We start from the raw sequence: 57,671 nt of genomic DNA on the forward strand, positions 1-57,671 counted from the left end.
GCGAGGTCCAGGTGCCTTCGGGGACGTAGTACTCGACCTGGCCGTCCCCGGTGAAGACCGGGGCGACCAGCAGGTCGGGGCCGAGCATGTACTGCCGGTCCAGGGTGCGGGAGGCGGGGTCGGACGGGAACTCCGCCAGCATGGGCCGCATCATCGGGACACCCGTACGGTGCGCCTCGACGGCCACGGCGTAGAGATACGGCATCAGCCGGTGCTTGAGCAGCGTGAACTTCCGTGCCACGTCGACGGCTTCCTCGCCGAACTCCCACGGCACCCGGTAGGAGACGTTGCCGTGCAGCCTGCTGTGCGAGGAGAGCAGCCCGAACGCGAGCCAGCGCTTGAAGACCGCCGGGTCGGGGGTGCCCTCGAAGCCGCCGATGTCGTGGCTCCAGAAGCCGAAGCCGGACAGCGACAGGGAGAGACCGCCCCGCAGGGACTCGGCCATCGCGGTGAACGAGGCGAAGCAGTCGCCGCCCCAGTGCACCGGGAACTGCTGCCCGCCCGCCGTGGCGGACCTGGCGAAGACCACCGCCTCCCCCACGCCGCGCTCCCTCTCCAGGAGTTCGAAGACGGTGCGGTTGTAGATCTGCGCGTAGTAGTTGTGCATGCGCTGCGGGTCGGAGCCGTCGTGCCAGACGACGTCCGTGGGGATGCGTTCGCCGAAGTCCGTCTTGAAGCAGTCGACGCCCTGGTCGAGCAGGAGACGCAGCTTGTCCTCGTACCAGGCGCGGGCTTCCGGGTCGGTGAGGTCGACCAGCGCCATCCCCGGCTGCCACAGGTCCCACTGCCAGATGTCGCCGTTGGGCCGCTCGACCAGGTAGCCGCGTTCGGCGCCCTCCGCGAACAGGGCCGACTTCTGGGCGATGTAGGGGTTGATCCACATACTGACGCGCAGTCCGCGCGCCTTGAGCCGGGCCAGCATGCCCTCGGGGTCGGGGAAGACCTCGGGGTCCCAGAGGAGGTCCGACCACTGGTACTCGCGCATCCAGAAACAGTCGAAGTGGAAGACGCTCAGCGGGATTCCGCGCTCGGCCATGCCGTCGACGAAGGAGGTGACCGTCTCCTCGTCGTAGGACGTGCAGAACGAGGTGGTGAGCCAGAGGCCGAACGACCAGGCGGGGGGCAGCGCGGGCCGTCCGGTCAGGGCCGTGTAGCGGGACAGGACGTCCTTGGGGGTCGGGCCGGCGACGACGTAGTACTCCAGGGACTGGTCCTCGACGCTGAACTGCACCTGCCCCACGGCCTCGGAGCCGACCTCGAAGGAAACCTTGCCCGGGTGGTTGACGAAGACGCCGTAACCACGGGACGAGAGGTAGAACGGGATGTTCTTGTAGGCGAGTTCGCTGCTGGTGCCGCCGTCGGCCTGCCAGATGTCGACGGCCTGGCCGTTCTTCACGTACGGCGTGAAACGCTCGCCGAGGCCGTAGATGTTCTCGCCCACGTCCAGGGCCAGTTGGGCGATCATGTGATGCGCGCCGTCCGGTGTGGTCGCGAAGGCGGTCCCCTTGGGGTCCGCTCCGGTGAGGCGCCGACCGTCGGCGTCGATGAAGGTGATCCCCCAGGGCCCCTCACCCTCCATGCGCAACGTCAGTGGCCCGCTGGTGAGTTCGGTGGCCGCGCCGTCCTTGCGGGTGCGGGCCCCGGATGCCGTGGTGGCGTCCGTCCGGAGTGCGAAGTCCGGGCCGCGCCTGGCCCTGCCCGCGTGATGGGTGGCGCGAACCCCGATGACGCCCTCGGCCGGGGAGAAGCATTCGACGGTGATCAGCGGGGTGTTGAGCGTGTCCCCGCGCGTCCTGACCCGCTTGACCGCCGCGTACGCGGTGAACCGGTCCGTGTCGATCCGTAGGTCGCGTATCTCGGTGGCGTACGAGGCCTGGACGCCCTCACGCATCAGCCAGAAGCCGTCGGTGAACTTCATGCGGGCTCCTTGCCGGTGAGGACCTCGACACGGGCGAGACGCACGGTGCCCTCGATACCGATGCGCAGCTCCTGCACCCCGCCGAGGCCGAGCGTGGCCTCGTAGGTCCGGTAGTCGTACGGGCCCCCGGCGGCGGGGACCTGGATCTGGGCGCTGTGCCCGCCCGCGCTGAGGGTGACGGCCCCCTCCCCCGAGAGGAGCAGCCCGATGCGCCCAGCTCCGTCGCCGAAGTCACAGGCCCGGTAGATGAGTTGGCCGGGAATGCCGGGTGAGACGGGTGTGACGGCATCGCCGTCCGTCTTCGTGCGGTCGACGAGCTCCGTACCCTGCTGCCAGTCGTAGTCGGCGGCCTCCAGGCCGCGCGCCACCACCGGGCGCGGGCCCTGCGCTTCGCCGTCGACGACGGCCGTGGCGGTGAGCCGGATGTCGGCGCTCGACGCGCCCGCGAGGATCTCGTACGCGCCGGGCTCGACGGTCCAGCGCCCGTGCGCCACGCTCCAGTGCCCCAACTCCGCTACGGGCAGGACGAATTCCAGGCGCCGCGCCTCGGCCGGCGCGAGGTGCGTCCGGCGGTGGCCGACCAGCTTGCGCAGCGGCAGGTCCGTGGAGCCTTCGAGGCCCGGCGATACGTAGAGCTGGGCCACCTCGTCGGCGGGGGCCGCGCCGTCGTTGGTGAGGGTCAGCGAGACCCGCAGCAGCTCGCCGTCCATCTCCGCCCGCAGCGCGGAGTAGGTGAAGTCGGCGTAGCCGAGGCCGTGTCCGAAGGGGTAGAGCGGGGTTCCGTCGAAGTAGAGGTAGGTCTGGCGGGAGCCGATGATGTCGTAGTCGAACAGGCCCGGCAGATCGTCGTCGCTCGCGTACCAGGTCTGCGGGAGCCGGCCGGCCGGGGAGACGTCCCCGGCGAGGACACGCGCGAGCGCCGTTCCGGCAGCCTGGCCGCCGTGCGCGGTCCACAGCAGGGCAGGCAGTCCTTCCGCCGCCTCGCCGACGGCGTACGGATAGGCGGATGTCAGGACGAGGACCGTACGGGGGTTGGCGGCGTGGGCGGCACGCCACAGCCGGTCCTGCTGGGCGGGGAGAGCGAGGGTCGTACGGTCCTCGGTCTCGCGGCCGTTGATGTGGGGATCGTTGCCCGCGACGACGATCACGGTGTCGGCGGCCCGCGCGGCCCGGGCCACGGCGTCCGTGCCGTGCTCGACGGTCTCCAGCTCGAAGACCGTGGCGGCGTCCCGGGAAATCTTTTCGCCGGCTTCGGCAACCTTCGCGCCTCCGGCGGCGACAGACACGTACCCACCGGTCCCGATGTGCAGAAGGAGGTGTCCCCCGTGGTGTCCGCCGTCGTGCCCGCCGTCGTGCCCGCCGCCGTTCCCGCCCTCGCTTCCCTCCACCGCTTCCAGACGGAACGTCTCCTGGACGACCCAGCCGCCCGGTTCCTCGGCGGATGCCCTGACATACCCGTCGTCGGCGACGGAGAGGTGGAGCCCGTCGTCCGTACGCAGGGTCAGGACGCCGTCGCCCCAGTCGACGAGGGCCAGTTCGGTGGCGTCGTCGCCGCAGGTCAGCGGCGGCAGGTCGGTACGGCCCGCGAGGAGTGCGGGGTCGAGGGCGCCCTCGGCTCCTCGTGTCCCCCCGGCGGGGGTGCCGTCGGCCGCCGGGACCCGGAGCCAGCCGTCGCAGGACTTCAGCCGGATCCGGTCCGCGCCTTCCTCGAAGAGGACGTGCTCGGCGCCGTACCGCTCGCGGATCCCGTCGAGCGGCGAGGAGCGGTGCATGAGCGTACCGCTGTACCAGTCGAGCTTGCAGGCGTCGCCGAGCAGTCCGACGACCGCGACGGTGCGGCCCCGCTGGGGCTCCAGGGGCAGGAGGCCGTCGTTCTTGAGCAGGACGACGGCCTGTTCGGCTGCCTCCAGGGCGAGGGCGCGGTGCTCGTCGGTGTCCAGGGCGTCCATCGCGGCGTACGGATCGAGCTCCGGGTCGAACTCGCCCAGGGCGAAGCGCAGCGCCAGCAGCCGGCCGGCGGCCGTGTCGATGTCGTCCTCGGTGAGGTGGCCGTCGGCCAGTGCGCCGCGGATCCGGCCGGTCATCACCGAGGAGTCCTGGCCGTGGTCGGTGAAGCTGTCGACCCCTGCCTTCAGGGCAGCGGCCGTGGCCTCCTCGTGGGTGTCGAAGTAGTGCTCGGAGTCGACGAGGTTGGAGGGCGCGCCGGCGTCCGAGCAGACGACGAGCGGCTGGTCGGTCCAGCGTCGCAGGTGCTGTTCCAGGAGCGGCGAGACGTGGTTGGGGCGGCCGTTGACCAGGTTGTAGGCGGGCATGACGCCTGCCACGGCTCCCGCTCGTACGGCGTCGCGGAAGGCCCGCAGGTCGTACTCGTGCAGGACGCGCGGGCGGACCGAGGAGGAAGAGGTGTCGCGGTGGGTCTCGTTGTTGTGCGCGAGCCAGTGCTTCAGCACGGGGGCGGTGCGCCAGTAGCGGGGGTCGTCCCCGCGCAGGCCCCGGGTGTAGGCGACGGCGATGGCGGAGGTCAGCGCCGGATCCTCGGAGTAGCCCTCCTCGCCCCTGCCCCAGAGCGGGTGGCGCAGCAGATTGACGGTCGGCGCCCAGACGTTGAGCCCGATGCGGTCGTCGCTCGCGCGCTTGGCCCGTACTTCGTTGCCGACGGCTTCGCCGATCCGGCGGACCAGCTCGTCGTTCCAGGTGGCGCCGAGGCCGACGGCCTGCGGGAAGACGGTGGCGGGTCCCATCCAGGCGACGCCGTGCAGCGCCTCCTGCCCGGTACGGAACGGCCCGAGCCCCAGCCGCTCCACCGCCGGGGCGAACTGGTGCAGCATCGCGATCCGCTCGTCGAGCGTCAGCCGCCCGAGCAGATCGGCGACACGGTCGGCGAAGGGCAGGTGCGGGTCTCGGAAGGGAAGCGGATGGTCCGTCACGTGCGGGGCCCCTTGGAGAGGTGGGAGGTTTTCCGGTCTGCGGGCGTCGATATGTCCTTCGACGCGAGGAGAAGATCCTTCGAAGCGCTTCGATGCTCTGCGGCCAACCCCGTAGGTGTCAAGGGTCCCGGACCGTCGAACGGTCGCAGCGCGCTGACCTTGTACGGGGAAAGGGTGAGGAAACAGGTCGGAGGAATCTGGAAACGGACTCTTGTGCGACCGGTGTCCGTCACTTAACCTCGCTGCAACATCGAAGCGCTTCGACGAGGCAGCCCGTTGACCGCTTCAGCTCAGCCGGTGCAGTGCCACCGGCTCGGCCGGTAACGCCCCCTACCTCAGACACAGGGCCGAGCGGCAGTCGCCGCCGCGGGCCGTCCTGTTGCACCACGAAGGGTTGACCCCATGACGCCGAACTCTCCCTCCGCTCCCAGCCGGAGACGATTCCTCGCCTCCTCCGTGGTTGTCGCGGCAGCCGTGGGCGGCGGGCTGCCGCTCCTCACCGCCTGCGGCGGCGGTTCCGGCGGTTCGAAGAACGAGGGCACGACGACGGGCAAGAAGCTGAAGGACCTCCTTCCCGCCTATGTGCCGTCGAAGGCGGTCACCCCGGACATCCCCAGCAAGAACGGCTCCGCGGTCGGCTTCACCACCGCCGTTCCGGCCGCCGAACTGGCGGTGTCGGTGCCGGAGAAGCTGGGCAAGGGCAGCGAGCTGAGCATCATGGCTCCGCTCTGGGGCACCTCGCCGGGCGAGGGCAATCCGTACTGGACGGCGATGGACGAGGCCGTCGGCGTCAAGGTCAAGTGGCAGAACCAGGACGGCAACGTCTACGGCCAGAAGCTCGGCGCTGTGCTGGCGTCGAGCAGCATCCCGGACGCCGTCGTCGTCCCCGGCTGGGAACTGGGCGGCAAGATCCCGAGCGCCATCGCCAACAAGTTCGCCGACCTCGGCCCGTATCTCTCCGGCGACAAGGTGAAGTCCTACCCGAACCTGGCGGCCATCCCCACCGGTGCCTGGCAGCGCGGTGTCTTCGCGGAGAAGCTCAGGGGCCTGCCCATGCCGGCCGAGGCGACCCCCAACATCACCCCCTTCTACCGCGCCGACATCTTCGAGGAGAAGGGGTACGAGGTCCCGACGACCACGCAGGAGTTCTACGACCTCTGCAAGGAGATCAACGCCCCGAAGAGCAAGGTGTGGGCGTGCAGCGACATGACGTGGTCGGCGTTCGTCTTCTTCGGGGTGCTGCCGGAGAAGCCGTACTACTGGAAGCTCGTCGACGACAAGCTGGTCAACCGCTACGAGACCGACGAGTACCTGGAAGCGCTGGAGTGGTCGCGCTCGCTGTACTCGGCCGGCTTCGTGCACCCGGATGCCAAGGCCGAGACGGGTGACATGCGCACCACCTTCTCGTCCGGAAACGCCCTCATGTACAACGCGGACATCTCCGACTGGTACGCGGCCACGGCGATCCAGCGGCTGGACAAGCCGGACTTCCGGATGGGGGCGATGGACTTCTTCGCCCATGACGGCGGCGACCCCGTCATCTACGAGGCCGCCCCCTCCAACATCTGGTGCTTCGTCAACAAGAACGCCGACAAGAAGACCGTCGAGGACATCCTCGCCCTGGCGAACTACACCGCCGCTCCCTACGGCACCAAGGAGCAGCGGCTGAAGGCGTACGGCCTGGAGGGCACCCACCACACGCTCAAGGACGGTGTCCTCACCAAGACAGAGAAGGGCAACAACCAGGTCTTCGCCACCTACGAGTACATCGCCACCTCCGCCCCCTTCCGGGCCTACCCCGACCACCCGGACGTGGTGAAGGGCGTCATCGAGTGGCAGCAGCGTCAGGGCGCGCACCTGAAGAAGCCGCTCTTCCACGGCATGCAGATCCAGGAGCCGACCCGCTACACCGAGCTCAACGCGCAGTTCGAGGATCTGGAGAAGGACATCGTGCGCGGCCGCAAGAAGGTCGGCGACATGCAGCAGCAGGTCTCCGACTGGAGGACCAAGGGCGGCGACAAGCTGCGCGACTGGTACAAGAAGCTGCTCGACGAGACCGGTGAGTCGGCCTCCTGACATGGCACTGAGCACAGACGGCCGGCGCGCGCGGGAGTCACGGACGCCGCAGGCCACGACGCGGGCGGCGGCCGGTGAACGGCCCGTCGCCACGAAGATGCCGCTGCGGCACCGGCTGCGCCGGGACCGCACGCTGCTGTTGATGACCGTGCCGGCGATGGTGCTGCTGCTGGTCTTCGCGTACATCCCGCTCGCGGGCAACGTCGTCGCGTTCCAGGACTACGACCCGTACATCGCGGACAACGCCTTCCAGGCGATCACCCAGAGCCCATGGGTCGGGTTCGAGTGGTTCCAGCAGATGGTGCACGACCGGTTGTTCTGGTCGGCCCTGCGGAACACACTGGTGATCTTCCTGCTCCAGCTGACGCTGTTCTTCCCGGTGCCGATCCTGCTCGCGCTGTTCATCAACAGCTTCGTGCGGCCCCGGGTCCGTGCGGTGGCGCAGGCGATCCTGTATCTCCCGCACTTCTTCTCCTGGGTCCTGGTCGTCACCGTCTTCCAGCAGATGTTCGGCGGCGCGGGACTCATCGCGCAGACGCTGCGGGAGCACGGTCACGAGGGTTTCGACCTGATGACCGACCCCGGTCTGTTCAAGTTCCTGATCACGTTCGAGATGGTCTGGAAGGACGCCGGCTGGGGTGTGATCGTCTTCCTGGCCGCCCTGGCGGCGGTCAGCCCGGACCTCTACGAGGCGAGCGCCATGGACGGCGCGAACCGCTGGCGCCGGATCTGGCACATCACCCTGCCGGCCCTGCGCCCGGTCGTGGCGCTGCTGCTCGTGCTCCAGGTGGGCAACGCGCTGACCGTCGGCTTCGAGCAGATCCTGCTCCAGCGCACGGCGGTCGGCCCAGGGGCCTCCGAGGTGCTCGACACCTACGTCTGGAACGTCGGTATCACCAACGGCGGATTCAGCTACGCGGCGGCTGTCGGGATCGTCAAGGGAATCTTCGGTCTGCTGCTGGTCCTCGGGGCCAACAAGGTCGCCCATCTCATGGGTGAGCAGGGGGTGTACAAGAAGTGAGCAGCCTGCTCTCCGGCCTGACCGGCTTGGCCGGTGTGAAGCCCGGTACCCGCGGGCGCCTGCGTCCGGCGTGGGAGGAGGAGCCGTCGAGGACGGGGCTCGCCTCCAAGGGCGTGGTCATGGTCCTGATCTGCCTGGCCGTCCTCTTCCCGCTCTGGGTCGTGATCGTCACCAGCCTGTCCTCGGTGAGGACGATCACCGAGGCGGGCGGTCTCGTGGTGATCCCGCGCGGCATCACCTTCGTCGCCTACCAGGAGCTGCTCGGCGGCGGACAGGTCACCCGGGCCACCGTGATCAGCCTCTGTGTGACGGTGGTCGGGACGCTGTTCAGCATGACGGTCTCGGTCCTCTGCGCGTACGGCCTCTCGCGTACCGGCTCCGTGCTGCACCGGCCGCTGCTGGTGTTCATGCTCGCCACGATGTTCTTCGGCGCGGGGCTCATCCCCACCTATCTGGTGGTCCAGGGACTCGGTCTCACCGACTCCTATTTGGCGCTGATCCTGCCGAGCGCGCTGAACGTCTTCAACATCCTGGTGCTGCGTGCCTTCTTCATGAGTACGGCCCAGGAGCTCATCGAGAGTGCCCGGATCGACGGGGCCGGTGACTTCCGCATCCTGTGGCAGATCGTCATGCCGCTGTCGCGTGCCGTCATCGCCGTGATCACCCTGTTCTACGCGGTCGGTTACTGGAGCGCCTGGTTCAACGCCTCCATCTACATCAGCGACCCGGAGATGATGCCGCTGCAGAACGTGATGAACCAGCTGGTCCTCAAGCAGGAGCGGCCCACAGGCCTCGCCCAGGTCATCAACACCGGCCATCTGTCACCGCTCGCCATCCAGATGGCGGTCATGGTGCTGGCGCTGATCCCGGTCGCGTTCCTGTCGCCGTTCGTCCAGAAGCACTTCAAGGAAGGCATGCTCACCGGCGCGGTCAAGGGCTGACTCCCCCCGACGCCTGTGGCATCCCGTACGACATCAGGAACGAGAGGTCCATGCCCTCCCTGCACGACGCCACCCGTGGCCGCGTCCTCTTCGGAGGCGACTACAACCCCGAGCAGTGGCCCGAGGAGGTGTGGGCCGACGACGTCCGGCTGATGAGGGAAGCCGGGGTCAACTCCGTCACCGTCGGGGTGTTCTCCTGGGCGAGAATCGAACCACGCCCGGGAGCACGGGAGTTCGGGTGGCTGGACCGTCTCCTCGACCTGCTGGCCACGCACGGGATCGGGGTGGTGCTCGCCACGCCCACCTCGTCCCCGCCTCCGTGGATGGGAGCGCTCCACCCGGAGACCCTGCCGCGTGCCGAGAACGGCACGGTCGTCTCGTACGGCTCACGCCAGCACTTCTGCCCGAGCTCTCCGGTCTACCGCCGTTACGCCGCCGCGCTCACCGAGGACCTCGCGGCGCGCTACGCGGACCACCCGGCGCTCACCGTGTGGCACATCAACAACGAGTACTGCACACACTGCTGGTGCGACGAAACAGCCGCGCACTTCCGCCGCTGGCTCACCGCCCGCCATCACACCCTCGACGCGCTCAACGAGGCCTGGGGCACCGCCTTCTGGAGTCAGCGCTACGACACCTGGTCCGAGATCCTGCCGCCGCGCGCCGCCCAGTACATGCGCAATCCGGCGCAGATGCTGGACTTCAGGCGGTTCACCTCCGACGCGCTGATGGAGTGCTACGTCGCCGAGCGGGACATCGTCGCCCGGCACACCCCGCACATCCCGGTGACCACCAACTTCATGCCGCTGTGGGCCGGCCAGGACGGCTGGGCGTGGGCGGAGCAGGAGGACGTGGTCTCGGTGGACGTCTACCCGGACTCCACGGACCCGCGGGGCGCGCAGTACAACGCGATGCTCGCCGACATGACGCGCTCGCAGGCGGGCGGGCCATGGATGCTGATGGAGCAGGCGACGGGCGGCGTCAACTGGCGCCCCGTCAACCGCCCGAAGCCGGCCGGGCTGAACCGGCTCTGGTCGCTCCAGTCGGTGGCCAGGGGCGCCGACGCCGTCTGCTACTTCCAGTGGCGGCAGTCGAGGCAGGGCGCCGAGAAGTTCCATTCGGCGATGCTTCCGCACGCCGGCGAACAGGGGCGCACCTTCCGCGAGGTGAAGCGGATCGGCGCCGAACTCGCCCTGATCGGCGGTGAGGTGGCCGGGACACGGGTGACGGCCGATGTCGCGGTGCTGCACGACTGGGATTCCTGGTGGGCGAGCGCACAGGAGGGCCGGCTGTCCTCCCTGGTCGACTACACGGCGCTCGTGCAGTCCTGGCACGGGGCGCTCTGGGAGAACGGCACGGCGGTGGACTTCGCCCGTCCGGGTGCCGACCTGAGCGGCTACCGCCTGGTCGTCGTCCCGCAGCTCTATCTGCTGCGGGACGCGTCGATCGAAGGACTGCTCACCTACGTACGAAACGGTGGCACGCTGGTCTGCGGCTTCTTCACGGGCATCGCGGACGAGGACGACCGGGTCAGGCCCGGCGGCATGGACGCCAGGCTGCGCGAGCTGTTCGGCATCCGTACGGTGCACGAGTGGTGGCCGCTGGACACGGACCAGGTCGTGGAGTGCGAGGGCTTCCGCGGCACGCTGTGGTCGGAGGAGCTGGAGCCGGACGGCAGCGCGGACACGGTGTCCGCCTACCGGGGCGGTGAGCTGGACGGACTGCCTGCGGTGCTCCGCAAGGGCTCGGCCTGGTACGTCTCGACGCTGCCCGAACCCGAGGCGCTGCGCAGACTGCTCGGCACGGTGACGGCCGCTGCCGGCGTACAGCCGGTGCTGGACGGGCTGCCCGACGGGGTGGAGGCGGTGCGCCGGGGCGCGCTGCTGTTCCTGCTCCACCATGGGCGGTCCACGGTGACGGTGGAGCTGCCGGGCCGGTACACGGACCTGCTGACGGGCGCCGAGGCCGACAGACGTCTTGAGCTCGGCCGCTACGGGGTCGCTGTACTGAGAGACCTGCCGGCATGAGCGACGGGACATGGGAGCCGGCCCCCGCCGCCCGCTGGGAGGACGCGTTCCTCAGCGGCAACGGCAGCCATGGGGCGATGGTGTACGGCGACCCGGCGGACGACCGGGTGATCGTCAACCACCACACCCTGGTGCGGCCCAACGGCAGTGAGGAGCTGCGCCCGCCGGAGCTCGCCGACGGGCTCGGCCGTCTCCAGGACGCGCTTCTGGGCGGGGACACCAAGGCGGCCGAGGACTTCGGGGGTGGCAGGCCGCTGGTGTGGGTGCAGCCCTTCCACCCGGCGTTCATGACCAGGGTCCGCCGTGACCGTGGACTGCACGATGCGGTCGCCGGCTACCGCCGCGAGGTCGACTTCACCACGGGTGAGGTCCGTGCGTCGTACGAGGGCTGGCACAGCCGGGTGTTCGTGTCGCGGGCCGACGACGTGATCGTGCAGCACGTCACCGATCCCGGGCTCGGCGCCGAGGTCTGGCTCGACCCTCGGCTGCCGGGGGCTCCGGCACGGCTCGCGGTGGGCCGTTCAGCGGTGCTGACACCGGACGGCGCACGCCTCGCGCTGCGGGTGGGCTATCCGGGCAGCGGCCTGGCGTACACCGGGGTGACGGTGGCGCGGGTGGACGGCGGCACGGTGTCCCTGGCGGGCGAGGGCATCCGCGTCGAGGGGGCGCGCGCACTGACGCTGACGACCCGGGTCCACCGGGGGGCCGGGGTCCCGGCTGTCGGAGCGCTGTGGGCGGATCTGCCGGACGAGGGCTACGCGGCGCTGCTCGACCGGCACCTGCCCCCGCACCGGACGGCGTACGGCAGGGCGTCACTCACCCTGCGCGACACGGCCGGCGAGCGGGAACTGCCCGGCAGCGAACTGCTGCGCCGCCCGAAGAGCCCGGCACTGCTGGAGCGTCTCTTCGCCGCGGGCCGTTACCATCTGCTGTCCTCATCGGGGCTGTTGCCTCCCCGGCTGACCGGTCTGTGGACCGGTGACTGGGACACCGCGTGGTCCGGTGCCTTCACCACGAACGCCAATCTCAATCTGCAGATCGCCTCGGCCGCCCCGGCCGCCCTGCCGGAGGTCACTCAGGCCCATGCCACCCTGGTTCAGGGGCAGTTGGCTGACTGGCGTGACAACGCCCGGGCGCTCTTCGGGGCGCGGGGCGTCGTCGCGCCGTCCCACACGGACGGCGTCTCGGGTCACACCCGGCACTTCCAGCGCGCCTACCCGCTGCATCTGTGGACGGCCGGCGCCGACTGGCTGCTCCAGCCGCTCCTGGAGCACGCCGAGGTGACGTCGGGCGTCCCGGATCCGGCCCTGACCGCCGCCCTGGTCGAAGTGGCCCTGTTCTACGAGGACTTCCTGAGCCGGGAGGATCCGGACGGGAACGTCGCCGTGGTGCCCTCGTACTCCCCGGAGAACCGTCCCGCCAACGCGAGCTGGGTCACGGTCAACGCCACCATGGACATCGCCGCGGCCCGCCACGCCCTGACGACGGCAGCCGAGCACGCCCCGGGGCACCCATCGGCCGGCCTGTGGCGCTCGCTCGCCGGCCGGCTCCCCGCATACCTGGTGAACGAGGACGGGGCGCTCGCCGAGTGGGCCTGGCCAGGTCTGCGGGAGACGTACGACCACCGCCATCTGAGCCATCTCTACCCGGTGTGGCCGCTGGACGGGATCAATCCGTACGACACCCCGGAGCTGGCCGGGGCCGCACACCGCGCGCTGGAGCTGCGCGGCTCGGAGAACGACTCCGCGCACGGGTATCTGCACCATGCGCTGATCGCCGCCCGGCTGCGGGACCCGGCCCGGGTGTCGGGGGCGCTGGACGCGGTGCTGGGCGGCGACTTCTTCCACGACTCGCTGATGAGCTCCCACTATCCGGCCAGGAACGTCTACAACGCGGACGCGGCCCACACCCTGCCCGCTGCCGTGATCGAGTCGTTCGTCCAGTCGACGCCCGGCCGTCTTGTCCTGCTTCCTGCCGTCCCCGCCGCGTACCCGACCGGTGAACTCCTGGGCATACGCACGCGGTTCAGAGCTGGGCTGGACCTGCGGTGGTCGAAGGACGGCGCGAGCGCCGTGCTCCGTCCCACGCGTGACGCACGGGTCGATCTGCGGATGCCCGACGAGCTCACCCTCACCGAAACCTCCGCCGGAAACCCCACGGCTCCGCTGGAGCTGACGGCCGGCGTGGACCGCGTCCTCACCCTGGGGCCGCGGTAGCAGTCCTCCATCCCCACATGGAAGGAACACCCCATGGCACCATCCACCACCCTGACCAGACTGTTCCTGGCGCCGACCGCGGCGGTGGCCGCCCTGATCGGCTTCGCGGCGGCTCCCGCCCAGGCCGCGGTCTGGACCTCGTCGGAGCAGTGGGGCAACTACACCACCGACGACGGCTACATCCTCTACAACAACATATGGGGCTCCGGAGCGGGCACCCAGACCATCTGGGCCGACTCGTCCAGCAGTTGGGGCGTGACGGCCGACCACCCGGACACCGGTGGCATCAAGTCGTACCCGAACGCGAAGAAGATCGTCGACAAGCCGCTCTCCTCGCTGTCGTCGCTGACCAGCGACTACAACGTGACGGTCCCGTCGGCGGGCGCGTACAACACGTCCTACGACATCTGGGACACGGACTACGACTACGAGGTCATGCTCTGGGTCAACTACAACGGGGCGGTCGGCCCGCTCGGCACCTCCCAGGGGACCGTCAACCTCGGCGGCCACACCTGGGACGTCTACAAGGGCGACAACGGCGCCAACGAGGTCTTCTCGTTCCTGCGGACCTCGGACTCGTCGTCCGGCACCGTGGACATCCTGCCGATCCTGAAGTGGATCAACACGGAGGGCTGGTGGGGCGACGAGACCATCGGTGACGTCCAGTTCGGCTACGAGATCACCTCGTCGTCCGGCGGACTGGACTTCGTGACCAACGGGTTCGACGTCACGTCGAGCTGACGTGGACGGGCCGGGGGCGCGGGGCGCCCCCGGCCCGGTGTCAAGGCGCGGCCGAGCCCCCGGCCAGCCAGTGCGCGGTCCGCGTCCAGGTCCCGGGTGAGGACTTCTCCAGCAGCGCCGCGAACCGTTCGGGGCGGGCCAGCAGCCTGCGCTCACGCGGGTGCAGCTGCGCATGGGCGAGCAGCCACCCGGCCAGTGCGTGCGGGTCGAGCGGTCCTGGACCACGCAGCTGCTCGGTGTACGCCGCACGTGCCGCTGCCGGGTCCCCCGCGACCAGCAGTTCGTCGGCCGAGGGTGAGCCGCCGGGCCGGAACTTCCCGCGCTGGTAGAGGCGGGTGCGGTCGTCCTGCCAGTAGCCTCGGCCCGGCTCCGGCGCGACCAGGGGTGCGGCACCCGGTGCCGGGGCGGCTCCCGAGCGCAGCGCCTCGACGAGCGCGCTCCGGTCGTCGTCGTCGCAGCGCAGATTGCGCAGCCGCCACTCCACCCGGTGGCTGGCCGCCGCCGCCCGCGCCCTGGCCACGGCGGCGGGGTCCAGCGGCTCCCTCAGCCAGCCGTCGACGGTCGCCGACAGCCGGGTGACGAGCCGCAGGCCGGGCTCGGTGAACCGGGCACGGGTGGCCAGGGTGCGCAGGACCGTACGGGTCTGGAGCCGGCGCAGCGCGAAGAGGAACGACGCCCGCCCGTCCCGGTCGGCGGCCGGGTCCCCGATGCGCCCCCGCCAGAATCCGGTGACGCCCACGAAGGCGTACGCACCGTGGAGGAGGCCGGGCAGGTGCCGGGGATCGGCCCGCCACGGCGCGTAGTGGCACTCCGTGCGGTCGTCGTCGATGAGCGGGAAGAGGTGGAGCAGGGCGCCGAGTTTGCTGTGCTGGAACTCATGGACGAGGGTCTCGGCGAGGGCGAGGCCGTCCGGCGGCCGGGCGATCACCATGGAGCCGAAGGCGTCACCGGTGGACGCGCTGAGCCCCTCGGCGGGCACGGGTAGCTCCGCGTCGCCGTCCTCGGCGTGCCAGGGCACGATGCGGCTGATCTCCTCGGGCCGCAGCCCGCCGGGTCCGGTGCCGCCGCCACGGAGGATGGCCACGGCATCGCGGAACAGCCCCTGCCAGGAACGCAGTTCGTCGGGGCCGAGGCGGCGGGGCGCGATGGGCTCGTCCAGGTCGCGGTAGGGGTCGAGGTCATCGAGCTGGACGGTCGCCCCCGGGCCGGTCTCCAGCCGGTGCACCGGCAGCCAGTGCGCCGATTCCGGTTCGGTGAGCGGGCGTACGACGACGGTCTGCGGCCCGTCCCCGGGGCGGACGGTGAGCGTCCCTCCGGACACCGAAGCCCGCACGGCACGGAAGGCACCGCTGTCGGGGCCGGGCAGCCGGAGCATGCCCAGCGCGGGCAGGCTGACGGCCGTCCCCCGGGCGGGCAGGGTCAGTTCGGCGTCGGTGCCCGCGTGGACGGCGGCCGCGAGGGCAACCGCGGCGATCTGCCCGGCGTCGGCCCACAGGGGTGGCCCGGAGGCGGTTCCGTGCAGCCGCCGGAGCGTGTGTGCGAGCCAGCTGCCGACCTGGGGGGTCAGCAGCAGAGCGTCGACCGGCTCGGGAGCCCGGGTGGCGGCGGCCTCCAGGACGGGCCAGATCGCCTGGGCGTCGAGCGGGCCGAGGACGGCGGGGTCGGCGTCGAACCGGTCGAAGGCCTCGCGCAGGAGAAGAAGCCGACGCGTACGTTCGCCCTGGGCCAGGAACGCGACAGCCTGGGGCGAGCCGCCGCCTGCGGCGAGCTCGTCGAACAGCGGGCCCGGCATGCGGATCGGCGCGTACACATCACTCCCTGTCGTGGGCGGATTCATCCCGGACCTATTCGGCTCTCCCCGGCTCGCCGCCGCCCCCCATGGCGTTGGTGCGTGCGCGCCTCAGCTCCGCGAGGACCCGTGGGCCGGCGTGGGTCGCCGTGAGGCGGCGCAGATCCGCGACGCGCACGGCGGTCAGGTCGATGAGGTCGGACTCGAGGTGATCGGGTGTGCCGTCGGCGGGCCCCGGCTGGTACAAGACGCGCTCCCCCTTCGCGAGCGATGGCACAGGATGCCACCGTTTACTCCATCATGACGACTGAGACCCCTTCCCGAAACCCGTATGATCACGCCAGCCGATCACATTCCAGGCCGGGAGTCCTCGACGCAGTTCCGGACCGACTCCTCGAGTTCGGCGGAGCGTTCGGCGTCGTCGTCGAGAAGTTTCACGGCGCCGTACAGCGTCCACAGTCCGTCGGGCCGCTTTCTGAGGGTGCGTACGATCCCGATCACATCGGTGCGCGGCGTCTGGTGTCTCGGCATCCGGGCGACGGCGGCCGAGGGTAACTCGTTGATCAGGGTCTGCCGTTCGTCACGGTCGTTCATCAGCGGATACGCCATCAACGCGTCGATGAGCCGGACCAACGGCTGCCCGGCCGAAGGGGGTGGGGCCGACTGCCTGATGTCCGCGTGTCCCGGTCTCTCCAGACGGAAGTCGGGGAGCTGACCGGTGGGGTTGGCTGCCCCCAGTGCTTCCATCCGCGCCTTCACCGCCTCGAAGAGGGGCGCGGGGTCGGGCAGCAGTTCGTCGGGAAGCGCGCTCAGCACGATGTCCGAGAACACGCCGAGCCTGCGCTGCGGATCGTTGCCGGCCCGCTGCCCGCGCCCGGCCGCGAACATCAGGATCTGCTCGTGCGCGGCGACCCGCCGCCCCGAGGGGAGGATCTCCGTGGGCGGGGGCTGCGGGAAACCGTGCATCTCGTCGAACGTACGGCAGGCGTCGACCATCCACATCTGTACGCCCAGGCCAGGGGTCACATCGCTTCTGAGCCGGGCGAGTGCCGACTCGACGTGGATGTTGCGCCGGTCCCTCGAGGTCGCGTCGGCGGTGTAGAGCCGTGTGTTGTCGTCCGGGTCCAGCACACCGTGTCCGCCCCACCACACCCACAGCGCTTCGTTCCGGCGGTCGGGGATGTCCTCGATGAACGCGCGTCTCAGCGATTCGTGATCGGCCGGGCGGAAGGGGACGTCGGGAACGCTCCCGGGCAGGGGTGCGAGATGGAGCTGGATGTGGGTGTCCGGCACTCCGCGGGCCAGCAGCCAGTCGCGGAACCGCAGGGCGTCACGGGCGGGGCCCGGAAGATCCCAGCTGGTGCCGGCGGCGTACTGCTCGATACCGACGACCAGGGCGCGGACGCGGTCCGGTGGTACGGGTCGGCGGGTCATGGCAGGCGTTCCCCGATCGCCCGATAGACAGCGGGATCGGTCCAGTAGGCGCTGTGTGCCACGGGGAAGGGCTGCCGGCTGTCGGTGGCGATGTCCTGGGCGCGTCCCGGGAAGAGCGGCTCGGCTGCGTACCCCAGCAGGTCGCGGCGGTCGTGGAGATTCAGCCACGGCGGCACATGGGCGGGCAGCGGATCCGGGTGTTCGAGCGAGGGCAGCGCACCCGTCTCGTACAGGAAGGGCCCCTGCGAGCCCACGGTTACCAGGAGCTCGACCCCGGGCAGCGGCCCGGATATGAGCGTGTCGAGAGAGATGATGCCACCGAGGCTGTGGCCGAGCAGGACTACGGGGGGCTCCAGAGTGGCGACGAGGTCCCGCAGCCCCTGGCGCATGGCCTCACCCCGGGCGAGGTATTTGAGGATGTCGCCCGCGGCCGGATGCGCGGCGTCGGTGAGCGCGCGACGCCGCCGCACGGCGTAGCGGGAACCGATGCGTACGAGCGGCCTCCCGGCCATCCGGAGCAGCGGGCCCCGGCCGGTGCCGGCCGGTGGCGCGCCCAGCCGCTCGGCCAGGGCGGAGACGGCCGCGTCCCTGAGGTCGCCGACACTCTGCACGGGGCTGTCGGCCGCGAGGCCTGAGGCGATGACCGAGGCGGCCAGCGACCTGGCCAGCACCCACGCCAGGGTCTCCTGGTCCAGGGAAGCGGCGGCGGGACCGAGCAGAGGAGTGCGCGCCAGCTCGGCCGCGGCTTCGTCGAGGCCCGCCGGGAGAGGGCCGGCCCCGGGCTCGCCCTGTGCCGCGATCTCCCGCAGGACCGCCCTGGGCCGTTCGTCCGGGAACGCCGCTCCGGGAGGCGTCTCACGACCGGACGCTCCGGCGGCCGCCGTCACCAGCTCGGCCGACGGGTCGTCGTACAGCCGGGCCCACTCCGCCACCTCGTCCACCTGGTCGTCGAGGCCGCCGGTGTCCCGGCCGGTCCCGGCTCCTGGCGGGCCGGGGATGCTGGCACCGCCGGCCGCGAGCGTCGCCCCGTGGCGCTCGCCCCACCGGTAGGCGACCAGCTGCGCACCGGGATCCACGGCCGTCAGGCCCGATGTCACCCGCGTGAGCAGCGTGGTGAGGTGCGGCTCACGCACCCCCGTGCCATGAGTGAAGACCACCGTGGTCATGTGTCCGCCCCCGTCGGCTCGTTGCCGTGGGCCCGGCCGCCGTCTCGGAGAACGGCCGGCCGGGCCCACGGTCACTCGGACGCGCACAGCCTCACATCGGCAGCGGCGTGATGTCGCACTCGATCCGCTGGTGCAGCCTGGCCGCCGTGTGCCACGGGTGGCCTGCCCCCAGCGCTCGTGAAAGCCCTTCCACAGCCCGCGCGTTGAGGCGGTCGGCCTCCGCCGACTCGCCGAGGCCGCGCTGGTCAAGGGCGAGGTTGGCCGTGCACGCGAGGGTCAGCGGGTGATCGGCACCCGCGCTCTCGACCAGCTTGGGCAGCACATCGGCGTCCACCGCGCGGGCCTGGGCGAAGTCCAGGCGGGCGTAGTGGTCGTTGGCCCGGCACATCGCGGTGGTGAGCGTGTCGATGTGCATCGGTCCCAGGGAACCCTCCAGCGCGCGCAGCGCCTCGATGTCCAGCGCCTCCGCCCTGTCGACATCGCCCTGTGCCCTGAGCGTCGCCCCCAGGTTGGCCTTGGCGAACTGTGTGTAGGGGTGATGCTCACGGAGCACCTTGCGGTATCCGGCCAACGTCTGCTCCCCCAGCTCGCGGGAGCCTGCCAGGTCGCCGTTCAACCGGCGTTCGACCATGGCGTGGATCGCGGCGCCGAGAGCATCGGTGTTGTTCAGTCCGTAGCGGGTGGTGAACCGCTCCAGGATCTGTTCGGCGAGCGCCGATCCTCCCTCGACCACGCCTGCCCTACGCCTGCACACGGCGAGGGTGAGGGCGGCGCGGATGGTCGCCGCGTTGGTCTCACCGAAATGAGGGATGTAGGTGAGGTAGTTGGACTCCTGAAGGGAGCGTGCGCCCAGATAGTCACCCCCGTCGCGGATGTCCATGGCAAGCGCGTTCACTGTGTTGAGCGTCAGGCCGTTCTCCGGGCCGTAGAGGAGCTCCCGCTGTCGCGCGGTCTCCTCGTCGAGCTCCCGCGCCGTCGCGAACCGGCCGTTCAGCCGCAGGGACACGCCGTAGTCGTGTGCCGCGCTCAGCGTCGTGGGGTCCTCGGGACCGAACAGGTCACTGGCCCGGGTGAACGCCTCCTCCCCGAGGGCCAGCGCCTTCTGGAACTCCCCCCGGTGGCGCAGCGCACCGGCCATCTGCCGCATGGAGTCGATGAGTTCCTCGTCCGGGATGTCCGCGCCACGCGAGATCGCCAGCGCCCGCTCGTTGTGCACGACACCCTCGTCGGAGCGTCCGAGCAGCCGCAGGTAGAAGCCGTGGAGCTTGGCGATCCGGATGACGTGCAGGTCCTCGTCACCTGACTGGGCACGCCAGGCGGACCAGGCCAGTTGGGCCTGGGAGGCACCCGACTCGTGCGCACCCCAGTAGTAGAGGAAGAACACCATGTCGTAGACGAGGTCACGGACCCAGCCGTCGGAGCTCTCCACCGCTCCTGACGCGATCACATGCGGGAGGATCGCCTGGTACGCGGGCCATTGGTCCGGCGAGGCGGGTGCGCCGGGCTTGGCCGTCGTGAGCAGCAGATGGGCCGCCCGCGTCATCCTGTTCCGCTCGTCGACGTCCATCCTGGCCACGATCACGTTCTGCATCAGCCGGTGCATCTGGAGCGTGGACGTCTTGTGGTCCAGTCTCACCAGCGACAGCTTGCTGAGGTCCCGGGTGGCGCGGGCGAGCAGGAGCGGGTCGCGCAGGACCGGGTCGAGCTCGGGCGTGATCTGGACGTTGCGTCCGCCCCTGAAGAGGTTGAGGGGGATGGGCTCCGGCGCCATGCAGGCGCAGATCTCCAGGAGTTGGCGTGCCGCCGGGCTGTCCTGCGAGAGCCTCCCCAGCGAGATGTCCCAGACAGCGGCGACCGGCACGGGGTAGTCGGGAGACGGGTCGAGCTCCAGGATCTCCGGCCGGCGTTCCTCCAGCAGACCGAGGTACTCGTCGACCGGCATCCCGGTGGCGGCGTGCCAGGCGCCCGCCTGTTCGACCGCGAGGGGCAGGTCGCCCAGCGCCGCGGCCATGCGGTCGGCGTCCTGCGAACTGAGGCCCCGGGCCCGCCGCTGGAGAAGGGCGATGCTCTCGTCCCGTTCGAAGACATCGACGCTGAGCGGCGTCGCGACGCGTTCCCACTCGCGGTTGCGGGAGGTGACGAGGATCTTCCCGGGTCCGCCGTTGGGGAAGTAGGACCGGACGGCCTCGATGTCCTCGGCGTTGTCGAAGACCAGCAGCCAGTTGTCGAACGGCTTGCCCGTGCGGAGTGCCTCGCGCACGGCGGGCACCGCGGCGTTGGCCTGCGGTCCCACCTCGAGGCCGAGGCTGCGGGCGAGGTCGGCGAGAGCACCCAGGATCAGGTTCTCCTGCTCCGAGGGGATCCACCAGATCACATTGAACTCACCGCTGTGGCGATACACGTACTCCACCGCGATCTGCGACTTCCCCACACCGCCCATGCCGTGGAGCGCGTGCGGGAGGACGGCTGTGGTCTCGTCCTGGCGCAGCTGCCGGTCCACAGCCTCCAGCAGATTCTCCCGCCCCGTGAAGTTCGGGTTCTTCGGCGGCACGTTGCCCATGATCTTCGGCTGGCCCGTGCGGACGAACCGTAGCTCAGGTGCTGTGGCGTGCGTGCGCTCGTCGACCCGGTCCTGCTCGGTCTCTACGGGTGGTGTCGTCGGCGACACAGATCCTCCAGGTGGAACCGTCGAATGCGACGGGGAAGCGGGGTCGTTCTCAATCACATCAAATGCCTCTTTATCATCTATTTCCACCCCCGTCGACGCTCCCGCGCCGCGCGGCAGCTCGCCTTTCAGACGCGCGGCACGACGCCGGTACGGCAGGCCGCCCAGCGCCTTGAGCACGGCGACTTCGATGCGCAACCACGCCGGCCCGCCCTCGCCGTCCGGGAGCGCCGCGTGCGCCGGGTCGCGCAGTGCGGCACGCAGTCGCAGGCCCTGCCCCTGGCTGGCGCGCGACTCGGCCAGGAGGCCCACGGCGCGGGCGAGTTGGGTGCGGCTACCGGTGGCCAGCAGCGCTTCGCGGATGCCTTCGGCGAAGTCGGGGCCGTTCTCGCCGTCCCGCTCCCAGTCGATGAGCCCGCCCATCATCACCTCGGCCAGGTGCTCGGGGCGTGCCTCGGGGAAGGCGCGCGCCCGCAACTCCTCGATGACATCGAAGCGCAGGGGTGCCACCGCCAGCAGGACGGCGAGGTGCCGTGCGAGCGGACTGGCCAGGGCGACGAATCTGCGCACGGCGTCCGCGGCCGCGCGGGGGCCGTCGGTCCTGGGCGCGCGCAGCCCGGCCGCGGCCACTCCCTTGGCCATCGCCCCGGCCAGAACCACGGGCAGCGTCCGTCGCACGCCACGTTCGCCGGTGACCAGATCCGCCCAGGCGCGGAACGAACCGGGGCGCAGACTGAGGACCGGCACGGGCACGGCCCCGTCTCCCGTGTCGGGCAGAAGGTGAGCGTGTTCCGGAACTCCGTGCGGTGGGTGGCAGCGGAAGTTCCGGTTGAGCGCGGCGAAGCCGGCGGCGTCCAGACGGGCCCGGAACGGGTAGACGGAGGACCGGTGGCGCAGATACGGCGGCAACAGATGGACGAGCGCCGTGGGTCCGGCGGCGGAGAGCCGTTCCAGCAGGTCATCGGCGCCGCCCTCGGCCCATCCCGATGCCAGCCCGTCGGTCACGACGAGGAAGAGCCTTCTCCCCCTGCCGTCCAGGAGTTCGGCGGGGTCGGCCCGCCGGTTGCCGGGCCAGCGCAGTTCGGGCGGGGCGGAACCGGGCAAGGAGACCCCGACCGTACGGACGTCCCGGAAGGCTCCGCTGCGCACCGCTTCATCGGACAGTTGACGTAAGGAGCTGTCCCACACGGGCATGGTGGGTGCCCTGTCCACGAGCAGCATCAGGTCGAGCGCGCGTTCCTGGACCGGTTCGAGATAGGGGATCCACAGTCCGTCGATGACCCCGTTCTCCGCGGTACGCGCCTCGTCCAGCGAGCTCCCGTGCCGCGACGGGACACGTCGGCCCAGGCCACGCAGGGCTTTGGCCAGGGGCAGCGGTAACAGGCGCCTCGCGGGACGCACATCGTCGGGCAGGACGGCACCGGGCCCGCCGGCCCGGGAACGGGTGCCGTCGAGAAGCTCCACTTCCTGGGGCTCCACACCTGGCCGGCTCCCGGAGGGCACGGTGTCCTGCTCGCCCTGCGGGGAGAAGGGAGCCGCGACCTCGGTGAGCGCACTGTCCACGTCGCCCGGTGAAGGCGCGGGGTCCGGGTCGCTCTCCCCGTCCGCGCCAATACCTGCCCGGCGCCACGCCGCAGCCAGCCAGACCGCGTCGGCCAGATCCTGCCAGCTCGCCTCGCCGTCCGTTTCCTGGAGCGCGCCCTCGCTCGGCGCGGGCGGCGTGTCCGGGGCGCGTTCCCGTGGCGAGCCGTTCATCAGCGGCCCTTCGAGAGGTCGCGGAGGAGCATCTCGATGAGCTTACGCCCGTCGGTGTCGTCGCGGAATCCGTGCGCCGTGGTGAGCTGTACGGCGTTCAGCAGCTGATCGACGGACTGGGTGCCCCCACCGTCCAGTCGTCTGACGAAGTCGTCCACCAGATCCTCGATGCCTTCGGGGCGCCGGCCCAGATGGCTGGTGACGATCGAAACGAGGTGTTCGCGGCTGGGCGGACGCATCTCCAGCGGCAGGCAACGGCGCCGGAAGGCCGCAGGGAATTCGCGCTCCCCGTTGCTCGTGATCACCACGACGGGGAACTCCGCGCACTCGACCCGGCCTGCCTCGATGACGGCCCTGGCCTTGGGGTCGTCGGTGAAGACGGACACATCGGCCACATCGGCGCGCACCAGCTCCGGGATCTCGTAGCTGCCGTTCTCCAGAACGTGAAGCAGATCGTTGGGCAGGTCGATGTCGCTCTTGTCCAGCTCGTCGACGAGCAGGACCCGGGGGCGCTCGTACGCGAGCAGTGCCGTCCCCAGCGGGCCGAGCGTCACGAAGTCCCCCAGGTCGGGAGCGCTTCCCGGGCTGCCGTCCGGTCTGCCCCCGGCACGCCAGGCCGCGATGGCCTGGGCCCGCCCGATGGCGTCGTACTCGTAGAGACCGCCCCGCAGCGTGGTGCGGCTGACGATGCTCCACGGCAACACCCGGCCGAGCCCCAGCTCCTGGGCGATCAGATACGCCAGCGTGGACTTGCCGACCCCGGGCGGGCCCGTGATCAGCAGCGGACGGCGCAGCAGGAGTGCGGCGTTGACCGCGTTGATCTCCTCCTCGCGTAACTGCGGGCCTTCCTGCACCGTGCCGAGCCGCCGGAGCGCCGACTGCGCGTCGTCGGGAGCCTGCGGCTGGATCGGGCTCCCGGAGAACACCCGCCAGGGCGGGGGCTGCGGCAGCTCGGGCGGGTCGCCCGCGGGGGGTTGTCCCGTTGCGTGGAACACCCTCCAGGAGGGGGGCATGACGGACTGCGCTGCCGAGGCCTGCTCGGTCATGCTGTCAACTCCTCGCAGTCGATCAGGCGGTTGGGATCATCCCACAATAGGGCCAAATGCTTCCCGAGGGACCAATTGTCACTGTCCATCCCCTCGGCCTTCCTGCGCAGCTCACTCACCTTTGAAGGGATTTGCGCGGGGTGGTGGGCGAGCAGGAGCGTCAGCACCTCGCCCGACAGGTCAGGGCTTCCCGTTCTACGGTCCCAGGCCGCGAGGCCCACCCCCTGAGCGATCGCTGTGACGAGTGCTTCCAGACCCTGACCGGGCAGAGCGGGAACATCGAGAATGACGGCGGTCAGGCCCGGGTTCGCTATCAGCTTGGCACGCCAGCGGTCGAGCCGCTCACCCTCCTCACCGTGCCAGCGGTACGACTCGGCCACACCGGCGTTCCTCAGTTGTGTCCAGCGTTCCCGCCACAGAGGCAGATATCCGTCCCTCTGCGCCGCCCTCATGCGTTCGAGGGACCGCAGATGTACGTGGTAGTGGAGACTGATCGGCAGTGGGTCACCGCTCCATGTGCCCATCTCCAGGCGCGCCATGTCATGGTTGAGCAGCGTGAACGGCAGCACGAACTCGACCTGTACGGCGGGTTCGCCGGTCTTCACGGGCAGGCCCGCCCAGTGCTCCTTGCCGCGCCCGATGGCATGCTCCACCTCACCGGCCAACTGGTCGAGGGTGGTGGGGCGCACCTCACCGGCCACCGGCTCCCAGTAACCTGGCGCGGGATTGACCCAGTGACGTACGTAGATATCGGCCGAACTGTCGTCCGCGGGCTCCACCATCACAACGAGGCAACGTGCCACTTCGGGGTCAGCCTTGGGTAGAGCCACGATCGCGCGCCGGCGTTCGTCCAGAGCGCGCACCGCCTCCACACCGACCTCATCGGCCCATGCGTCCGACCACGCCCTGAGCGCATCGGCCAGCGCCGGCCTCTCCAGGAACGCGATGATCTCGACCAGCACGAGCGCGGGGGGCAGACCGTCGGCCTGCGCATTGACCCCGCACAGGTCGTCGAACCGCTGGGCGGGACTCCGGCCGTACGGTACGTCGACGCCGAGTTCGTGGTTCAGAAGAGCGTGCAGTCGTCCGTCGTCGACACGCCCCACGTCGGCGAACAGGCGATGGATGTCCCGCACCGCACGGTCGCCGAACTCGGGAGAGGCACCGGCGACCGTCTCGTGGGACTGAGCGGCCTCCGCGATCCGCGGCACCTCGTCCGCGCACTCACGGCCCGCGATGGCGTGCACGGCGGAGATCAGGGCGTCCACGCCCTTTTCGTACTTCAGGAGATCCCGGAGGAAGGACAGCATGTCGGCGCGCGGATTCTGGCGCCGATAGGTGATCTCCACTTTCAGGAACTCCGCGGCGAAGCCGATGAACTGCGCACACTGGTCGCGATCCGTCACGAAGTCCTGCACGGAAAGGAAGTCGACCAGCGCTCCGATGAGCCGCGCTCTGGTCTCCCCCGACTCATCCGCACCGGACAGCCCGTGCACCATCACCGACCACCCCCGTCGAGTCGGTACCACCTGCATGACCGATCGCGAAGTTATCATGTCGGATCATGCGCAACCAGTGGCTCCACAGGGCCTGTTGACGGCTCGTGACACTTCGTCAGCCGGCCACGGGCCCGGTGCTCGCACGGACCGTCAGAACCGGCTCCAGCAGCTCCACCTCGTCCGTGCCCCGGCCCCCGAGCTTCGCGACCACCTGTTCCACCGACCTGCGCCCCATCTCCTGCGCCGGGATGGCCACCGACGTGAGCCGCACCGACGCCTGGGTGGCCACCTGTTCGGGGCAGATGGCCACCACGGACACGTCCTCCGGCACGGCGCGCCCCTGCTGCTGGAGGAGGTTGAGCAGCGGCTCGACGGCAGCCTCGTTCTGGACGATGAAGCCGGTCGTCCCCGGCCGTTCGTCGAAGATCCGGGCCAGGGTGCCGGCCATCGCCGCGTACCCGCCCTCACAGGGGCGGTGCAGGATACGCATCCCGGTCTTCTGCGCCTTGGCCCGTATCCCGTCCACGGTGCGTTCGGCGAAGCCGGTGTGCCGCTCATAGACGGCGGGTGCCTCGCCGATCACCGCCACCTCGCGGTGGCCGAGGCCGGCGAGATGGTCCACACAGAGCGCGCCGGTGGCCTCGAAGTCGAGGTCCACACAGGTCAGTCCTGAGGTGTCGGCGGGCAGGCCGATGAGGACGGCGGTCCGGCCCGCGTCGCGGAGCAGCGGCAGCCGTTCGTCGTGCAGCTCGACGTCCATGAGGATCATCGCGTCCGCCAGCGAACTGCCCGCGATCCGCCGGACGGCCGCCGGGCCCTCCTCGCCGGTGAGCAGCAGGACGTCGTAGCCGTGCGTACGGGCGCTCGTGGCCACGGCTATGGCGATCTCCATCATCACCGGCACGTACATGTCCGTCCGCAGCGGCACCATCAGCGCCATGATGTTGGACCTGCTGCTGGCGAGGGCGCGCGCACCGGCGTTGGGGTGATAGCCGAGCTGCTGGATACTGTGTTCCACCCGCTCCCGGGTGGAGGCCGAGATCGAGCGCTTGCCGCTGAGGACGTAGGACACCGTGCTCGCGGAGACTCCGGCGTGCTGGGCGACCTCGGCAAGCGTGACCATTCGGCTTCTCCCCTACAGATGACGACCGGAGGGGAGAGCGAGTGAAGCGCTTCGACAGCGCCGGGCTGCGCTCTCCTTCGCGCTCCGACATGCACAGACACAGGGGAGCCTAGACTCGCTCACAGGGACTGTCCAGAGCGGAGTCGAAGCGCTTCGACCGAGCTCGGCCCCCGGACTCAGGACGCCGTGGGGGTCCATCCTGCCAGCCAGTCGGCGGTTTCCTGTTCCGCGGCCTCGGAGTCGCTGAGCTGCGGCCGGTCGCTGCTCGCCGAACCGGATCCCGGTCCGGTGTTCCGGTATTCGGCGAAGCGGTCGTCCTTCCAGGAGAACCCGCTCATGTCGGTCCACGGCTCGGGCCTGATGGCGGAGCTGAGTGCCGTGTCGCGGAAGGTGGCCATCGGGTCGAGGGCGGCGTCCCCGCCCGCGTGCCACGGGCGGCCGAGGTGGAAGGAGGACGCCGAGACATCGCCCTCCACGGTCGACCCGGTGATCAGGAAGCCCTTTCGGTCGGCGGCGGTGCTGGGCGCCGCGATGTATCCGGCTGAACTGCCGTCCCACCGCTTCTTCAGCGTGATGACCGAGGTGTCGATCACGGCGGTGGCCCGTCCGAAGATGAAGTCGACATTGCCGACGACATCGGAGTCCTTCATGTAGACGCGGCCGAGTGTCTCCTTGGAGGCGGTGTCGAGGAGCAGCGTGTCCTGGTCGCCCGTGACGGTCACGGAGTCGAGGAAGACCTGGTCCGCCGCGGTACGCAGGGCCACCGCCTGGCGGTCGTTCATGTCCTGGTGGGCTGCCTCGTCGAAGTCGTTGGAGATCGTGAGGTTGCGGGCCTGGAATCCGTCGGCTTCGGCCGCCACGGTGGCACTGCCGCTGGTCCCGTAGGGGCCGGAGCCGTCGGGCTTCTGGGTGCCGGATGCGTTGTCGAAGACGATGACGGTGTCGGCACGGCTGGAGCCGCCGCCCTGGAGGGTGACGTTCTGCTTGGTGGAGGGGATCTTGACCAGTTCGCGGTAGGTGCCCGCCTTGATGGACACGATCACCCGCTCGGTGTTGCCCGCGGGGATCGCGTCGACCGCCGCCTGCACGGTGGTGTACTGCCCGCTGCCGTCCTGGGCGACGGTGAGGGTGGATGCCGCTTCGGCACCGGACGCCTGCCCGAGGGTCCAGACCGAGGCGGCCGCCAGGAGCGCGGCGGCTCCTGCCGTGGTCGCCCGGCGGGGCCCGGGGTGGAGAGCGGTGCGTCGTCGTCGACTGGCTGCCATGGCCTGATCCATTCGTCGGGAAGAGGTGGGGTTCCGCGCAGCAGTCGCCGCAGCCGCCCCAAAGGTTGCCGGTTCCCGGCAAGACGTTCGCCCGCCCCCGCCCCCCGCCGGCAGGGTCAGTAGGCGACGGGCCAGCCGCTGCTCCAGTTCAGCAGGTTGACGCCTAGCTTCGGGGTGCCGTTGTCCTCACCGTCGTAGTAGTGGTAGACGAGCAGGTCGCCGTCGGAGTCCGCCAGGACCGACTGCCCGCCGGGTCCGATGTAGCGCCCGTGCGACTCCAGGACGGGCGTACCGCCGTTGTCGAGCATGCTGACGCCGTCGCGGTCCGTGTAGGGCCCGGTGACCTCCGTCGCCCGGCCCACCTTGATCTTGTACGTCGAGCCGGTGCCGGCGCAGCAGGTGTCGTACGAGGCGAAGAGGTAGTAGGAGCCGTCACGCTTCACGAGGGAGGGCGCCTCGATCGCCTTGGTTCCGGTGGGGCGGGAGGCGAGCGAGCGGCGTGCGGTGTCCCCGGCGTACTGCTTGCCCGTCGTGGGGTCGATCCGGATCATCTTGATGCCGGTCCACCAGGATCCGAAGGTCAGCCACCACGTGCCGTCGTCGTCCACGAACAGGTTGGGGTCGATGGCGTTGTAGTCGCTGGAGGCGTCCGAGGTGTAGACGATCCCGTAGTCGCTCCAGCTGCCGGCCTGACCTGTCGTGGAGGCCGCGAGGCCGATGGCCGAGGTGTTGGAGCCGAAGGACGAGACGGCGTAGTACATCAGGTACTTCCCGCCCTGGTACGAGATGTCCGGGGCCCAGGGGTCGGACTCCGGGGAGTACTCCGTCCACCAGGCCGGCTCGGTGGTGAAGGCGTTCCCCGAGCGGCCGAAGGCGGTGCGGTCGGTGGAGGTACGCAACTGGAGGCCCTCACCGGTCGAGTAGAGCAGGTACTCGCCGGACGAGCCCCGGATCATGCTGGGGTCGTGGACGACGATGTCGCCGCTGACGACGCCCGGGTTGGGGTAGGCGGAGGCACTGCCCGGCACGAGGGCCATCAGGAGTGCGGCGGGGAGCACGGCGAGGGTTCGCATCGGAGTACGGCGCATGGGGGGGGCTCCTTGGGGTCGGGGGCGGCGGGGGCGTCGGGGACGTCGGCGACGGAGACGCACCCCTCAGTCGCCACCGGCACCGCATCGGTTGCCGTACGCGCGCGGCCCGGACCCCCGATTCCACATGCCCCCTGTGCGCCCTGCCTCCCCCCTCCTCCTCAACCGTGGAGCAGGACGGGGAAGGCCTCCATGTCGTTCTGCGTCATGACCGGCAGCTTGCGGATCTCGTCGTCGGCGATGGCGAGCCTCAGATCCGGGAAACGCCCGAACAGCGCGGGCAGCGCGATGCCTGCCTCGACGCGGGAGAGCGCGGCGCCGGGGCAGATGTGGGGCCCGTGTCCGAAGGTCATGTGCCGGATGGGAGTCGGCCGGGTGATGTCGAAGGAGGCGGCGGCGTCCCCGTGCTGGGCGGCGTCATGACCGATGGCCCGGTAGGAGATCACCACACCCTCTCCCTTGGCTATGACCTGGTCGCCGACCTTGATGTCCTCGGTGGCGAACCGCATCAGCAGATGGGTGGTGGGTGTGTCCCAGCGCAGTGTCTCCTCGACCACCGTCTCCCAGGGGATCTCACCGTCCAGCACCTTGCGCAGCTGGTCCGGGTGGGCGAGAAGGGCGCGTACGGCGTTGAGGACGAGCCCGATCGTGGTCTCGTGCCCCGCGGCCACCATCGCCTTCAGGTTGCCGACGACCTCCTCCTCGGTGAGCGGCTTCCCGCCCTCCTCGGCGAGGATCAGCGCGCTGGTGAGGTCGTCCGTGGGGTGTACGGTCTTCTCCCGCACCAGTTCGGCGTAGAAGACGTCGAGCTCGGCCAGTAGCGCAAGCCGGTCCTCCTGCGGGGTGAGCATGGAGAAGAACGCCTTGTACTGCCGGGTCAGCATGGGGTGCAGCGCCTCGTCCACCCCCATCAGCAGCCCGACGACCTTCATCGGGAGCGGCTGCGCGAACACCGCCTTGAGGTCGACGACCCCGTCCTCACCCTGTTCGGCGAGCGCGTCCAGCAGTTCCTCGGTGAACTTCTCGATGGCCGGGCGGATCGCCTCCAGCCTGCGGGGGGTGAGGGCCTGGGAGGTCTTCGTCCGCAGCCGGCGGTGCTCATCCCCGTCCACGGTGAACATGGAGCGTCCCGCGTCGATCATGCCGATCAGCGGCCAGTCGTGGGTGACCTCACCGCTCTGCCAGAGACCCCAGGCGTCCAGGTCCTTCACCAGGCGTGGGTCGACGAGGAGTTGGCGCGCCTCCGCGTGCCGGGTGACGGTCCACGCCGGGACACCGAGCAGCTCGATGCGCGCGAGCGGCACGGATGCCCGCAACTCTTCCGTCTCACCGTCGAGATCCTGGACCATCGGGTCGATCACCACGGTCGCGTACGGGCAGTTCACAACAGGTCTCCAGTCGTGTGTGCGGGAGAGAACTGGACGGGAAGCGCGTTCATGCCGCGCAGGAAGGCGGACGGCCGCCTGACGAGATCCTGGGCGGGTACGGCGAGTTCGAGGTCGGGGAGCCGGTCGAGGATGACCTCGATCGCTGTACGGGCAATGATCTCCGCTATCTCCTGGGCCGGGAAGGGGCAGCGGTACTCCCCATGACTGAACGCCAGATGTGCACCGTTGCCCGCCTGTTGACCAACACCGCAGGAGATCGCCTCCTGGCGGATCAGCGGGTCGGTGTTGGCCGCGCCCAGGCCGAGCAGGAGCATGTCCCCGGCGCGAATGGTCCGGCCGCCGAGCCGGGTGTCACGGACCGCCCAGCGGCCGGCCAGGATCTGCGTCGGCGCCTCCTCCCAGAGGACCTCGTTCATCGCGTCGCCGACACTGCGCCGCCCGCCGGAGAGCGAGTCGGCGAACTCGGCGACCAGGTCGGCGGCGCGGATGAGGAGGGGGTCGTCATCGTACGGACTCCTGGGAGACGGCCTCGCTGCGTTGCGGCCATACGATCAACGCGGCACCACTATAGGGAGGTTGTGTGAAGCTTTGGGGGGGGTGATCACGGCACGGACCGCCCGCCCCAGGACCGTCCCAGGGCCGTCCCGGGGCCGTTAAGGCTGCCAGGAGCGGGAAGCAGCGGTGCATGCCCCGCTGCCGGTTTCCGTCCTTGCAGGCCGCGTACGGCACGGAGGAGGCTGAGGGCACGGAACGCACGAGCACGACACACCGGAGGGAGGGCCGCAGGGTGCGCCATGTCCCGTTTTTCCGCTGGGTGTTGACGATCGGAGTGATCCTGCTCGGCTGCTCGGCCGGCGTGCACATGACCCTGCCGGACTACCCGAAGCTCCGCCAGGTGGATCTGACGGTGCTCGACGAGGCGTCTGACGGCCGGTGCACGGTCCGGTGGACGGACCCCTTCGATCACCGCGAACACGAGGGCCCCTACCGCTGCGACACCGAACGGGACCCCGGGCTCCGGGACTCCGGCTACGTGATCGCGGAAGGCTCCGACCAGGGAGAGCTCTACTCGCTGGAGGGGTTCAACGGCACTGCGGAGGGCCGGATCAAGGCCTCCGACACACTGGCGGTCGTCGGCCTGCTGCTGTCGTCCGTCGGCCTCGTCGGCGGAAACATCCGCGGCATGGCCCGGCTGGGCGGTGTGCGCCCCAGGACCGTACGTCGGGCTGAGCGGCTGGGCCGGGCGGCGGCGCTGGTCGCCCAGGACCACGCCCGGGCGGTGGAGGCCGTACGGGAGGCGTGGGCCCCGTTGCAGCGGGAGCGGGTGGCGGAGAAGCTGCGCACCCTGCCGGTCGCACGGCTGCGCGGACGGATCGGCGGACGCCCGCGCGCCAGGGAGCTGGAGCGGGCCGGGATCCGCAGCGTGCAGGAGGTGCTCGAATCGGGGACCTGGGAGCTGGGCCAACTCCCGGGCGTGGGACGGGAGACGGCCGAGAAGGCGGTTGCCGCAGCGCGCGGGATCGCCGAGTCCGCGCACGGTTGTGTGACGGTCCGGCTCGACGCGAGCCGGCCCAGCCCCGCAACCACGGCGCTCGTCGCCGCCTTGCACGTACTGGTGGCGGCGGGGCCCGGGGCGCAGAAGGCCGCACAGACGGGGCGGGCGCTCGATGCACGGCTTGAGCCCCTGCTGGACGACGCCGAAGCGGCCTCCGGCTACAGGAGGATGCTGACCGCCGGACCCGAGCGCCGCAGGCGCGCCCGGACCGCTGTCACCGAGCTGCTCCTCGTGCTGAAATGGGCCGAACAGGGCGGCCTGGAACAGCGCTTCGGCCAGGTCTCGGTGGACCTGCTGCGCGGGACGGACAGCGGACCGGCCGGGCTGGACGCCTGGGTGGACTACGAGGCACGCCCCGCGGAGTACCACCGCCTGCTGACGGAGATCACGGGCACAGAGCCGGCTGCCCCTCCCCGTCCACGACGGCCCGCCGTCCTACGACGTCGCTCCCCCGCCCGCGAGCTAGGGTCTGTCTGACCATTCCCGTCGTCGCCCTTCGGGCAACGACGGGAGTTTGACGACACGCCTAGGCGGACGGCTCCATGAGGAACGCACGTGCCGCCGCCGCCCCGGCCTCCGGGTCCCACCCGGGACTGCTGGGACTGCTGGGGCTGCCGGAACCGTGGGGAGCGGCCGCGGCCACCAGAGCGGCGTCGACCGCCCCATCCGCGGCGATCAGCGCATCGACCGCCCCGGGATCGACCTCGCGCTCGGCGCCATCCGCTGCACGCCGCCCGCCGCCGCCCGACCCCTGCCGGACGGCGGACCGGACCGCGGCCTGAACGGCGGCCTGGACTGTGGCGTGAATCCTCTCCCGAGTGCGGTCGGCGCTGAGCGCGGGAAGCCCCACGCTTCCGAACCCGTCCTCGAGGTCGTACTCCGCGCGATACCAGCCGCTGCCGTCGAATCCGTACACGAACCCGAGGAACAGCTGCTGCTCACTGTCCCTGACCCGGCGTACGGCCGGCTCCCACCACTCGGGCGCGCCGGCCAGCAGGTCCGTCTCCTCCTCCTCGAAGAAGTCGGACGCCTCCGCGTAGAAGGTCCGCGAGTCATGGCGGTCCTGACCGAGCAACACCGCACGCCCGCCCTCGATGCGGTGCAGATCGGCCCAGCTGCCGTCACCGTCGTCGTAGTGCCACAGCGGCCCGTCCGCCTTGCAGTCGTCGCCACGCCCCACCGCCGCCTCGACGGCGGCGAGGGCGGCCCATCGGCCACGGAGTGACATCGGATCGGGAAGATCGAGCGGGATCAGCGCCATGACGGGCTCCTTCGCGCATCGAGACAGCTCAGCTGATCACCGTACCGCCCCCGGGCGCGGAGGCCGGTAGGCACTTTCCGCTCAACCAGGATTTCAGTTCCTTCGTCCAGGTGGTGACCATCGGCTGGGAGGAGCCCGGGGAAGCGAACTGATCCAGCTTCTCCTGCCATGTGTCGTAGTGGCCGGAAGCCGACGGAGCGGGCTCCTCCCAGCCGACCGCAGCCGAATCGACCCAGCGGGGGAAGGTCTTGAGCGCGGCACCGAGACCGGCCGCCTCGATGCGCTTCGTGAGCTCGACCCTCAGATCGGTGTTCTTGGCACCGGTATAGATCATGATCTTCTGCGAGGGGGCACGCTCCGCGATGGGCTCGATGACCTCCTTCCACGCGGTCTCACGGATGGACGCGTCAGTGCTGAGCAGCGACGCCCCGGCCTCACCCTTGAGCTCCACGAAAGCGGCCATGTTCTGGCTCTTGGCGCTGTCGAGCCACTCGCGGAAGGTGTACACGGTCTCACCCTCGTACGGACCGCGGTCGATCGTGCGGCCCTTGAGCTGATCGGCGCCGGTGGCCCACCAGATGTGCGTCACATCGACCTCGGGGCCCGTGAGACCTCTGGTCGTTCTGTTGTGCCACATCACGCCCTTGGTGCCGTTCTTGGTGAGCTGAAGGTCCGCCTCCACGCCAAGGGCCCCCCAGCTCTTCTGCTGCGCCAGGCCCTTCGGATGGTTCGGCTGACGCACCTTGTCCCGCTCCCAGGCCCTGTCCCCGGTGGGGTAACCGCCGTGCCCGAAGATCACCGGGCAGACGGGAAGCTCGGGCGGACTGCTGTACTGCTCGAACATATGCACCCGGTCGAGGTTCCAGCCCTTCGGCTCCTCCCAGCTGTGCAACGCTTCGCCGAGAGTCCCGTCCGCCTTGGCGATGAAGGTGATGGCCTTGGCCCGTGTGTCGCTGTATCCGTAGAAGGTAGCGAGGTCATCACGCCCGTCACCGTTGTAGTCGCCGGTGACGATGCGCATCCGGGACCGCTCGTACCACCCCGGCACCGCGCTCAGGAGATCGCGCCGGTTGCCGAACTTCCCATCCGCGCCGAGGTCGAACCCGATGAGGGCATCGTGCCCGTCGGCGTAGTCGTACCAGGCGGCGAACTCGTCACGACCGTCACCGTCGAAGTCACCCGAGTGCACACTGACCCGGCCGAACTGCCAGCCGGTGGACTCCCATCCGCGTACGGGCTCGTTGAACCCGCCGTCGACCTTCGCGGTGAAGACCATCAGCCGGACGGTGCCGGCGGTGTAGCTGTCCATCACGCCGATGTCGTCGCGCCCGTCGCCGTCGAAGTCACCCGTGGCGAACTTCATCCGCTGCACCTGCCATCCATCGGCGGCGGTGCGCGCGAAGGACGAGAAGGGGGTGCCGAAGCCACCGTCGGCGTCGGCCAGGAACGTGAAGAGCTTGTCGTCGCCGTTGCGGTAGTCGTACCAGGCGGCGATGTCGTCACGGCCGTCGCCGTCGAAGTCCCCGGCCTCGGCCGTGATGGCGTCGAAGGTCCAATTGCCGGGGGGCACGGTCCAGGAAGCGAAGTGACCGGCAAAGGTGCCGTCGCCCTTGCCGAGCCAGGTGAGGAGCGAGACCCGTCCGTCGTCGTAGCCGTAGAAGGCGGCGACGTCACCGATCCCGTCACCGTTGAAATCACCGGTGACGCGCTTCATGTGCTCGGCCCAGTAGTTACCCGCAGCCGCTTCCCAGCCTCTGTTGGGCGTGGGGAAGCCGCCGTCCGCGTCGGCGAGGAAGGCACGCATGCCGTCGCTTCCGTCGCTGTAGTCGTACCAGGCGAGCATGTCGCTCCGGCCGTCACCGTTGTAGTCGTGGCGGGGAGCATCGTGGGCTCCGGCCGCCCGTACGGTGGATATTCGCACCCCGTCGCCCGACTGTGCGGAGGCGGAACCGACCGCGGGAAACCCGTTCGAGCCACCGCTGTCGAGGGCGGACGCCCCCCTCGCCGCCGTACCCTCCTCCGCTGCCTCCACCACGGCGCTCGCACTGCCGACACCCGCCTGCGGCCCGATCAGGGCGCACACGACGACGGCGCTCAAGACGCCCACGACGCCTGGCGCACGGAAAGGTCTCTTCATCCAACGCTTCATCCAGCTGTTCATCTCGGCTGCCCATCCCCCTCGTTCACCACCATCAGCGGCCAACACCACTGATGTCCCCTTGTGTCCACGCGTGTCGCCCGTGTCCCCCACAGGAGGCCGCCGCCGATTAGAACACCCGACGCACTCCCAGGGACAGCGACTTGGAGCAACGCCCGCCTCCTTCGCCCACTCGCTGCGGGCTCCACCCCTGGTGAGGAATCATGCTGACCATGGCTCAGCTCGAAGCGCGCGAAGTGCCGCTACACAAAGTCTTCTGCAGTGACTACGACTTCCGGATCCCGGACTACCAGCGTCCCTACGCCTGGCAGACCGAGCAGGCCGAGCAGCTACTCGCCGACCTTGAGGAAGCTCTCCTGCGGGGCGACGGCGAGCCCTACTTCCTCGGCTCGCTCGTACTCGTCAAGGACAGCCGCGCCGCCGACGCCGATGTCATCGACGGCCAGCAGCGACTGACCACGCTGACGATCCTGCTGGCCGTCCTGCGCGACCTGGCTCAGCAACCCGATGTGGTGACCAACCTGGTCGCGATGATCGCCGAACCCGGGAACACGGTCCTCGGCCTCAAGGCGAAACCCCGGCTCACTCTGCGCCCCCGGGACGCCGACTTCTTCCACCAGCACGTCCAGACCGCAGGTTCCATCAGCACCCTCCTGGAGCTGAACCCGCACAACCTGAGGACCGACGCGCAGCGAGCCGTGCAGGCCAACGCGCGGGTACTGCACGCCTCCCTGACCTCCTGGACGGACGACCAGCGTCTCGCGCTGTGCAAGCTCATGGGAGTCCGGACCTTCCTCGTCGCGGTCAGCACCCCCGATCTGGACAGCGCCCACCGCATCTTCAGCGTCATGAACTCCCGGGGCCTCGATCTGTCGCCTGCCGACATCTTCAAGGCCCAGATCATCGGCGAGATCGAGGAACAGGCATCGGAAACGTACGCCAGGCGGTGGGAGGACGCCGAGGAGAGCCTCGGCCGCGAGGACTTCTCCGACCTCTTCCTCCACATCCGCATGGTCTTCTCCGGCGAGCGGGCACGGCAGGAACTCCTCAAGGAGTTCCAGACGCAGGTCCTCTCCCACTACAAGGGCGGACGGGCCAAGGAGTTCGTCGACGAGGTACTCGTCCCCTATGCCGAGGCGTCCGCGGTGATCCGCGACAAGACGTACGCCGCCGGAGACGGTTCGTCACAGGTCAATTCATGGTTCCGCCGCCTGCTGCAACTGGACAACAACGACTGGTGGCCCGCCGCACTGTGGGCGCTGCGCACCCACGGCGACGACCCCGCGTGGCTCGGCACGTTCCTCCGATCCCTGGAGCGCCTCGCGGCAAGCATGTTCGTCCGACGCGTCTACACCACACCCCGTGTGCTTCGCTTCGCCGAGCTGCTGACGGAGCTGAACAACGGCTTCGGCCTCGATGCCCCGGCCTTCCAGCTGACCGAGGCCGAGCGAACCGAGACTCTGACCAGACTCGACGGCGACGTGTACTACGAGCTGAGGACGCGTCGCTTCATCCTGCTGCGGCTCGACGAGCTGGTGGCCGAGGACGACATCATCGCCACGTACGAGGCTCCCCGCATCACCGTCGAGCACGTACTCCCCCAGAACCCCGGTGACCAGTCGCAGTGGCGCGCGGACTTCACTGCGGACGAACGCAAGAAGTGGACGCACAGGCTCGCCAACCTGGTGCTGCTCAGCCGCACGAAGAACTCCCAGGTCCAGAACCTCGACTTCACCGCCAAGAAGGAGCGATACCTCAAGCGGGGCGTCGTCACCTTCCCTCTCACCACACAGGTGCTGGGCCAGGACACCTGGACCCCGGAACACCTGGAGAAGCGGCAGGCGGAACTCCTCGGCCTGCTGACCGAGGAGTGGCGCCTGTAGCGGGGCCGAGGGCGCCGACGCAGCCCCCGCCCCCGTGCGGGGGTGGGAACAGGACAGCCCGACGCCCGTAATGCCCGATATCACCGTCCCTAACTTCCCCCGGACCGCGTGGCCAGCACGGCGGTGAGGCCCTCCTGGAGGTCCTTGACGAAGTACTCGGGGACCTCGAGGGACGGGAAGTGCCCGCCGGCCTCGGGCACCCTCCATCGGACGATCTGCCGGTACCGCTCCTGCGCCCAGACGCGGGGGCATTTCTCCGCGTCGCCGGGATACATGGTGATCGCCGAGGGGATGTCGACACGCAGTTCGGGATCGAGCGAGTTGTGGCTTTCGTAGTAGATGCGAGCCGCCGACGCTCCGGTCCGCGTCAGCCAGTACAAGGTGACGTCGTCAAGAATCCTGTCTCTGGAGATCCTCTCGAACGGGCTGTCCTCGGTGTCCGACCACTCGGCGAATTTGTCGAGGATCCAGGCGAGAAGACCGACCGGTGAGTCGACGAGTGAGTAGCCGATCGTCTGCGGTCGGGTCGCCTGCTGCTTCGCGTACGCCACGCGGTTCAGCCAGAAGTCGCGGTTCTCCTCGACCCACGCGCGCTCGGCGGCCGTCAGTCCGTCCGTCGTCATCCCGGGTGGTGCCTGCGCGAGTGTCGAGTGGATGCCGAGAACGTGCGCGGGAAACCGGCCGGCGAGGATCGTCGTGATCACGCCGCCCCAGTCGCCACCGTGGGCGGCGAACTTGCTGTAGCCGAGCCTTCCCATCAGTTCGACCCAGGCGGCCGCGATCTTTCCGGTTCCCCACCCGGTGGTGGCCGGCTTGTCGCTGTAGCCGAAGCCCGGCAGTGACGGAGCCACGACATGGAAGGCCGGCGTGTCGGCGTCTTCCGGATCTGCCAGCTCCTCCACCACGTCGACGAACTCGGCGATACTCCCCGGCCAGCCGTGCGTGAGGATCAGAGGAGTGGCGTCCGCGCGCGCGGATCGGCGGTGCAGGAAGTGGATTCCCAGACCGTCGATGGTCGTGCGGAACTGGCCGATCCGGTTGAGGCGCACCTCGAACGACCGCCAGTCGTACCCGGTGCGCCAGTAGTGCACGAGATCGGCGAGGTCGGTGAGAGGAACGCCCTGTTCCCATCGCTGACGGCCGGGCGTGGCGGGACGGACCGTCTCGGCCTCGGGAAGTCGCGCCGCGGCCAGTCGCGCGCGCAGATCGTCGAGGTCGGCATCAGTTGCGTGGGCTTCAAACGCCTGCACGTCGCTGGTTGGACGGGACATGAGATGAGTCCTCCTGGCTTCATGGAACCGGCTAAGACGGTTCTAGCAGTTCCCTCAGCCGCGCCGCAACCAGCTAAGGTGGTTCCATGCCTTCTGGTTTCCCTGACTTCCGCCTCGGTTCGGTGCTGGCGACCAGCTTCACGGGGACCCTGTCCGAGCGTCGCGGCGAAGCCGTGGAGCGGATTCCGGTGCCGCAGCGGCTCGTCGACTGGCTGGCCGCGTACGGCCTCGCCGTGGACTCCTGCACCGCGGCCCAGCTCGACCGCGCTCGGGAACTGAGGGAGTCGATCCACGCCGCCGCGACAGCGGCCGCAACCCAGGAAGCTCTCCCCGAGCCTGCTGTCCAGGTCATCAACGACTACAGCGCTCAGGGCCGGGCCGCGGCCGTTCTGACGCCGGAGGGTGAGCGGCGATGGCTGCTCGGCTCTGGTGCTTCCCGCGTGGAAGATGCCCTGAGCGTGATCGCCGCGGACGCGATCAGCATCCTCGCGGGCGAGCGAGACGGAAAGCTGGCCTTGTGCGCATCACCGAGCTGCCGAGCCGCCTTCTTCGACAGCAGCCAGAGCCGCACCCGTAAATGGTGCGACATGAACACGTGCGGGAATCGCCAGAAGAAGGCGCGCTTCAATGCCAACCAGCGCAAAGGCACCAGACCGTCGGAGTAGTCGTCACCGCCTCATGGGAGAACCATGGAGAATTACCTGACGATCGGGTGACCGGTCGGCGGGTGCCTGCCCGCCCTCCTGACTCTCGGCGCAGACGCGACCTGACTACCTCAGCCGCGTGGCGAACGCCCGCGCTGCGGCCAGGTCCTCGTCGTTCGGCCGCTGTTTCTGGATACCGCCGATCAGCTTGAACGGCATCATGGTGTCCAGGGCTCGGCACGAGAACTGCCCGTCCACCTCGAAGCCCTTGCCCTTGAGCAGCTGGACCACCGAGCGGGTGAAAGGCACCAGCGGCAGCTCGGGAAGCCCGCTGGTGGCGAACACGAATGCCCGGCCCCGCCCGGTGGGCAGCGCCTTGACGAGGCCGGTCAGGCTGGGGTGGAGCCTCTGATAGAAGACACCCGAGCCGAATCCCACAAGGTCGGCGCCGGCCAGCTCCTCCAGGTCGGCCTGCTCGGGCGGGACGACTTTCGCGCCCAGCACCTGAGCCATGCTGTCAGCGACACGACGCGTATTTCCGTGCGACACGGAGGCGCACACGATGACGACCTTCATCCTTACGATCCCTTCTCCGGCTTCCGCAGATACGACAGGACAGCGGCATCGGATCTGACACCACCCGAGTGTGATGGCGGTCACTCGGCATATGCGGTGGTCGTCCGCCGTTGCGGCGCGGGCACTCCTCGGGGCACGTGGTTCAGCCCGGGGAAGTGCTTCACGCCGGTCCGGCCCTGGTCGGAAACATCTCCAAAGTGACCTGTATCACATTGCGCGTGCGGGAACTCAGTTCCCTCTCGCTCCGACTCCTGAACGTGCACCTCACCGTCCCCATCGGTCCACGTATGAGGAAGAGTCGATGACCGAGACCACGCCCGCCACGCCGCCACCACCGCCACCACCACCACTCCGACAACGCCGGACCGAAGAAGAGGCCACCCCGCCCGAGGACTTCGCCACGCCCACGCCGAGAACCGGTGGCGGCACCTGGAGCGGGCTGCGACCCCTGCTGTTGCGCCTGCACTTCTACGCGGGTGTCCTGATCGGCCCGTTCCTGCTCGTCGCCGCCGTGACCGGACTGCTCTACACGGCGACCCCGCAGATCGAGTCGGTCGTCCACCACCACGAGCTCAAGGTCACCCCGCACGGCGAGCCGAAGCCGCTCGCGGTTCAGGTGGAATCCGCCCGCGAGGCAGTTCCCGGCGGGCAACTCGTCTCCGTCACCACGGGCGAGGGGGACAGCGACACGACCCGGGTCACCTTCGACGTCAAGGGACTGCCCGAGGGCTACACACAGACCGCCTTCGTCGATCCGTACGACGCGGAGGTGCGCGGCACACTGCGCACGTTCGGTGAGTGGCTGCCCGTGCGGTCCTGGTTCGACAGCCTGCACCGCACCCTGCACCTCGGCGAATTCGGCCGCAACTACAGCGAGATCGCCGCGAGCTGGCTGTGGGTCGAGGTGCTGGGCGGGCTCGCCCTGTGGCTCGGGGCACCGCGCGGCCGGGAGCGGCTGCGCAAGTTGTTCGTGCCGCGCCGGGGGCCGAACGGACGCAAGCGCACGCTGTCCTGGCACGGAGCCGTGGGGTTGTGGCTGTCCGTCGGATTCCTCGCTCTTTCGGCGACCGGGCTGACCTGGTCGGCGCACGCGGGCATGAACATCGGCAAGATCCAGGACTCGCTGGGCGGGGCCACGCCTTCCGTCTCCTCGGCCCTCGGCCACGGTGCGCAGGGCAGCGGCGCAGCGGGGGCGGATCCGGGCCGACCCTCCGCGACTCAGGTCGATCTGGACGAAGCCGTCCGTATCGCCCGCTCCGAGGGGCTGCGCGGCAAGCTCGTCGTCACCCCGCCCGCGGACACCGGGAGCGCGTACACCATCGACGAGAACACGCGGCACTGGCCGGAGCAGCAGGACTCGATCGCGATCGACCCGGCCACCGGCAAGGTCACGGACAAGGTGGTCTTCGACGACTATCCCGTTCTCGCCAAGCTCACCCGCTGGGGCATCGACGCCCACATGGGCCTGCTTTTCGGCCTCGCCAACCAGATCGTCCTCGCGGTCATCGCCGTCGCGCTCATCGGGATGCTCTTCTGGGGCTACCGCATGTGGTGGCTGCGGCGGCCCACCCGAGGCGACAGGACAAGGTTCGGACGTCCGCCGGCGCGGGGAGCGTGGCGCCGGGTACCGGGCAGGGTCATGGCACCGCTCGTCGTCGTGACCGCCCTGCTTGCCTACTACCTGCCGCTGTTCGGGCTGCCGCTGGCCTGCTTCCTGCTCGCGGACCTGGCACTCGCGCAGGTGCGCCGACGCCAGCGCGCGCGCACGCGCACGGAGACACGAGCCGAGACATCGAAGGAGATGGCCCGATGATCGCCGCCACCGGGCTGCGCTGGATTCTCACGCTGCTCTTCTGCGCACTCGCCGCCTACGGTCTGTGGCGCGCCTTCGCGGCCCGCTCCCACCCGTGGACCGCTCGGCTCGCACACGGTCTGCACGCGGTGATGGCCCTCGCCATGTTCGCGATGGCCTGGCCCTGGGGCATGGACCTGCCCGGCACACCACAGGTGCTCTTCTTCTCCGCCGTCGCGGCCTGGTTCGTGCTGGCTGCGCTCGCTCTGCCGAGCGGCCCCGACTCTCGGGGGCGAGTCCTCGCGAGCGCGTTGCCGCACGCCGTGATGACCGGCGCGATGGCGTGGATGGTCGCCGCGATGGCGTCGGGCATGTCCATGGGTGCGATGGGTGGGGGCGAGGCCCACGACATGCCGGGGATGGACATGTCGGCCCCAGGAGCAGTCGCGACAATGACGCTCAGCGGCACAGGCAATCGCTGGAGTGCGGGCCTGCTCGCACTCGTCATGCTGGCCCTCGCGCTGTGGTGGCTCGCGGCCGGCTTCGACAGGGGCCGCCTCGCGCCACGCACAGCGAGCGGAGCGGCCTCGGACGGCGCGACCTTGGACGGGGCGGCCTCGGGCGGCGCGGTGCAGGCCGCTTGGGACGTGGGTTGTCACGGGCTGATGGCTCTGGGCATGGCAGTGATGTTCGTCGTGATGGTGTGATGACGTGACGGTGTGAGGCAATGGGTTCGATGGCGACCGCACGCCCTCGGACCCGCCCTCTGCCTCATCGCGCACCGCCATGTCCGACGCCTTGGTCAGGAGGCAGCCAGCGGGTGGTTACCGGCCACGGGAATGCAGGGCTGACATCAGTTCTGCCGGGCACTCCGCCGCAGGACACCCCGCCCCGCGCAGGAAGGTATCGAAAAGGTCCACCGCGGAGAGGAAAGCGCTCAGCCCCTCACGCATGAGACCCGCACTGGACGCCGTGCCATCCGAACTACTCGCCGGTGCGTTCCTTCGTGCCGTATCGGGGGCCGTTCTGTTCGTGCGTGGCCCACTTCTCGGAACCCGACCAGAGGTTGTACTGCGTGAGGTCGATCCCTGGACCTCCTGATCACGGCTCTTTTCGCCCAGCTCGGCCATGCTCGCGCATCTGGTCGTAGATCTGCTGCGTGTGGAGCTGAAGTGCCGTCACCTGGTCGAGTACGAGCTGCTTGGACAGGTCGTCGTCGCCTTCATGGCTGTGAGCGAACGTCCCTGAGGACTTGGCCCGTTGGATCACGGAGGCCTGTTCGTGGGAGGCCTGTTCGTGGGAGGCCTGTAGCTGGCGGCTTCCGTCACCGTGCTGGTGCTGATCCTTCGCCCACGAATGTCCGGCCGCACGGAGGTCTGTGCGAAGTGCCGGTGTGGTGGTCGCGACCGTTGCGCGGTGCCGGATCAGAACAGCTGAGGTCTTCCGTCCAGACCCGACCGGCATTGCATCCCCCCTCAGAGCCGCGGAGCCATCGCTCGTACGCAAGCAGTGATTTCTGAGCACGAGGGAACTCAGGGCCGGTGGCAGCCGACCTCTGGTGCGTACAACTCGCACTCTCGCCCGGAGCCTGCCTCATGGACCACTCGGTGACCACGGTGACCACTCACACCCAACAGCGTTCCACCCCCGCCCCGTACGCGCTGCTCGCGCGGTTCCTGCTTCTGCTCGCCGCGCTCTTCGTTGCCTCGTACGGAGTGGGGCAGCTCGCCGGGCCCGTCGCCCCCGACATGCGTCGAGTCACGCACCAGGACGACGAACCGGCCTCGCACGACATGGGTGACATGAACGGGATGGGCCACCGATGAGCCGGGAGACGCCCCCGCGCACCCTCGCCACGACCGATCTGCTCGTCGGCGGCATGACGTGCGCGGCCTGCGTACGCAGGGTCGAGAAGAAGCTCGGCGCCCTGGAAGGCGTGCGTGCGACCGTCAATCTGGCGACCGGTATCGCCCGCGTCGAGCATCCGGCGGACCTCGGCGCCGGCACGCTCGTCGCCGCCGTCGAACGCGGCGGATACACCGCCCGTCCCCGTCTCCCCCTGCCGCCGGCGTCCGGCGAGGACCGGGAGGCGGAGGCCGCGGCGGCGACCGAGTCCGGCGTCACGCAACGGCTTCTGGTGACCGCGTTCCTCGCCCTCCCCGTCCTGGTCCTGTCGATGGCGCCCTCCCTCCAGTTCCGCAACTGGCAGTGGCTGTGTTTCGTCCTCGCCTCCCCGGTCGCCTGCTGGAGTGCGTGGCCCTTTCACGAGCGGGCCTGGCGCGGGATGAGGCATGGTGCGGCGACGATGGACACGCTCGTCTCGCTCGGCGTACTCGCCTCCTTCGGCTGGTCGTCGTACGCGCTCTTCCTCGGGGGTGCCGGCGCCCCCGGCATGCGGATGCCCTTCACCCTGCTGCCCACGGCCTCGGACGGGACGGCGCACCTCTACCTCGAATCGGCGGTCGGTGTGCCCCTCTTCCTCCTCCTCGGCCGCCATCTGGAAGCCCGCGCCCGGCGGGGCACCTCGGCCGCCGTGCGTGCGCTCGCCGAACTCGGTGTGAAGGAGGTGACGGTGCGGGAGGGAGCCACCGAGCGGACCGTTCCAGCGGTACGCCTCGCCGTGGGCCAGGTCTTTCTCGTGCGGCCCGGGGAGCGCGTCGCGACGGACGGCGAGGTCGTGCAGGGCACGTCCGCCGTGGATCTGTCTCTCGTCACCGGTGAGACCCGGCCCGTGGAGGTCGGGGCCGGTTCGGCCGTCACGGGCGGCTCTGTCAACGCGGGCGGACTCCTGCTCGTACGCGCGACGGCCGTCGGCGCCGACACCCGGCTCGCCCGCATCAGGGCTCTTGTCACCGAGGCCCAGGCCGGGAAAGCTCGCGCTCAGCGGCTTGCCGACACCGTGGCCGGGGTCTTCGTGCCCGTCGTGCTGGCTCTCGCCGTGACCGTGCTCGGCTTCTGGCTCGGCGCGGACGCGGATCCGCAACCCGCCTTCACCGCCTGCGTCGCCGTCCTCGTCGTCGCCTGTCCCTGCGCGCTCGGGCTCGCGACCCCCACCGCCCTCATGGCGGCCACCGGACGCGGCGCCCAGCTGGGCATCCTGATCAAGGGGCCCCAAGCCCTGGAGGCCCTGCGGCAGATCGACACCGTCGTGCTCGACAAGACCGGCACCCTCACTTCGGGTCACCTCACCGTCGCCGCCCTCACCACACGTGCGGAAGGCCTCGATGCGCAGGAGGTGCTGCGGCTAGCGGCAACCGTCGAGACCGGCTCCGAGCATCCGCTCGGCCGGGCCCTCGTGCGCCACGCCGAGCGCTCCCTCGGGAAAGGCGGGGAAGGCAGGGAAGGCGGGGAAGGCGGGGAAAGCAGGGAAGACGCCCTACGGCCGGGCGCGCTCTGCGGCTTCGTCGCGACACCCGGCAACGGCGTACGCGGACACGTGGACGGGCGGCTCGTCGAGGTCGGTGTGCCCGACGGCGAACTGCCCGAGGAACTGCGCGCGGCCCTGACCGCCTCCCGGCAAGCCGCCCACACCCCTGTCCTGGTCCGTGTCGACGGGAGGCCCGAAGCCGTCCTCGCGCTCGGCGACGTCCTACGCCCCGGCAGCTACCACGCGGTGGACCGGCTCCGCCGCCTCGGCGTGTGCCCCGTCCTCGCCACCGGCGACCAGGAGGAGTCCGCGCGTGCCGTCGCCACCGCACTCGGCATCGACCGGACGTACTCCCGTTGCACCCCCGAACGCAAGGCGGAACTCGTCCGTACGCTGCGCGCCGAAGGGAAGAGGGTCGCGGTCGTCGGAGACGGTGTCAACGACGCGGCGGCGCTGGCCGGGGCCGACCTCGGTATCGCCATGGGCACCGGCACGGACGTCGCCATCGGCGCCGCTGATGTCACCCTCGTCCGCGACGACATCGAAGCCATCGCCGACGCGGTACGCCTCGCCCGCCGCACCCTCGCAACCATCCGCGGAAACCTGCTGTGGGCCTTCGGCTACAACGCCGTCACCCTCCCGCTCGCCATGGTGGGACTGCTCAACCCGATGCTGGCCGCCGCCGCGATGTCTCTCAGCTCGGTCCTCGTCGTCCTCGGCAGCCTCCGCCTGCGTAGCTGGCAACCGGCTCCGGCGGCAGCCACCGCCCGGCGTCGGCACCCCTCCTCACGGGCGGCCTTCTGATGACCGTTCTCCCCGTACGCCTGCGTACGTCGTTGAGCGCCGTCGGCGTTCCTGTTCTCGCCTGCGGCTCGGCCCTCGCCGGTCTGGGCGCCTGGACGGCCGGCGGACACGCCGGCAGCCCGCCTCACGTGGCCGTCGCGAAGGCATACGTCTACCGGCCCACCGGCCCGACGCCGGAGACCGCTGCCTTCTTCACCCTCACGAATGACGGGGGCTCCACCGACCGGCTCGTGGACATCTCCTCGCCCGATACGGTCGCACCACCCCGGCTGAGCGAACACCACATGACGCCTTCCGGGGGCGCCTATCGGCAGCCGGTGGACTCCGCCGCGGTGCTGGCGGAGGACAGTCTCACCATGACCCCGCACGGAATCGACGTGACCGTAAAGCCGAAGGGAACGTGGCTGCCGGGGGAAGAGGTCTCCTTCACGCTCCGCTTCGCACACGGCAGGCCTTTGACGGTCCGTGCGGTGGTCGTGCGGCCCGGCGCGACGACCGACCGTCTGCCTCACCCGTAGCGCCGTGCACCGCACCACCACCTTCTCCGACCGCATATGCCGGAACTCCGCTGCTGCGTCCACTTGTCCGGCATGGGCGACAAGCCGGATACCCTGCCATGTCGCCCGGCTCCTCGCGATGGGAGGATGAGGCACCATGGAAGCGGGACCGGTCGGACGCGCGGTGAGGGCGGCGATGTTCGCCGTCGTCTCGGTCACGCTCGCCGCCACCGGACACGTCCTCATGTCCGAGGCCCCGCTTCCCTTCTGGGTGCCGGCGACCGGCTTCCTCGCACTGGCGATCCCCGGCTGGTGGTTCGCCTCCCGCGAGCGCGGTCCCTGGCTCGTGACGGGCCTTGCCGTGGTGACCCAGGGGGTGCTGCACAGCGCCTTCTCGGCCGCACAGTCGGCACAGGCCGGGCAGTCCGGGCAGTCCGTACGGTCCGCACTTGGAACCGTCCCGGGTGCAGGCACGCGGGCCGTCGGCGGAGCCGTCGCGCCACCGACGGACGCCATGGCGGGCATGCATCACATGGCGCACACGGGTCACTCGGCGACGAGTGACCCGATGGCCGGGATGGACCACATGACCGGCATGGGACATATGGCCGGCATGGAAGACATGGCCGGCATGGACCACTCCTCAGCCGTGGACCACATGGGCCACCTGAGCGCAATGGCCGACCTGAGCTCGATGGCCCACACAGGCCACAGCATGGCCGGGATGTCGCCGGGGATGCTCGCCGCACACGCCTTCGCCGCACTCGTCTGCGGCGTGTGGATGGCCCGCGGCGAACGCGCGGCCTTCCAGACCCTGCGGGCGGTCGCCGGCTGGCTGCTCGCCCCTCTCCGTCCCCTCCTCACAGCGCCGTTGCCGGTCCCCCGCCGTCGCATGCGCCCCCGCCGGGGTCTGAGCGACCGGCTGTCGCCGGGCCTGCGGTGCGCCCGCGCACTGGACAGGCGCGGACCGCCCGGGGTGTTCGCCGCGTCCTGAGGACACGGCAGGCATTCCGGAGGACGTACGCCCCTGGCACACAGCCGGTCACCGACCGGTCCGCCGTCGTACCCGCATGAGGCGGGAGTCCTCCGGCACACCCGGTTCCGAAGGAGCCCGGGTGCCCCAATCACCGGTGACCCGGCTCCGCCCCGCACACCGCTACGCCCGCCGTAGCCACGACGCGCGGCGCCGCGCCGCACCGTGGCGTGCAGTGGCGTGGCGTGCCGTGCAGTGGGCGGACGCCCGGTCACCGAACCGATCCGTGAAGGACATCGCTGACGATGAGCACCACCACACTGCCCGCCCCGCGCGGGCAACATCGGGCCTCAGTCCCGCGCGACAGGACGGCCGAGGACACCGCCTCGACCGGCTGGGCGCTCGCCGCCCGCGCCGGAGACCGCGACGCTGCCGACGCCTTCGTACGGGCCCTGCATCGCGACGTCGTGCGGTACGTGGCCCATCTGTCCGCCGACCCGCAGGCCGCCGAGGACCTCGCACAGGACACGTTCCTGCGCGCGCTGCGCACACTGCACCGCTTCGAGGGGCGCTCCTCGGCCCGTACCTGGCTCCTCACCATCGCCCGCCGCGCCGTCGTCGACGACTTCCGCAGGGCCGCCGCGCGCCCCTTGCTCGCCGACACCCACGACTGGCGCGCGACCGTCGAACGCACCCAGCCGACCGGAGTGCCCGGCTTCGAGGAGGGCGTGGCGCTCCAGGAACTCCTTGCCGCACTCCCCTACGAGCGCCGGCAGGCGTTCGTCCTCACCCAGTTGCTGGGGCTCTCCTACGCGGAGGCCGCCCGCCGGGCGGACTGCCCGGTCGGCACGGTCCGCTCCCGAGTGGCCCGCGCTCGTAACGCCATGACCGCGCAACTGGAGCGCGACGAGGCGGAGGCCATCGGCCGGGCCGTCGGACAGGCTGCCTGACGCGAGCCGGGACCGCTCCCCTCGGGGGCGGTCCCGGCCATCCGCTCGCGACGGGCCAGGCTCCTGCGGTGGTCCGCCCCGAACCATGCGCCGCATCCGGGGACGGGGACGGGGGACGGGGACGGGGTCAGTGCTTGGTCTGCTTGGTGAAGGCGGTGCGGGACCAGAGGTAGCCGAGGAGGCCGATGCCGGCGCACCAGGCGAGCGAGAGGTAGGCGCTGTTGCCGATCCCGGTGCCCATGAGGAGGCCGCGGAGGGTCTCGTTGACGGGGGTGAAGGGCTGGTACTCGGCGAACCACTGGAGGGGGCCGGGCATCGTGTCTGTCGGGACGATGGCGCTGCCGAGAAAAGGCAGGAAGGTGATCGGCAGCGGGAGGTTGGAGGCTGACTCAACCGTCTTGGCGGTCAGCCCCATGCCGGCGGAGAGCCAGGTCAGGGCGGTGGCCAGAGCAATCAGGAGGCCCGCCACGGCGAGCCACTCGACGAAGGAGGCGTTCGGGCGGAAGCCGATGGCGAGCGCGACGGCGGTGACGACCACCGTACCGAGGACCGTCTGCACGAGGTTGCCCAGGACGTGACCGGTGAGGAAGGAGCCGCGCGAAATCGACATCGTGCGGAAGCGGTTGACGATCCCCTCGGTCTTGTCCATGCAGATGGTGAGGGCGGCGCCGACGGAGCCTGTGGCGACGGTCATGAGGATGATGCCGGGGGCGACGTAGTCGATGTAGTCACCGGCGAGCTGCGGGCCCTGGATGCTGGCGCCGAGCGCGCCGCCGAAGGCGTAGTTGAAGAGAAGCAGGAACACGACCGGCATCATCACGATGATGACGGCGATGGACGGGTAGCGGACCGCGCGCTTCATGATGCGGCGGAACATCGTGACCGCGTCGCGGACGGCGTAGCCGCGGGGGCGGGAACCGGCGGTCGCGCCGGCCACGGCGGTGGAGGTCACGGTGGTCATCGGGCGATCTCCTGCTTCTTGTCCGCACCGGTGAGGGCGAGGAAGACGTCGTCGAGGTCGGGGGTGTGGAGGGAGAGGGACACGGGGGCGGCGCCGGCCGCGTCGAGGATGTCCAGGACGGCGCGGAGGGTGGAGACGGCCCCGTCGGACGGAATCTGGAGCGTGAGCTCCTCGTCGTCGCGGGTGGTGGAGGCGAACTGGGCTGCGGCGCGCTCCAGTTCGGCGGCCGAGTCGAAGCGCAGGGAGATGTGGCCCCCGTGGATCAGCGCCTTGAGCTCGTCAGAGGTGCCTTCGGCGACGAGTCTGCCTTCGTGGAGTACGCCGATCCGGCCGGCGAGTTGGTCGGCCTCCTCCAGGTACTGCGTGGTGAGGAAGATGGTGACGCCCTCGTCGGCGACCAGAGAGCGGATGATCTCCCACATGGTGCGGCGAGAGCGCGGGTCGAGGCCGGTGGTCGGCTCGTCGAGGAAGATGATGCGTGGATCGCCCATCAGGGACATGGCGAGGTCGAGCTTGCGGCGCATGCCGCCGGAATAGGTGGAGGACGGCTTCCCTGCGGCCTCGGTCAGCTCGAAGCGTTCGAGGAGGCGGGCGGCGCGGCGGCGGCCCTCCGCCTTCGGGAGGTGGCAGAGGTCGGCCATCAGCCGGAGGTTCTCCTCCGCGCTGAGGAGGCCGTCGACCGCCGCGAACTGTCCAGTCAGGCCGATCAAGCTGCGTACGCCGGCTCCGTCCCGGGCGACGTCGTGGCCGCCGACGGTGGCGGTGCCGCCATCGCCGTCGATGAGGGTGGCGAGTATCTCGACGGTGGTGGTCTTGCCGGCGCCGTTCGGGCCGAGCAGGGCGTAGACGGAGCCTTCGGCGATGTTCAGGTCCAGGCCCTTGAGGACCGGCTTTTCGCCGTACGACTTGGTAAGGCCGGAGGTGGTGATCGCGGCAGGCTTGCTTGAAGTGATCATGACAGGCATTCGGCTGTGGCTTCCCTGATGCGGAGGGGCGAGGAATGGCGCGGGGGGCCTCCCGGACGGCGGAGCTCGCCGTCAGGCGGCGCGGGTGACCGTGATGTTGCCGACCGAGGTGCTGGCGTGGACCTCCGCGCGGTCCGGCTTGTCGGACGGGGCGTCGGAGGTGGGCAGGTCGCTGCGGACCAGGCCGGCCTTGGCGTAGACGTCCAGCCACGCCGCGGTGGTACCGGGGATGCCGAGCTCGATCTCGCCGGTCGAGGTCCGCAGGTCGATCACGCCGCGGGTGAGCCGGGCGATCCGGATCCCGCCGAGTGCGGACCGGACATTGACTCCGGCGTGCGCGGTTCCCATCGCGAACGAGCCGTTGGACGACTTGCCCCTCGTCTCGCCGAGGACTTCGCCGATCTCGGTCTCGCCGTTGGCGTTCTTGACTGTGAGGTCGCCGCCCACGTGGCCGATCTCGACCCGGCCCGCGCCATGCACCTCGACGCTCCCGTCCAGGTGGTGGGCGCGGATGGTGCCGGTCGCGGTCCTGAGTTCGGCGGTCCCGGCCCGCTCCACGGTCACGTTCCCGAGCGCGCTCTTCAGGTGGACATCGCCCAGCGTCCCTTCGCAGTGCACGTCCCCGAGCCCGGTGGTTGCCTGCACCTCGGATCCGGCCGGCAGCTCGACCTCGACCATGACCGCCCCGATCTTGTTGAACGGGTTACGGCCACGGGGGCCTCGAACGATCAGCCGGCCACCGATCAGGCTGACCTGGGTCTGGGCGGCCGACTGGACGTCCCGGTCGCTCGCCGCGTTCCCGGGCTGGACCAGGACCGTGGTCTCGACCCGCTCGCCGGCCCGGACCAGGACCGTTCCGTAACCGACCTCCAGCTGGGCGGTGATCGGACCCGGGGTCTTGAAGGACTGCGGCTCATGGGTGGCGGAAGAAGACATGGCTGTTCCGTCCTTTCGACTGCGTCGGGTGTTCGTGCTGGTGGGAGCGGTGAGCGGGTGGAGGGGGTCGGTCAGACCCAGCCGGTGAAACGCCGACCGATACCGGCCTCCGCGACCGGGCCGACAACCGGCCGCTGGGCGCCGACGGCGGGGCTGCCGTCGAGCGACGCGGTCAGGGTGAGCACCAGCCAGGCGTTGACGGAGAGTCCGTCGCGGGCTGCGGCCGACTCGACCTTGCTCTTGAGGGAGGTCGGTACCCGGAGATTGATCCGGGCGGTACCGCCCTCATCCACCTCCGGGGGACCCGCCGCTTCCGACTGCAAGGCCGCCGACGGCGACGCAGACGGCGACGCCGCCGCGGGGATCGCCGCCAGGTCGGCGGACTCCTGAGGCTCAGGCCGGCTGACCACGAACTCCGGGTCCAGGCCACGCAGCCGCACATCCACCGAGCCGGGCGCCAGCTCCAGCGTCACCTCACCCATCGCCGCGGACAGCGCGTTGAGCAAAGTGAGCCGGGCGGCCGACTCCAACGGAGCGGTCAGCCGCTCGGCCAGGGCACGAGCGTCGTCACCACCGGCTTCGGCGGCGACGGCGAGTTCCTGTCGAAGGTGCTCGACGTACGGTGCGAGGTCCATACGAGCACTATGACACAGCGATGGCGCCACGTCGAGCACCATATGGCGCCATACGTGGCGCCACGTGATCCCGCAAGAGCTCCGCAATACAACGCGAAGCCATCCGAAGCTCAAAGATGCTGCTAGCAGCCCTGCACCGAACATGACGCCAAAATGGCGCCACCCGAAAACAAGTGGCACCATCCAGAACCGGCATCGGGACACGGGGCCCGAATAACCGCCATGGTCGTCGGCTGCACCGACCCATGGACCACGGTCCGGGGCTGTGGGGCTGTGGGGCTGTGGGGCTGTGGGGCTGTGGGGCTGTGGGGCGTAATCCCCGTCGACGAGAATGGTGCTCAGGCACTGGTGCTGGCGGACGAGCCGACGACCAGCTGCTATCTGCCCCAGCACCGAGCGTTCCTGCGGCGGCGCGCTGCCGACTCCGAGGCCGCACTGAAAGCTGCGGCGGACACTGTTCTTGCAGACCGGGCGAGGGTGTGGGAGGAGTTCGGCATCTGGGCCTCGGACGGTCCGACGGTGCTCATGGACTCCGCCGTAGCAGGTTCCGACCTGGGCGTTGAGTACCCAGACGGCGGAATGCCCGCTGAGGCGCCGGTCCCACTGCCGGCCGGCAGCTGGAGGGTCCGCGCCACCCGGACCACGATGGACGAGGAGAACTGAGTCGGCCTGGTCCAGCTCCACCCCGCCGAATCCTGAACGGGACGCGCCTCGGAAACGCCGTCCGCATGATGTCCCACAGCGACAGCCGGGCGGTTCCCGACGACCGCCGCTTGCCGCAGCGCAGCCTCCACCGCCCCGTATTCGCGTCAGAGACCACCCAGTTCCGCTGCGAGGTTCGGGTCGCGCATGCCGGGGAAGGCGTAGCCGTCGGCCTCGTCCCACGGGACGTCGAGGTCGTCCATGTGCACCCGCCATTCCGCTCCCGGCAGAGCACGGCGCAGTTCGGTGACCGAGCCGAGCACCTGGTCGAGCACCGACAGCACGCGGCCGGGATCGAACGGCAACTTGGTGGACCCGGCCACGATCTCGCCGGGGCTGTCGGCATCACGGTCGTACAGGCACAGACTCTCCTCGTCCTCATATGGGAAGCACGCCATGTGAGCAGCGACAATGCGCTCAACAGCGGCCGCCTCGGCATCCGTCGGGGGGATCGTGCGGCTCGCGGAGTAGTAGAGAGAAACGCTCATGGCCCGAGCGTACTGACGAGGTATGACAGAGCCACCGGACACGGTCGTCATGTCCGCACACTGACCGTGATGCGAGACTTCCGGCATGGACAAGGGGCGCGAGTCGCGGTGGGAAAAGGATGCAATGACGGTCGAGATCGTCTTTGCGCTGGTGACTGCTGTCGCCCTTGCCGCGGCGGTCTTTGCCGTCGCTCTGGTCCTCGCTCTCGCCTTTGACCTCTCCGGTTCGACGTCCAAAGCCGTACTCAAGGGAGGAGCCCTGGTCGGATCGGCAGTCGGAATGTGGCGTCTGGTACGGGTGCTGTATCGCTTCGACACGGAGCGCCGCAAAGGCCACTGACGGCAAGCGCCATCGGACCGCCCGTTGGACGATCGACCCGGTGGGGGAAACCCCCCGTTGAGGACGCCAGGGTGCCGGAGTGCACAGGTGCCTGTGCACAGAACACTGTGTACGTATGCCACAGCGACCCGGTTCAGCCACCCCTCCCCCGGACCCCGAACCTTCCTCGTCCGCGCCCGTCGAGCTCGGTGAACTCGGTGACCTCGGTGAACTCGGCGCTCTCAAGGCGCTCGCGCACCCGCGGCGTCAGCGTGTTCTGGAGCACCTGACCCTGTACGGCCCCGCCACCTCGGCGATGCTTGCCCGGGCCCTCGGGCTCAATACGGGGTCCACCAGTTACCACCTGCGCGAGCTGGCCAGGTACGGCTTCACCGAGGAGACGGGCTCCGCGGGCGGAGCGGAGCGAACCGACGGAACGGGCGGACAGGTCAGGAGGGGTGGAGGGGGCGGAACAGGCGGAACGAACGGCGCCGAGGCCGCCGCGCCGCGGGGCCGTGAGCGGTGGTGGCGGGCTGTTCCCGGCGACCGTCGCTTTCCGCCGCGCAGTCGGCAAAGCCCTGAGGCCCGGCACGTCATGGACGAGCTGAACCACCACGCGTACGCCGCCGACCTCGACCTCTTCGAGCGTCTCCAACGCGGCGCGGACGACGGCCCGTGGGCGGACGCCTTTCCGTACTCGCGCGGCAGCATCCAGGTGACAGTGCCCGAACTCCACGCGTTCTTCGAGGAGTACATCGCCCTCCTCAACCGGTACAAGCGGACCGGGTCCGACGTACCGCCCGGCGCGCGCACCCTACTCACACGTTTTCTCGCCTTTCCCGTACCCGAGCCGGCAGGCGACGGCTCCCAGGAGGCGGACGCGTCATGATGCTGCGCTACGCCCTGAGGACCGTCCGCGCGCGCAAGGCGGGGTTCGTCGGCTCCTTCGTGGCCCTGATGTGCGCGGCAGCCATGATCGCCGCGTGCGGGACGCTCCTGGAGACGGGACTGCGCGGCGCCATACGCACCGAACGCTATGCCGCAGCCCCGGTCGTGGTCTCCGCCGACCAGAACGTCCACCGGACGACCGTCAAGGAGAAGAAGGGCAAGACCAAGGTCAAGCACAAGGCCAAGCCCGTCGCCGAACGCGCCTGGCTCCCGGCGGATGTCGGGCGCACCCTCGCCGGCACTCCAGGTGTCGGCCGGGTGATTCCCGAACTCACGTTTCTCGCCGTGCCGTTGGTTCCCGACGGTGATACCGGCGGCCGGGCGTCCTACGGGCATGACTGGGCATCCGCCGAGCTGACTCCGTACCGGCTCACCGAGGGCTCCGCGCCCGAGGCAGCCGGTGACGTCGTCATCGACCGCTACCTCGCCGAGCACGCCGGCCTCGGCACCGGGGACCGGCTCACCGTCCAGTCGACCCGGGCTCCCCGCTCGTACCGCGTGTCGGGGGTGGCCGCCCCGGACACGCCCGTACGCCACCAGACGTCGCTCTTCTTCTCGGCCGCCGAGGCCCGCCGTCTCGCCGACCGCCCCGGGCAGGTCACCGCCTTCGGCGTCCTCCCCGAAGCGGGTACGGAGCGGGGTACCACGGCTCTCGGGCAGGTCGTGGCCGAGGCCCTGCGTGGCACCGGTGCCCAGGTCAGCACCGGCGAGGCGCGTGGGCCGGTGGAGTTCCTGGACGCCGCCGTGGGGCGCACCCAACTGGTCAGCATGGGCGGGGCGATGGCCGGTACCTCACTCCTCGTCGCGGTCCTCGTGGTCGTCGGGACCTTCGCGCTCATCGTCCGCCAACGTCATCGCGGGCGCGGCCGGCGCCCTGCTGGGGCTTCCCCTGGGCGGGTGGCTGCACGGCAGGCTGGTGGGCCTGGGTGCCGTGCCCGGCACGCTGCAGCGCAGCGCCGGGTTCCTCCCGTTGCTCACCGCCGTCGCCGCGACCCTGTTCGGCGCCTGGGCAGCGGCCCGGATCGCCTCCCGCCGGGTGTCCCGGATCCGGCCGGCGGAGGCCCTCGCCGAGGCCCGTACCGAACCCACCCGTACCGCCAAGGGGCGCATCGTCGCCGGTTCTCTGGTGCTCATCGGCGGCGGCGCCCTCGTCGTGCTGCTCAGCGTCCTGCACACCGAGCCGGCCTCGACACCGGTGACATTCCTCGCGGTCGTCGTGCTGTCCGTCGCCGTCGCCCTGCTCGGGCCTCTCCTGGTCAGGGCGGCGGCCCTACTGCTGTCCGGGCCGCTGCGGCTGGCCGGCCACGGGGGCAGGCTCGCCACCGCCAACCTCCGGGGCAATGCCGTCCGTATGGCCTCCGTCGTCACACCGCTCACCCTGCTCGTCGGCATGACCTGCACGGTCCTCTTCGCTCAGCCCACTCTCGGCGATGCCGCCCGCGCCGAGGCCCGTGAGGGCATCCGGGCAGACCGGGTGGTTGTGGCACAGGGCCCCGGCGTCCCCGCCGAGGCCGCACACCAACTGCGGGCGCGACACGACGTCGTCACCGAGGTGGTCCGTACGACCGCGAGGGTCGGCCTGGACACGTACACGGTCCAGGGCGTCACTCCGGCCGGCCTCTCCCGCACCTGGGATCCGGACGTCACAGCCGGTTCTCTCGACAAGCTCACCCGGCGCACGGCCGCCGTGAGCGAACTTGCGGCCAACTCACTCCACTTGAAGCCTGGATCGGCGCTGAAGCTGACGCTCGGCGACGGCACTCCCGCCTCGCTCACCGTCGTCGCCGTCTATGCCAGAGGCCTCGGCTTCGGAGATCTCACTCTCGCTCACGACCTGGTCGCCCATCACGTCGACAACCCGCTCGCCGCTTCCCTGCTCGTCAGCACGGACCGCACACCGGCCGATGTCGCCGCCACACTGCGGGAGTTCCCGGGGCTGACGGTGCTGTCACCCGATGCGGCGGACGCGCTTCGGACAGGGCGTCAGAAGTCCGCCACCGAGGTCAATCCCATCGCCATGGGGCTTGTCCTGGCCTTCACCGCCATCGCCGTCCTCAACACACTCGCCGTGTCCGTCTCGGAGCGGCTGAGGGAGTTCGCCCTGCTGCGGCTGTCGGGCGCGACACGCCGTCAGGTGCTGCGCATGCTACGCATCGAGGCCCTGTCCGTGCTTCTTCTGGGCATCGCGCTCGGCAGCGCCGTCGCTCTGGCGACCCTTACCGCGTTCAGCGTCGGCATGACGGGCCGGGTGGCGCCGGCCATCGCCCCTCTCCTCTACGTCACGGTCGTCGCAGGAGCCGGCCTGCTCGCCCTGGTCTCGACCGCCGTACCCGGCCGGGTCGCCCTACGGGTTCCGGCGGTGACGGTGGCGACGACCAGGGAGTGACGCCCTCCCACCAGCCCCGGGGCCGGCCTCACCCGTCGCCCCCCCCTGGACGCCCCCGCCGCCACAACGCCACAACGCCACAACGCCGAACATTGCCCCGCACCCAGCGGTTGTCGCGCATGCCCGTAGCCCCGACGATGGGGAGGCGGGAGGCATGCCGTGTGGACGGGAGGGCGAGTTGACGGACCCCTGGGTGGCTCTGGCCGCCGACGCGAACCCTGGCACCCACCTCGGTGAACTACGCCGGGCGCACGAGGTGTTCACCTCCGCCGGGAGGCTGGAGACACCGGTACGCTCCGTGGTGGGCCAGTCGTGGCGTCGCTCAGCCCGGGCGCGGGTCAGCCCGGACGGCGCGCCATTGGTCGAGCTGTGCGCGGATGAGCTCGGACCTCACCGGGACGCCCATCCCCTGGCTCGCGTCATGCCGGTGATCCGCGAGCTCATGAGCGCGTACGCGGTGGACGGCGAGCATCTGCTCGCGGTCTGCGATGCGCACGGCCGGCTGCTGTGGGTCGAGGGTCATACCCGGGCCCGTCGGCGGGCGGAGCGGATGAACTTCGTGGAAGGCGCCCGCTGGGCGGAGTCGGAGGTCGGGACGAACGCACCCGGCACCGCGCTCGCGATCGACCGCCCGATCCAGGTGTTCGCAGCCGAGCACTTTCTTCGGCCGGTCCAGCAGTGGACGTGTGCGGCCGCCCCGCTGCACGACCCGCACACCGGCCGGGTGCTCGGTGCTGTCGACATCACCGGTGGGGACGGGCTCGCACATCCGCACAGCCTTGCGTTCGTACAGGCGGTGGCGCGCGCCGCCGAGGCCCAACTGGCCCTCGTCGCACCTCCGTCCGCCGGTGGTTCGGCGCAGCTCGGCGCGCTCGGCAGAGACGAGGCGCTCCTGGTTCTGGACGGGCGCAGGGTCCGGCTCAGCAGACGCCACAGCGAGATCCTGGTGACGCTGGCCATGCATCCGGAGGGCCTGAGCGGTGACGAGCTGCTGATCGAGCTGTACGAGGACGAGTCAGCCCCAGCGGTGACGTTGCGGGCCGAACTCGCCCGGCTACGGGGCATTCTGGGGCCTGAACTGCTGCGCTCGCGCCCGTACCGGCTGAGTACGCCGGTGGACTGCGACTTCGACACCGTCACCCGCAGGCTGGAGTCCGGGGCGGTGGCGGCAGCGCTCGGCGCCTATGCGGGACCCTTGCTGCCGCGTTCGCAGGCACCAGGGGTCGCCCGGCTGCGCCGCAGGGTCGAGGGCGGGCTGCGGGCGGCCCTGATCGCGCGGGGTGATCCCGGTCTGCTCGCCGACTGGGCGTACAGCTCGTGGGGCTCGGAGGACCTCCCTGTCTGGCGGGCGCTCGCCGCCGCTGCACCGCCGGAGCGCCGGGCTGCGCTCCTGGCGAGGGCCCAAGTGCTCGACATGGAGCAGCGCACGTAGCAACAACGCTCACGGGCCCCCGGATGCCCGTGCAACGGCGTTGCAACGTCGTGCTGCCTAGCGTCACACCGAGGGCCGTCCAA

General features: G+C 70.2%; 42 protein-coding genes and 2 pseudogenes (1 of these 44 cut by a window edge). 21 read left to right on the top strand and 23 right to left on the bottom strand.

Going from position 1 to position 57,671, the window contains the following annotated elements; all coding sequences use genetic code 11:
- Both yicI and OG623_RS03585 read right to left on the bottom strand, forming a co-directional pair.
- Positions 1-1,918: the 5' portion of an alpha-xylosidase gene (gene yicI / locus OG623_RS03580; protein ID WP_406144206.1), read on the bottom strand. 350 nt of this gene lie to the left of the window's left edge; the window shows 1,918 of its 2,268 coding nt (coding positions 1-1,918); the start codon lies at positions 1,916-1,918; its stop codon lies beyond the left edge, outside the window.
- Positions 1,915-4,845: a glycoside hydrolase family 3 C-terminal domain-containing protein gene (locus OG623_RS03585; RefSeq protein ID WP_406144209.1), complete on the bottom strand. Its 2,931-nt coding sequence runs from the start codon at positions 4,843-4,845 to the stop codon at positions 1,915-1,917. Before OG623_RS03585 ends, yicI begins: the two co-directional genes overlap by 4 nt.
- Positions 4,846-5,247: 402 nt before the next feature.
- Between OG623_RS03585 and OG623_RS03590 the strand changes: the two genes are divergently transcribed.
- Genes OG623_RS03590 through OG623_RS03615 form a run of 6 tightly spaced genes read left to right on the top strand, consistent with a single transcriptional unit; the run spans position 5,248 to position 13,867 of the window.
- Entirely contained in the window at positions 5,248-6,921 is a 1,674-nt protein-coding gene (locus OG623_RS03590) for an extracellular solute-binding protein (RefSeq protein WP_406144210.1), read from the top strand.
- Between the two features lies 1 nt (position 6,922).
- On the top strand, positions 6,923-7,942 hold the full coding sequence (locus OG623_RS03595; protein WP_406144212.1) for an ABC transporter permease: 1,020 nt from the start codon (positions 6,923-6,925) through the stop codon (positions 7,940-7,942).
- A gap of 5 nt (positions 7,943-7,947) precedes the next feature.
- Complete coding sequence (locus OG623_RS03600; protein WP_406151663.1) at positions 7,948-8,883, top strand: carbohydrate ABC transporter permease; 936 nt, start codon at positions 7,948-7,950, stop codon at positions 8,881-8,883.
- Between the two features lie 50 nt (positions 8,884-8,933).
- A complete protein-coding gene (locus OG623_RS03605) occupies positions 8,934-10,910 on the top strand; it encodes a beta-galactosidase (RefSeq protein WP_406144214.1) in 1,977 nt (658 codons plus the stop codon).
- Positions 10,907-13,126, top strand: coding sequence for a glycosyl hydrolase family 95 catalytic domain-containing protein (locus tag OG623_RS03610; RefSeq protein WP_406144216.1), 2,220 nt, complete (start codon positions 10,907-10,909; stop codon positions 13,124-13,126). The genes OG623_RS03605 and OG623_RS03610 overlap by 4 nt, the downstream gene beginning before the upstream one ends.
- Positions 13,127-13,159: 33 nt before the next feature.
- On the top strand, positions 13,160-13,867 hold the full coding sequence (locus OG623_RS03615) for a GH12 family glycosyl hydrolase domain-containing protein (protein WP_406144218.1): 708 nt from the start codon (positions 13,160-13,162) through the stop codon (positions 13,865-13,867).
- 40 nt (positions 13,868-13,907) lie between these two features.
- On the opposite strand, the gene OG623_RS03620 is transcribed toward OG623_RS03615, so the two are convergent.
- From OG623_RS03620 to OG623_RS03675, 12 genes and pseudogenes are all read right to left on the bottom strand, one after another.
- Positions 13,908-15,677, bottom strand: coding sequence for an HEXXH motif domain-containing protein (locus OG623_RS03620; RefSeq protein WP_406144220.1), 1,770 nt, complete (start codon positions 15,675-15,677; stop codon positions 13,908-13,910).
- Between the two features lie 34 nt (positions 15,678-15,711).
- Positions 15,712-15,903: an aldo/keto reductase gene (locus tag OG623_RS03625; protein ID WP_406144222.1), complete on the bottom strand. Its 192-nt coding sequence runs from the start codon at positions 15,901-15,903 to the stop codon at positions 15,712-15,714.
- Between the two features lie 101 nt (positions 15,904-16,004).
- A complete protein-coding gene (locus tag OG623_RS03630) occupies positions 16,005-17,090 on the bottom strand; it encodes an effector-associated domain 2-containing protein (RefSeq protein WP_406144224.1) in 1,086 nt (361 codons plus the stop codon).
- On the bottom strand, positions 17,087-18,256 hold the full coding sequence (locus OG623_RS03635) for a hypothetical protein (protein WP_406144226.1): 1,170 nt from the start codon (positions 18,254-18,256) through the stop codon (positions 17,087-17,089). Before OG623_RS03635 ends, OG623_RS03630 begins: the two co-directional genes overlap by 4 nt.
- Before the next feature lie 91 nt (positions 18,257-18,347).
- Positions 18,348-22,676, bottom strand: a complete 4,329-nt coding sequence (gene fxsT, locus OG623_RS03640; protein WP_406144227.1) for an FxSxx-COOH system tetratricopeptide repeat protein — start codon at positions 22,674-22,676, stop codon at positions 18,348-18,350.
- A complete protein-coding gene (locus tag OG623_RS03645) occupies positions 22,676-23,722 on the bottom strand; it encodes an AAA family ATPase (protein ID WP_406144229.1) in 1,047 nt (348 codons plus the stop codon). Before OG623_RS03645 ends, fxsT begins: the two co-directional genes overlap by 1 nt.
- Positions 23,719-25,221 (bottom strand): hypothetical protein, encoded by a 1,503-nt coding sequence (locus OG623_RS03650; RefSeq protein ID WP_406144231.1) that lies wholly within the window; start codon positions 25,219-25,221, stop codon positions 23,719-23,721. Before OG623_RS03650 ends, OG623_RS03645 begins: the two co-directional genes overlap by 4 nt.
- Before the next feature lie 115 nt (positions 25,222-25,336).
- Positions 25,337-26,344, bottom strand: a complete 1,008-nt coding sequence (locus OG623_RS03655; protein WP_406144232.1) for a LacI family DNA-binding transcriptional regulator — start codon at positions 26,342-26,344, stop codon at positions 25,337-25,339.
- A 176-nt stretch (positions 26,345-26,520) separates the two neighbouring features.
- Positions 26,521-27,609: a pectinesterase family protein gene (locus OG623_RS03660; RefSeq protein ID WP_406144233.1), complete on the bottom strand. Its 1,089-nt coding sequence runs from the start codon at positions 27,607-27,609 to the stop codon at positions 26,521-26,523.
- Positions 27,610-27,725: 116 nt separating this feature from the next.
- A complete protein-coding gene (locus tag OG623_RS03665; protein WP_406144235.1) occupies positions 27,726-28,697 on the bottom strand; it encodes an arabinan endo-1,5-alpha-L-arabinosidase in 972 nt (323 codons plus the stop codon).
- A gap of 161 nt (positions 28,698-28,858) precedes the next feature.
- Positions 28,859-30,046: a cytochrome P450 gene (locus OG623_RS03670; protein ID WP_406151664.1), complete on the bottom strand. Its 1,188-nt coding sequence runs from the start codon at positions 30,044-30,046 to the stop codon at positions 28,859-28,861.
- Positions 30,047-30,078: 32 nt separating this feature from the next.
- Positions 30,079-30,549: pseudogene (locus OG623_RS03675) on the bottom strand (cytochrome P450); the annotation flags it as partial.
- Between the two features lie 323 nt (positions 30,550-30,872).
- Between OG623_RS03675 and OG623_RS03680 the strand changes: the two are divergent.
- Positions 30,873-32,117 carry a hypothetical protein gene (locus OG623_RS03680; protein ID WP_406144237.1) on the top strand — a complete coding sequence of 415 codons (1,245 nt, stop codon included), beginning with the start codon at positions 30,873-30,875 and terminating at the stop codon, positions 32,115-32,117.
- Between the two features lie 49 nt (positions 32,118-32,166).
- Here the strand turns inward: OG623_RS03680 and OG623_RS03685 are convergent, their stop codons facing one another.
- Together OG623_RS03685 and OG623_RS03690 are read right to left on the bottom strand one after the other, a co-directional pair.
- Complete coding sequence (locus OG623_RS03685) at positions 32,167-32,901, bottom strand: proteophosphoglycan 5 (RefSeq protein ID WP_406144238.1); 735 nt, start codon at positions 32,899-32,901, stop codon at positions 32,167-32,169.
- A gap of 28 nt (positions 32,902-32,929) precedes the next feature.
- On the bottom strand, positions 32,930-35,008 hold the full coding sequence (locus OG623_RS03690) for an FG-GAP-like repeat-containing protein (RefSeq protein WP_406144240.1): 2,079 nt from the start codon (positions 35,006-35,008) through the stop codon (positions 32,930-32,932).
- Positions 35,009-35,271: 263 nt separating this feature from the next.
- On the opposite strand from OG623_RS03690, the gene OG623_RS03695 reads away from it, so the two are divergent.
- Positions 35,272-36,942 carry a DUF262 domain-containing protein gene (locus OG623_RS03695; protein WP_406144241.1) on the top strand — a complete coding sequence of 557 codons (1,671 nt, stop codon included), beginning with the start codon at positions 35,272-35,274 and terminating at the stop codon, positions 36,940-36,942.
- Positions 36,943-37,031: 89 nt separating this feature from the next.
- On the opposite strand, the gene OG623_RS03700 is transcribed toward OG623_RS03695, so the two are convergent.
- On the bottom strand, positions 37,032-38,213 hold the full coding sequence (locus tag OG623_RS03700) for an epoxide hydrolase family protein (protein ID WP_406144242.1): 1,182 nt from the start codon (positions 38,211-38,213) through the stop codon (positions 37,032-37,034).
- A gap of 86 nt (positions 38,214-38,299) precedes the next feature.
- On the opposite strand from OG623_RS03700, the gene OG623_RS03705 reads away from it, so the two are divergent.
- Positions 38,300-38,878, top strand: a complete 579-nt coding sequence (locus tag OG623_RS03705; protein WP_406144243.1) for a CGNR zinc finger domain-containing protein — start codon at positions 38,300-38,302, stop codon at positions 38,876-38,878.
- Positions 38,879-38,983: 105 nt separating this feature from the next.
- Here OG623_RS03705 and OG623_RS03710 read toward each other — a convergent pair whose 3' ends face one another.
- Positions 38,984-39,433 (bottom strand): flavodoxin family protein, encoded by a 450-nt coding sequence (locus tag OG623_RS03710; protein ID WP_406144244.1) that lies wholly within the window; start codon positions 39,431-39,433, stop codon positions 38,984-38,986.
- A 301-nt stretch (positions 39,434-39,734) separates the two neighbouring features.
- Between OG623_RS03710 and OG623_RS03715 the strand changes: the two genes are divergently transcribed.
- The 7 genes from OG623_RS03715 (at position 39,735) to OG623_RS03745 (ending at position 47,816) form a co-directional block, all read left to right on the top strand.
- Positions 39,735-41,246: a PepSY-associated TM helix domain-containing protein gene (locus OG623_RS03715; protein WP_406144246.1), complete on the top strand. Its 1,512-nt coding sequence runs from the start codon at positions 39,735-39,737 to the stop codon at positions 41,244-41,246.
- Positions 41,243-41,932: a DUF5134 domain-containing protein gene (locus OG623_RS03720; RefSeq protein WP_406144248.1), complete on the top strand. Its 690-nt coding sequence runs from the start codon at positions 41,243-41,245 to the stop codon at positions 41,930-41,932. The genes OG623_RS03715 and OG623_RS03720 overlap by 4 nt, the downstream gene beginning before the upstream one ends.
- A gap of 834 nt (positions 41,933-42,766) precedes the next feature.
- Positions 42,767-43,051 (top strand): hypothetical protein, encoded by a 285-nt coding sequence (locus OG623_RS03725; protein ID WP_406144249.1) that lies wholly within the window; start codon positions 42,767-42,769, stop codon positions 43,049-43,051.
- Complete coding sequence (locus OG623_RS03730) at positions 43,048-45,396, top strand: heavy metal translocating P-type ATPase (protein WP_406144251.1); 2,349 nt, start codon at positions 43,048-43,050, stop codon at positions 45,394-45,396. The genes OG623_RS03725 and OG623_RS03730 overlap by 4 nt, the downstream gene beginning before the upstream one ends.
- Entirely contained in the window at positions 45,396-45,914 is a 519-nt protein-coding gene (locus tag OG623_RS03735) for a copper chaperone PCu(A)C (protein ID WP_406144253.1), read from the top strand. The genes OG623_RS03730 and OG623_RS03735 overlap by 1 nt, the downstream gene beginning before the upstream one ends.
- Before the next feature lie 136 nt (positions 45,915-46,050).
- Positions 46,051-46,887, top strand: coding sequence for a hypothetical protein (locus OG623_RS03740; protein ID WP_406144255.1), 837 nt, complete (start codon positions 46,051-46,053; stop codon positions 46,885-46,887).
- A 284-nt stretch (positions 46,888-47,171) separates the two neighbouring features.
- Positions 47,172-47,816, top strand: a complete 645-nt coding sequence (locus tag OG623_RS03745; RefSeq protein ID WP_406144256.1) for a sigma-70 family RNA polymerase sigma factor — start codon at positions 47,172-47,174, stop codon at positions 47,814-47,816.
- A gap of 127 nt (positions 47,817-47,943) precedes the next feature.
- Here OG623_RS03745 and OG623_RS03750 read toward each other — a convergent pair whose 3' ends face one another.
- From OG623_RS03750 to OG623_RS03765, 4 genes are all read right to left on the bottom strand, one after another.
- Entirely contained in the window at positions 47,944-48,777 is an 834-nt protein-coding gene (locus OG623_RS03750; protein ID WP_406144258.1) for an ABC transporter permease, read from the bottom strand.
- Positions 48,774-49,742, bottom strand: a complete 969-nt coding sequence (locus tag OG623_RS03755) for an ATP-binding cassette domain-containing protein (RefSeq protein ID WP_406144259.1) — start codon at positions 49,740-49,742, stop codon at positions 48,774-48,776. The genes OG623_RS03750 and OG623_RS03755 overlap by 4 nt, the downstream gene beginning before the upstream one ends.
- A 72-nt stretch (positions 49,743-49,814) precedes the next feature.
- A complete protein-coding gene (locus OG623_RS03760; protein WP_406144260.1) occupies positions 49,815-50,678 on the bottom strand; it encodes a DUF4097 family beta strand repeat-containing protein in 864 nt (287 codons plus the stop codon).
- A 71-nt stretch (positions 50,679-50,749) separates the two neighbouring features.
- Complete coding sequence (locus OG623_RS03765) at positions 50,750-51,313, bottom strand: toxin-antitoxin system HicB family antitoxin (RefSeq protein WP_406144262.1); 564 nt, start codon at positions 51,311-51,313, stop codon at positions 50,750-50,752.
- A gap of 222 nt (positions 51,314-51,535) precedes the next feature.
- Here OG623_RS03765 and OG623_RS03770 point away from each other — a divergent pair, with 222 nt between their 5' ends.
- Positions 51,536-51,976: an Imm21 family immunity protein gene (locus OG623_RS03770; protein WP_406144264.1), complete on the top strand. Its 441-nt coding sequence runs from the start codon at positions 51,536-51,538 to the stop codon at positions 51,974-51,976.
- Positions 51,977-52,122: 146 nt separating this feature from the next.
- Here OG623_RS03770 and OG623_RS03775 read toward each other — a convergent pair whose 3' ends face one another.
- Positions 52,123-52,503 carry a hypothetical protein gene (locus tag OG623_RS03775; RefSeq protein ID WP_406144266.1) on the bottom strand — a complete coding sequence of 127 codons (381 nt, stop codon included), beginning with the start codon at positions 52,501-52,503 and terminating at the stop codon, positions 52,123-52,125.
- An 85-nt stretch (positions 52,504-52,588) separates the two neighbouring features.
- Between OG623_RS03775 and OG623_RS03780 the strand changes: the two genes are divergently transcribed.
- The 4 genes and pseudogenes from OG623_RS03780 to OG623_RS03795 all read left to right on the top strand — a co-directional run bounded on the left by OG623_RS03780 (position 52,589) and on the right by OG623_RS03795 (position 57,588).
- Positions 52,589-52,843, top strand: coding sequence for a DUF6332 family protein (locus tag OG623_RS03780; protein ID WP_406144267.1), 255 nt, complete (start codon positions 52,589-52,591; stop codon positions 52,841-52,843).
- A 115-nt stretch (positions 52,844-52,958) separates the two neighbouring features.
- Complete coding sequence (locus tag OG623_RS03785) at positions 52,959-53,711, top strand: winged helix-turn-helix domain-containing protein (protein ID WP_406144269.1); 753 nt, start codon at positions 52,959-52,961, stop codon at positions 53,709-53,711.
- A pseudogene (locus OG623_RS03790) lies at positions 53,708-56,156 on the top strand (FtsX-like permease family protein). The gene OG623_RS03785 and the pseudogene OG623_RS03790 overlap by 4 nt, the downstream one beginning before the upstream one ends.
- 178 nt (positions 56,157-56,334) lie before the next feature.
- Positions 56,335-57,588: a GAF domain-containing protein gene (locus tag OG623_RS03795; protein ID WP_406151665.1), complete on the top strand. Its 1,254-nt coding sequence runs from the start codon at positions 56,335-56,337 to the stop codon at positions 57,586-57,588.
- The last annotated feature ends 83 nt before the right edge of the window (positions 57,589-57,671 follow it).

Origin of the sequence: Streptomyces sp. NBC_01012 (genome assembly GCF_045162755.1) — a bacterium.
Taxonomy (GTDB): Bacteria; Actinomycetota; Actinomycetes; order Streptomycetales; family Streptomycetaceae; genus Streptomyces.

Coding starts and splice junctions, on each gene's coding strand:
- OG623_RS03590 (WP_406144210.1), top strand. CDS start 5,248: ATGACGCCGAACTCTCCCTCCGCTCCCAGCCGGAGACGATTCCTCGCC.
- OG623_RS03595 (WP_406144212.1), top strand. CDS start 6,923: ATGGCACTGAGCACAGACGGCCGGCGCGCGCGGGAGTCACGGACGCCG.
- OG623_RS03605 (WP_406144214.1), top strand. CDS start 8,934: ATGCCCTCCCTGCACGACGCCACCCGTGGCCGCGTCCTCTTCGGAGGC.
- OG623_RS03610 (WP_406144216.1), top strand. CDS start 10,907: ATGAGCGACGGGACATGGGAGCCGGCCCCCGCCGCCCGCTGGGAGGAC.
- OG623_RS03615 (WP_406144218.1), top strand. CDS start 13,160: ATGGCACCATCCACCACCCTGACCAGACTGTTCCTGGCGCCGACCGCG.
- OG623_RS03630 (WP_406144224.1), bottom strand. CDS start 17,090: ATGACCCGCCGACCCGTACCACCGGACCGCGTCCGCGCCCTGGTCGTC.
- OG623_RS03635 (WP_406144226.1), bottom strand. CDS start 18,256: ATGACCACGGTGGTCTTCACTCATGGCACGGGGGTGCGTGAGCCGCAC.
- fxsT (WP_406144227.1), bottom strand. CDS start 22,676: ATGAACGGCTCGCCACGGGAACGCGCCCCGGACACGCCGCCCGCGCCG.
- OG623_RS03645 (WP_406144229.1), bottom strand. CDS start 23,722: ATGACCGAGCAGGCCTCGGCAGCGCAGTCCGTCATGCCCCCCTCCTGG.
- OG623_RS03650 (WP_406144231.1), bottom strand. CDS start 25,221: ATGGTGCACGGGCTGTCCGGTGCGGATGAGTCGGGGGAGACCAGAGCG.
- OG623_RS03655 (WP_406144232.1), bottom strand. CDS start 26,344: ATGGTCACGCTTGCCGAGGTCGCCCAGCACGCCGGAGTCTCCGCGAGC.
- OG623_RS03660 (WP_406144233.1), bottom strand. CDS start 27,609: ATGGCAGCCAGTCGACGACGACGCACCGCTCTCCACCCCGGGCCCCGC.
- OG623_RS03665 (WP_406144235.1), bottom strand. CDS start 28,697: ATGCGCCGTACTCCGATGCGAACCCTCGCCGTGCTCCCCGCCGCACTC.
- OG623_RS03670 (WP_406151664.1), bottom strand. CDS start 30,046: ATGGTCCAGGATCTCGACGGTGAGACGGAAGAGTTGCGGGCATCCGTG.
- OG623_RS03685 (WP_406144238.1), bottom strand. CDS start 32,901: ATGGCGCTGATCCCGCTCGATCTTCCCGATCCGATGTCACTCCGTGGC.
- OG623_RS03695 (WP_406144241.1), top strand. CDS start 35,272: ATGGCTCAGCTCGAAGCGCGCGAAGTGCCGCTACACAAAGTCTTCTGC.
- OG623_RS03700 (WP_406144242.1), bottom strand. CDS start 38,213: ATGTCCCGTCCAACCAGCGACGTGCAGGCGTTTGAAGCCCACGCAACT.
- OG623_RS03705 (WP_406144243.1), top strand. CDS start 38,300: ATGCCTTCTGGTTTCCCTGACTTCCGCCTCGGTTCGGTGCTGGCGACC.
- OG623_RS03710 (WP_406144244.1), bottom strand. CDS start 39,433: ATGAAGGTCGTCATCGTGTGCGCCTCCGTGTCGCACGGAAATACGCGT.
- OG623_RS03715 (WP_406144246.1), top strand. CDS start 39,735: ATGACCGAGACCACGCCCGCCACGCCGCCACCACCGCCACCACCACCA.
- OG623_RS03720 (WP_406144248.1), top strand. CDS start 41,243: ATGATCGCCGCCACCGGGCTGCGCTGGATTCTCACGCTGCTCTTCTGC.
- OG623_RS03730 (WP_406144251.1), top strand. CDS start 43,048: ATGAGCCGGGAGACGCCCCCGCGCACCCTCGCCACGACCGATCTGCTC.
- OG623_RS03735 (WP_406144253.1), top strand. CDS start 45,396: ATGACCGTTCTCCCCGTACGCCTGCGTACGTCGTTGAGCGCCGTCGGC.
- OG623_RS03740 (WP_406144255.1), top strand. CDS start 46,051: ATGGAAGCGGGACCGGTCGGACGCGCGGTGAGGGCGGCGATGTTCGCC.
- OG623_RS03745 (WP_406144256.1), top strand. CDS start 47,172: ATGAGCACCACCACACTGCCCGCCCCGCGCGGGCAACATCGGGCCTCA.
- OG623_RS03750 (WP_406144258.1), bottom strand. CDS start 48,777: ATGACCACCGTGACCTCCACCGCCGTGGCCGGCGCGACCGCCGGTTCC.
- OG623_RS03755 (WP_406144259.1), bottom strand. CDS start 49,742: ATGCCTGTCATGATCACTTCAAGCAAGCCTGCCGCGATCACCACCTCC.
- OG623_RS03760 (WP_406144260.1), bottom strand. CDS start 50,678: ATGTCTTCTTCCGCCACCCATGAGCCGCAGTCCTTCAAGACCCCGGGT.
- OG623_RS03765 (WP_406144262.1), bottom strand. CDS start 51,313: ATGGACCTCGCACCGTACGTCGAGCACCTTCGACAGGAACTCGCCGTC.
- OG623_RS03770 (WP_406144264.1), top strand. CDS start 51,536: ATGGTCGTCGGCTGCACCGACCCATGGACCACGGTCCGGGGCTGTGGG.
- OG623_RS03775 (WP_406144266.1), bottom strand. CDS start 52,503: ATGAGCGTTTCTCTCTACTACTCCGCGAGCCGCACGATCCCCCCGACG.
- OG623_RS03780 (WP_406144267.1), top strand. CDS start 52,589: ATGGACAAGGGGCGCGAGTCGCGGTGGGAAAAGGATGCAATGACGGTC.
- OG623_RS03785 (WP_406144269.1), top strand. CDS start 52,959: ATGCCACAGCGACCCGGTTCAGCCACCCCTCCCCCGGACCCCGAACCT.